The following is a 56,077-nucleotide window of genomic DNA, read 5'->3' as shown; positions in this document are numbered from 1 at the left end:
TGGTTTACCCGCCATGAACTTATCACATTACTTCCGCTTATTTCTTCATTACCTCAACCTTGAACCGGAGCTGGAGGATTTTGGGAATACTGATGCAACCATCCGCAAAGATATCGTCTTTAAAGGTACCAATCTGTGGATTCTGATCTTTGCCATTATGGTAGCTTCGGTCGGGCTGAACATGAATTCAACGGCAGTTATTATCGGTGCCATGCTCATTTCTCCTCTCATGGGTCCTATTATTGGTGTGGGTTACAGCATCGCAACCTACAATTTCCCCCTTTTATCAAAAGCGCTGAAGAATTTCTCATTTGCCATCATAGCCAGTTTAGTTACTTCAACATTGTATTTTACACTTACTCCGGTTTCCTCAGCTCATTCGGAGCTTCTTGCCCGCACCAGTCCTACAATTTACGATGTTCTTATTGCTTTTTTCGGAGGTTTGGCGGGAATTGTTGCACTAAGCAGCAAACAAAAAGGCAATGTGATTCCCGGCGTGGCCATTGCTACGGCCCTGATGCCTCCTCTCTGCACGGCGGGCTATGGACTGGCCACCTTGCAGGTGAAATTCCTTTTTGGAGCCTTGTACCTGTTTTTTATCAATTCGGTTTTCATTGCCTTTGCTGCACTGCTGGTTTCGCAGCTTCTGAAATTTCCCATTACAACCATCATCGATCCTCACCTCCGGAACAGGATCAACAGGTTCATCACCGTAATCATCGTTGTAACGCTTATACCAAGTATTTATTTTGGTTACAAACTGGTTCAGAAGGAGAAGTTCATATCGGGAGCAAACGAATATTTAAAGAGCGTAAGCTATTATGAAGGAAATTATCTTTTGCGGCATGAAATCAATCCTGAAAAGAAAACACTGGTGCTTGTCTACGGAGGAGGTACTCTTTCGGAGGCAGCGAAAAAGCATTTGACAGGTCTGGCTGAGAATTTCGGTCTGGAGAAAGCCTCCGTTGAAATTGAAACTGCCCTGCGAATGGACGAACCTTTGAAGAACAGGGAAGAATCGGAAAGGATGAATACGGAAGTTCAGCGTCTGCAGGTTATGGTTCAGCGTTATAAATCCCAGTATGATGCCCTCAGTAAAGTGCCCGATACAGGGAAAAAACTGCTGGGGGAAGCCCGTGCAATCTTTCCTGAATTGAAATCCTGCTCTTATGCTGAAACCCGAATGTACACTTCTCAGGGAACGGAAGGGAAAGACATTTCAGTAGTTGTATTCGGATATCGCGGCAGGCTGGATAAGGATGCGCAGGAGAAAATTCATGCATGGCTTGTTGAACGGCTGGGCCGGGCCAACGTAAAAACCGTGTTTGAGCGGGAAGAATGAATTCTGCACTGTATTCGCTTCAGGAAGGGATGGAATGTTTTGTTCTGCCATTTCCTTTTTGGTGGTTTGCTTTCCTGAATAAAAAAACTATCTTTGCGCACTCAAAAATTTATTGAAAACCATAAATAAAGAACAATGCCTGTAAAAATTCGACTCAGCAGAAAAGGTCGTCGGGGACGGCCCTATTACCACATAGTGGTAGCTGACAGCAGGGCGCCACGGGATGGCAGATTTATTGAAAAGATTGGAGTGTACAATCCGCTTACCAATCCTTCAACCATTGAACTGGATTTCGATAAAGCGCTGTCCTGGCTGCAAAAAGGCGCACAACCCACTGATACATGCCGTGCTATTTTATCTTCCGAAGGAGTTATGCTGAAAAAGCATCTTCTGGAGGGGGTAAAAAAAGGTGCTTTTGATGCCGAAGAAGCTGAAAGACGCTTCAATGCATGGAAAGAAGACAAGCTGAAGAAGCTGGAAGAAAAGAAGAGCCATACTCAGAAGGCAAAAGAAGAGGAAGCACGGAAACGACTGGAAGCAGAAGCCAAGGTCAGAGAGCTCAGGGCACAGGAAATCGCCAAAAAGAATGCCGAGAAAGCTAAAGCTGAGAGTGCCCAGCCGGAAGGCGAAGCGGCTGAAGAAAGCCCTTCTGCCGAAGCAGAAGCTCCTGCTGAAGAAGGCAAGGCTGAAGGTTCTGCCGAATAATCCGATCTTCCTTAACAACTTTCGGCCATGGAACCTGAAAAATTGCATTCTATTGGCCGTATTACCAAACTTCACGGGATCAGGGGTGCTGTTATCCTGCGGGGTTCAGGTGAATTGTCCTCCGTGCTGAAGGGGCAGAAGGTTGTATTTGTCGAATTTGACGGATATCCCGTACCATTTTTTCCGGAAGAAACGGAATTCCTTTCCGACGACACTGCCATTGTGCGTTTCCGTGATATCGGGTCGCCGGTAAAAAACGAAGAACTGCCCGGAAGAGAGGTGTTTCTTTTACGGCAAAAAGTACGCCGGAAAAAGGAACTGACCTTTCATGACCTTATCGGGTATGCTTTTGTAGATAAGCGAACAGGACAAACCGGTAATGTAACCGGAGTTGTGGACTATGAAATGAATCCGTTGTTGCAGGTAAGTAACGGGAATGTGGACTTTCTTGTACCATTTGCTGAACCGATCATCCAGCGCATTGATCACAAAAACAGGATCATTGAGGCCGACCTGCCCGAAGGATTGGCCGACATCAACGAAAATGCGCAGGATGAATGATCCTTTTTTTACGGGACGGAACTGGCACAATTCTTGTATCTGAGCCGGCAGAACCTTTTGCAGGATTCTACGGTTTAATGATGCAACAATTGACAGGATTGTACGTCTTATATTCTGAAACAAAAACAGAACCTTATGAAATCAACGAGTAAATTATTGCTGGCTTTCTCAGGAATTCTTGCTTTTCTGCTGGCCGGCTCACTGATCAGTTTTGCTCCCTGGCAGGATGAAAAAAGGGAGGAACGTGACCTTTCGGTATTTAAGGGCTTTTCCGTAAGCATACCGGCCGATGTGTATTATACACAGGATAAGACCCAGCGGGTAATTCTGGAAGGGGATCCCGATGATCTGGCAAGAGTAGTTACCCAGGTAGAAGGGTCGACCCTGAAAATTTTTACCCGCGGATTTAGTTTCCGCTGGAATGGAAAGGTAAAAATTACCCTGTCGTCGGCCGAATGCCAGTTTATGGAACTTTCCGGCTCAGGGAAAATCGTTTCCGAAAAGCCGCTGAATACGAATGCTCTTGACCTCAGGCTGAGCGGAAGCGGGTCATTTATCATTCAACAACTCAATGCAAAATCGCTTAGCGGAAGAATTTCAGGTTCAGGCAATATGACGGTAAACGGCGGTTCTGAGCTTTCAGAAATTGATTTTTCCATCAGCGGTTCGGGCGACGTCAATGCCGAAAATTTTCTGGCAAAGCAGGGTAGTGTAAAAATCAGCGGATCGGGGAACTGCTCGGTAAACGTTACGGAAAGGCTTGAAGGCCGCATTTCGGGAAGCGGAAATCTTTATTACCGTGGTAAGCCCATGCTGGATGTAGTTATTTCCGGGAGCGGGAAGGCCAGACCTATCTGAAAGAGCGGCAAAGCATACGCTCCTGGTTGTCCCTGATTTATGAGATTCATTATGAGGATGTTGAAAAATGGAATTTTGAAACATCCTCTTCCGGTTTTCCGGAAAAAACAGAACATCTAAGGCCGTAAAATTTTGACTTCACCTCCGGGCCCCAGCCTGATAATGGAAGAGGGTTCACCGGGGGTGTTGTCGTTTTGACGCCAGCCTACCACATAGTCAACCATGGCAAGCAGGCGGGGTTCAATGTCACGGAAGACAGCCGGGGCAGGTTCTCCTGAGAAATTGGCCGAAGTGGAAACAAGAGGCTTGCCGAACCGTTCCAGCAGTGCCTGGCAGAAAGAATCGTGAACAATCCGTACAGCAATGCTTCCATCGGGAGCAACCAGGTTGGAGGCGAGATTAAAAGCCCCTTCCAGAACAAGCGTCAGCGGCTTGTCAGCTACTTCAATCAGCTGATAGGCCACCTCAGGTATATGCTTCACGTACGACGGGAGCCATGATACGTCGGGCATGAGAACAATCATGGCTTTTTGTCCGGTTCTTTTCTTGACGGTAAACACCTTTTCAACGGCAGTTGCATTGGTTGCATCGCAGCCGATGCCCCAGATGGTATCGGTAGGATAGATAATCATTCCGCCCTGCTGAAGAACTTTCAGCGCCTGGTTTATATCATTGCCGAATTCCTGTTTCATCTGAATAAAGTTTATTTTCAAAGGTCGGATAGCCTGCCCCGCCAAAGCGGGGGAACACCCATGATTTGATTTTTATTCATATGTATGTGTTTGCGATACATGGGTGTTTCATCAAAATAAAATTGATTTTCAATAGTATGATGGAACCCGCATGTTGGTGGTTTCATTACCGCTGTGCTTGTGTTTGTAAAACATGTGGGTTTCATAACGCAATTTTGTTATAGACATCCATTAGCCTTGAGGCGACAGTTTCGGGAGAAAAATTCCGTGCATGCACTTTTCCTGCATCAATCATTTTCCGGCGTCGGGCTGGATCTTTCAGGAGGGAGTCAATGGCTCCGGCCAGTTGGTCAGGCCTTCGTGGATTGACATAAAGAGAATCAGGTCCGCCCGCTTCTGCAAAACAGCCTCCCTCGGAGGTGATTACCGGAACACCTGAAAAGAGTGCTTCCAGGATGGGTATTCCAAATCCTTCGATCAGAGAGGGATAGACAAACAGCACGGCTCCCTGGTAAATAGCGGGCAGGTCTTCGTTGTCAAGTTCGTTCAGAAAAATAATATGGCGCATTTTGTTGGCGGCAATATACTTTCTGAGTTTCAGTGCATAGGGTTTTTCTTTCCCCACCAATACCAGAGGTGTCTGAATGTTGGCACTGTGAAGGGCTTCCAGGATGCGAAGCTGATTTTTGCGTTCTTCGATCGTCCCAACACATAAAATGTATTCAGAAGGAAGCCGGTATTTATCCCTGATTAGCCGTTGAAGGTCATCGGATACTTTCACGGCAAAGCGGGGATCACAGCTCTGGTAAACCACATGAATTTTTTCCGGCGGGATGGAAAAATACCGGACGATATCGTTAGCTGTCTGCCGGCTTACGGCAATTACAGCAGTTGAATTCCGGCAGGCAGATGAAAATTTGGCTTGATAAATAAGAACGTCGGTTGTTTTATACAGCTCAGGGTATTGGAGAAAGATGAGGTCGTGAATGGTTACCACCGAGGGGATGCCTGATGCATGAATTCCGGAGGGAAGCTCGTTGCTGAGGCCATGAAAAAGGCTGAGTTTGTCGTGCCTGATGCGCCTGGCAAGATAAAATGACCGCCACCAGGACGAAAGGAAGGAAGGCAGAGCCGGATCAGGGGCGACCAGAGTTACTTTGTCTTCGTATGGAAGCTGGATTCTGTTTTTCAGGGAAGGCGTGTAGAGAATATACTGATGGGCGGGGAAATACGTAACAAGCTGCCACAGTGTGGTACGGCTGTAATTGCCGAGACCGCTCCGGTTGAAAAAAGCCCGCTTGGCGTCAAAACCAATGATCATTACACCGAAACATTATATTCCCTTAGTGCATCGTTGAGTGAGGTTTTCAGATTGGTTGATTCTTTCCGTTTCCCGATAATGAGGGCACAGGGTACGTTGTATGTGCCGGCCGGGAACTGTTTAGGCAGGGTTCCGGGAATGACAACCGACCGTGCCGGAACCACACCGCGGTATTCGACCGGTTCCTTTCCGCTCACGTCAATTATTTTGGTTGATCCGGTGAGAACCACATTGGCTCCCAGTACGGCTTCCTTTTCGATCCGAACGCCTTCAACGATGATGCAACGGGACCCTATGAAACAGTTGTCTTCAATAATGACCGGAGCTGCCTGAACCGGTTCCAGAACGCCGCCGATACCGACACCGCCGCTGAGGTGCACCCCTTTGCCAATCTGGGCACAACTGCCCACCGTAGCCCAGGTATCAACCATGGTGTCTTCATCAACATACGCTCCAATATTTACGTACGAAGGCATCATGATGACCCCTTTGGCCAGGAACGATCCGTAGCGGGCAACAGCATGCGGTACAACCCGCACACCCAGTTCCCTGTAACCGCGCTTCAGGCCTATTTTGTCGTGGAATTCAAAGGGCGGCAGTTCGGTAACTTCCATCTTCTGGATAGGAAAATATAGAATGACGGCTTTTTTTACCCACTGGTTGACCTGCCATCCGTCATTACCGGGCTGTGCTACACGTATTTTCCCCTTATCGAGCAGTTCGATTGTTTCCCGGATAGCATCCTGGGTAAGCTGTTCCTTTAACAATTCCCTTTCTTCCCAGGCTTTTTCGATGATGTTTTGCAATTGCGCGTACATATCAGGTGTTTTATAAGCTTGCTTTTACCATTCGGTTCTTTTCGTTAATGTCTTTCCGTATTTCCGCAGTAAGGAATCCTTCTTTGCGGAACAGGTCGGCCACTTCGCATGCGAAATTTTCATGGGTTTCGACATAAACGGCTCCCCCCTGTTTCAGTTTAATCTGGGCAAAGGAAATAATTTTCCGGTAAAAAATCAGCGGGTCATCGTCGGGTACAAAGAGGGCCTGCTGAGGTTCAAAATCGGCCACATTCCGGGGAAGGCTGTTTTTTTCGCTTTCCGGTATATACGGAGGGTTACTCACAATAACATCGAACTGCCCCGGGAGGGAATAGCTTCCGGCATGAAGGATATCGGAAAAGACAAAATGAACCATCAATCCGTTTTCGCGGGCATTTTCCTTGGCAAGGTGCAAAGCCGGTGCGGAATTATCGGTTGCCCATACATCGGCCGAAACAAGATTCTTTGCCAGGGCAAGGGCAATATTGCCGCTGCCGGTGCCGATATCCAGAATCCGCAGGAAACTGGTTCCGCTGTAATCGCTCAGAATCCAATGGACCAGCTCTTCGGTTTCAGGACGTGGTATGAGCACGTCCTCATTCACTTTCAGCTGTAAACCATAGAATTGTGTTGTTCCCATCATATATTGAACTGGTTTATATATTTTCAGGCCATCAATAATTTTATTAATTTGCGCTAATGCAGATTCAGAAACCGGCTGATCGGGATTGCTGTGGATGTCCACGGGCGGAATGCCGGCGCAATGCTTCAGAACAAGGAGGGAAAGGCTCCTGATTTCCTCAGGAGGGTAGATTCCCTGAAGTTCCTTTCTGATGAGAAGATCTGCCTGGCGAAGGTTCATTTTCATGGTTCAAATGTATAATAACGCACATGAATCACGAAATTTCGGAAAAAGAAAAATATATGAGGCGGTGCCTGGAACTTGCCGGCCAGGCACTCGGGAATACCTACCCTAATCCGATGGTTGGAGCTGTGCTGGTGCACAACGGGAGGATCATCGGAGAAGGATATCACCATGAAGCCGGCAAGCCGCATGCGGAAATTAATGCGATCAATGCAGTTGAAAACAAAAGCCTGCTTAAGGAATCGACCTTGTATGTAAACCTGGAGCCATGTTCCCATTATGGAAAGACGCCTCCCTGCACGCTTGCGATCACGCAATACAGGATTCCGCATGTGGTGATTGGAACGGCTGATCCTGATGCACGGGTGAACGGCAACGGTATCCGCCGGTTGCAAGAAGCCGGATGCCGGGTAGAAACCGGGGTTCTTGAGAAAGAATGCAGGCATTTGAACAGGCGTTTTTTTGTACGGCATACCATGCACCGCCCGTGGATTATCCTGAAATGGGCGCAGACCCGGGATGGTTTTATTGACCGGCAAAGGACATCCTCCTCCGAACCGCCCCAATGGATTACGGATGAAGTTTGCCGCATGCTCGTACACAAATGGCGTACCGAAGAACAGGCTATACTGGTTGGCACAAAAACGGCGCTGATGGACAATCCGCGACTGAATGCCCGCCTGTGGCCTGGCCGTCAGCCTTTGCGTCTGGTCATTGACAGAAACCTTGTTTTGCCTCCCCACCTGAACCTTTTCGACGGCAAACAGGAGACATGGGTTTTTACCGAGAAAGCAACAGGGGTGACTTATCCGCAGGAAGGAATCCGGGTAATTGAAGCCGGTTTTACCAACCTCCCGTTTACGGTTCTTTCGGAATTGTACCTTCACGGGATTCAATCGCTGATCGTTGAAGGCGGAACAGAAACCATACATTCGTTTGTTGAGGCCGGACTCTGGGACGAAGCAAGAATATTCACAGGAGATGTGCGCTTTGGTGCCGGAGTTCAGGCTCCCGTTGTATCCGGAGAGAGAACAGAAGAGTTTGTCCTGGGATCCAGCCGCCTGGAAATCCTTTATAACCCGGCTGCCACAGGCGCATGAGCAGGGGTTGGTTTCTGATAATCAGGCACTAACAGAAAAAAGAGAAGAAAAATGTATCTTTGATAAGGGTTATTTCGTATAACATTTAATGAAAAACTCAAACTTCCGGCCATGAAACGCATCTGTTTTTTTCTTGTTCTTTTCTTTTTTGCCTTTTTGGGGAGTAGTTTTTCCCAGAATGCAAGACAATACATGAAGGCAGGAAAGGAATTTCTTAAAAACGCGCATTATGCCGATGCGATTGTTCAATTCACAAAGGCAATTGAGCTGTCTCCCACCGACGAGGAAGCATATCTCGGAAGGGCGGAGGCTTATGAAAAGTCGGAGCAGTTGAATGAAGCGGCAGAAGATTATGTCCGGGCCTTTTCCTTCAGGCCAAAAGATGAAACGGTGGCATTCAATGCCGGACGGTTGTATTATACGTTGAAAAAGTATCGTGAATCAGCCCAGTGGATGGACAAGGTTTTGCAGATCAAGCCCAAGCATCCCGAAGCCATTGATTATAAAATCAAAGCCTTGTATGCTTTGCGGGACTATCAGAAGCTGACGGAGGCCTGCCGGGCCGCTCTGGCTTTGAAGGAAAATGCGGAATATGCCTATCTGTCTGGAATTGCCCTCGACAGCATGGGGCAGGGAATGCAGGCTCAGGCCAAATACCAGCAGGCAATTTCGTTGCTGAATACGTATGTGGATGCGTATATTTCTCTGGCAGGGCTGCAACTCAGGATGAACCAGGCCGATGCCGCCATGGAAACCATCAACAAAGCCCTGAAGATTGATCCGAACAGCGTTGAATCCTATATAGTAAGAAGCCGGATTTACCAGTCAAAACTGGAATACCCGAGTGCCATCAACGACCTGTCGAAGGCTATTCTGATCAACCCTAACAACAGCAATTTGTATTACATGCGGGCCATGTATTACAAAAGTTTCACCCAGTTTCAGAATGCGATAAGCGATTTCAACAAAGTTTTGCTGATGGAACCGGGAAATGTGGATGCACTGCGCGAAAGGGCCGGATGTTTTGAGGAAATCGGCGATAAAAAATCTGCTGTCAAGGATTATGAAACCCTGGTGGCACTGGTAGCGAAAAGTGAGATACGGCCAACGTGGCTGGATGGAATAAAAAGCAAACTGTTTGAACTGAAAAGGGAAAACGAAAAACCTTTACTGCGTCTTATTGATCCGTTGCCGGTTGCAAAGGGGGTAATTACGGCTCCCAGAAATGTCAATGAAATTAAGATCTCGGGTGAAATCACTGATCAGAGCGACATAAGCACTGTTACGGTGAATTATGAAAAAATACCCGTTGAAGTGGCCGATGGAAAGGTCACCTTTTCTGTTCCCGTGGCCCTTAATGATTCAGTGATTGTCATCAGTGCCATGGATGTTTACAACAACACCATGGTGGAAAAAATCACTGTGCAGCGCACGGAAGTTGATCCGCCGATTGTAACACTGCTTGCTCCCTATGCATCGGATGACGGGCAGATCTACCTTGATTCCGATGATCCCAATCTGTATGTTGAAGGAAACATTAAGGACGAAAGCCCGATTAAGTCGATTCTGATCGAAGGTGTATCTGCCAGCTACCGCCCCAATGATCCGAATCCTTCCTTTGCCGCCACTGTGAATATTTTTAACAAAAATTCCATTACGGTAACAGCCACTGACATTTACGGCAACACGAGGGAATTGCAATATAAGTTAAATCGGGAGGCGGCCAGTATTTCTTCTGATAATCCCATGGGGAAAACCTGGGCTGTATTCATTGAGAATTCTGATTATACCAGTTTTGCCAGCCTGGAGGGGCCAACCAAGGATGTAAGCATGATGAGGGCTGCTCTTGCCAAATACAGCGTTCATAATGTCATTCAGAAGAAGAACATGACAAAGAAAGACATGGAAAGGTTCTTTGCCATTGAACTGCGCGATCTGGTAAGAAGTAACCGGGTTAATTCCCTGCTGATATGGTATGCAGGCCACGGGAAATTTATCAATGAAACAGGGTACTGGATTCCAGTGGATGCAGCAAGGGACGATGAATTTACATACTACAACATTAATTCTCTCCGGGCGGCCTTGCAGTCCTATACGAACCTGACGCACATTCTGCTGGTTACTGATGCCTGCGAATCAGGCCCTACCTTCTATCAGGCCATGCGGTCGGCTCCGGAAATCAGAAGTTGCAACGACTGGCAGGCAACCAAATTCCGTTCAAGCCAGGTGTTTTCTTCAGCCGGTTATGAACTGGCCGTTGACAACAGTCAGTTTACTAAAACTTTTGCCAATACCCTGGTCAACAATCCCAACTCCTGCATTCCTATAGAGCTGATTGTCAATAAGGTTACGCAGGCTGTTGTTAGAAACAACCAACAGAAGCCCCAGTTTGGGAAGATCGCCGGATTGACCGATGAAAACGGCACCTTTTTCTTCATTCTTAAGCGATGAAGTGCCCTGATACCGGTTCATGCCACGTGCATGTCAGCAAAAAGAACCGGACGGACCATGAGAAAAGACGCCGGCTTTGTATCGGGACGGTATGCCTGAAAGCGGCAGTAATCATTTTAGCCTTTCTTTTTTCCCCGAATGCATCGGGGCAAACTTATTTTTTTGATAATTACGGCGTAGCAGATGGTCTTTCCCAGTCAACTGTTTATAAGATCATCCAGGACCGGCACCACAATCTCTGGCTGGGAACCCAGAGCGGGGTATCGGTTTTTGACGGGATGGTTTTTCAGAACTATTCAACCGAAGACGGTCTGGCCATTAACGGAGTAAGGGCCATTTGTGAAACACCTGACGGGGCAGTCTGGCTTGGCCATACCGGTGGAGGAATCAGCCGTTTTGCTGACGGAAAGTTCCGGCAGATCGTCCTGCCGGGTGTAAATCCGGCCTCTGACATTACTTCCATTTTTGAAGACGGAAAAGGCAATCTCTGGTTACTGACGGCAGGAGCAGGAGCCATAAAACTGACCGGTTATACCGGCAGGGAAAGCGACTGGAATATAGTCCAGTTCAAAGGAAATGAGTTAAGCGACCAGATCTTCGGAGGATGTGTCGGGAAAGACGGGAGTGTTTATCTTGTTACTGATATTGGTATTAAACGGTTCAGCGATTCGCTCAACCGTTTTTCAACCTATCAGCCTGAAGGACTGACAACCTATTTTACCAAAACCTGCATTCTGGAAGACCGTCGTGGTGATTTCTGGTTTGGAACCTATCACGGGGGCCTTTACCGGCTTATGAAAAAAGACGGGAAGTTCAGAGTATATGATATTCGTGACGGATTGTCCTCCAACTGGATCAGTACCCTGCATGAAGATCCGGCCGGCCGCATCTGGGTTGGCACCTGGGGAGGAGGCATTACGGTAATTGAAGGCGACTCCCTGGTGGTCTATAACACGGGCAACGGGTTGCAGGATGACAAGATCTGGTGTTTTCTGAACGATGCGGAAGGGAACCTGCTGATCGGCACCAACGAACAGGGATTATCCATTCACAAGGGAAATGCTTTTGTCACCTTCGGAACCAGAGATGGATTGCATAATCCGCAGGTATGGGCTATTACAAAAGACGCCCTGGGATATTACTGGTTTGGCACCAGCGGAGGAATTACGCGGCTTAAATCGGGAACCAGGGGATCTATGCAGGCATCCTATATGGACGAGAAATCGCATTTTCTTAATAATCAGGTTCGCTTTCTGCAGAAGGATTCAAAAGGGAATATCTGGATCGGAACAAACGGAGGAGGAATTTATTCTTATCAGTTCAATCCGGAAAGACTGGTTTTTGATCCCATTCTGAATAGCCTTCTTTATAAGGATCTTGTGATTACGGCTCTGGTGGTTGACCGAAAGGACCAGTTATGGGCAGGGACGAATGAAGGGCTGGTGTATTACGAAATTGCCAATCAGAAGGGGGACCGGCTCACCCGCATCAACGGGCTGGCCGGAAATGAAATTTCGTCGCTGTTTTATGATTCCCGTGGTATTCTCTGGATTGGGGCGCGGGGAAAGGGAATAACACGTTACGATGACAGCCGTCAGCAGTTCACCGTTCTCCGTTCTTTGGAAAATCTCACTCCGCGTTGCATGGCTGAGGATAAGGAGCACAGGTTGTGGATCGGAATGGAGGGACAGGGGGTGTATGTGCTGGAAGCTGACAGCATTGTTTTGCATCTCAGCGAAAAGGAGGGTCTTCTTTCCAATCTGGTCAACCTGCTGGGGGTGGACAATAGCGGAAATATCTACATAGGAACTAACAAAGGATTGAACAAGTTTCTTCCCCGGGAAGGGAGGATGCTTACTTACACGCGCCGTAATGGTTTCACCGGAATTGAAACCAAAAGCAATGCCCTGTATTCCGATCCGGCGGGGTATATCTGGTTTGGAACGGTTAACGGAGCCGTGAGGTATTCTCCGGGTTCGGATATTTCCGCGAGGAGGGAACCATTCACCCATATCCGTCGGTTCAGGGTCAATTATACGGATTATCCGCTCACAAGCGGGATTCATCTTCCCTGGTACAACAATTCCGTGATTTTCGATTATAACAGTGTAAGTCTTTCGAATCCGGATGTAGTCATGTATCAGATTATGCTGCAGGGGAATGACAGGGACTGGCAGCCTCCCACGCGACAGACCACAGCCAGTTATTCGGCTCTGTCGCCCGGCAAATATGTTTTTCTTGTGAAGGCGCGCAATGCAGAGGGAATATGGAACAGTCAGCCTGCGGCATTCAGTTTCCAGATATTGCCTCCATTCTGGAAAAGATGGTGGTTCATTCTGCTTTGTATTGCGGCAGGCAGTACATCGATTGTTGCCTACATCAAGGTGCGTGAACGCAATCTTTTGTATGAAAAGCGGCTGCTGGAGGAAAAGGTTCTGGAGCGGACGCAGGAAATTACGCGTAAAAACCAGGAACTGGCCAGCAAGAACAAGGATATTACCGACAGCATCAGGTATGCTGAACGCATTCAGCGTGCCATGCTTCCGCCCGATGTGCCCTTTCCCGAGACCTTTGTTCTTTTCAGGCCGAAGGCCATCGTCAGTGGCGATTTTTACTGGTTTATGGAGGAAGAGGGTTTGCAGTTAATGGCCGCCATTGACTGCACCGGCCATGGCGTACCGGGAGCCTTCATGTCCATTATCGGGTATCATACCCTCAACAAGATCGTGCGGGAAGACAGAATTCTTGATCCGGCCCTGATCCTGAAGAACCTCAATATTACCGTGCACAATGCACTGAGACAGAAAGGCGACACGTCACCGATCAGCGATGGCATGGACATGAGCCTGGCCGTATATGATCCGGCAAGGAGAATACTGACCTTTGCCGGTGCCGTTAATCCGATTCTTCTGATCCGGAATCATGAAATAACCGAACTGAAGGGGGACCGGTACCCGATAGGGCATGTTACTCCTGCCGATACGGTCTTTACCAACCATGAACTGCTTCTGCAGAGCGGGGATATGATCTACCTTTTCTCCGACGGGTATGCTGATCAGTTCGGGGGTCCGTATGGTAAGAAATTCAAGCCGATACATCTGAAGGAACTGTTGCTGAAGATTCACGACAAATCGCCCGGAGAACAGCAGGTTTTGCTGAACCAGGCCCTGGAGGAGTGGATGAAAGGGTTTGAGCAGAATGATGATATTCTGATTATCGGGCGCCGTTTCTGATTCAGATCTGCGCGAGACGGATATGTTCAGGACTCCAGTCGTTGCCTGAATCCAATGCTTCGGGCAGTTCGGAAGGATTGTGAATCACCTGCCAGATTTTCCGGTGTTCTTCCCGCATAAAATGCTCGGCTATCATTTTGTCAAGCTGATTCAGCAAGGGGTTGAAGAAGCCGGCGGTGTTCAGAATGACCACCGGATGATTGAACAGGCCGAGTTGTTTAAGGGTGATGGCTTCCAGCAGTTCATCAAGGGTTCCGCATCCTCCCGGAAGGGCCACTACGGCTTCCGCCATACGGAACAGGTATTCCTTTCGTTCGGCCATGGTATTGACGAGGATAAGTTCTGAAATACCCGGATGGAACCATCCATGTTCTTTCATGAATGCCGGCTGAACGCCAATAATCTTGCCCTTTTCCCTGATGATGGTATTGGCAAGAACGCCCATCAGGCCGTCTTTCCCACCCCCGTAATAAACTTCTATCTGATTCCTGGCAAGAAAAACAGCCACACTTTCAGCGGCCTCGCGGAAAATCTGCCCTGCTTTGTTGCTGGAAGCACAAAAAACGGCAATACGTCGGAGCATTCTGCTTATTTGAGCAATGCTTCAATCTTTCCAACAAGGAGGTGTTTGGGCACAGCGCCTACCTGTTTATCGACCAGCTTTCCGTTTTTGAAAAACAGGATGGTTGGTATATTGCGTACGCCATACTTGGCCGGAATCTGCGTATTTTCGTCTACGTCCATTTTGCCCACCACAATTTTCCCCTGATACTCTTCGGCAATTTCATGCACAAAAGGGGCAATTACCCGACAGGGTCCGCACCATTCGGCCCATAAGTCAATCATTACAGGTTTGTCACTCTGGAGCACTACCTGGTCAAAATTGGTATCGGTTACTTCAACTTCCATAACGGTACTTTTTGTTTAACAATTAGTCAATCAGGTTGTTATTATTTCAGGCGGAATTCAACTTCCAGTTCCTGAAGATAGTCAAAAAAAGCATTATCAAGTGTTATCCGTTTGTTGCGGCTGAACATGTCCAGTACGAGGTTATCGGCAGGGTCAAAGAGGGAGAACTTCAGTTCAACCTTTCCTTTATTTCCGTTTGCCAGGGCTCCCAGTTCGGTGAGAAATTCATCGGTGATTTTTTCAACCGGAATACGGATGGTTATCTGCCGTATCAGTTCGTCGCGCACCTGGGAGAGCATGTAAATCTGGTTCACTTTGAATTCGAGTTCATCGGGGTTGTTTCCGTACCCGCGGGGTTGGAATTTTCCTTTGATAAACAAGGCATAGCCGACAGTAAGGAAATTTTTCCAGCTCACATAATCTCTTCCGAAAAGGGCTATGCGGAATGAATCGGTATAGTCTTCGATGGTAAAGGTGCCATAGGGGTTGTTGGTTTTTGTCATTCCTTCCCTGGCTTCGACCACAAGCCCGGCGATAGCAAGTTCCTTGTCGCGCAATCGTTCGGTGTCTTTCAGTTCCGAAAGGGTACAGTTGGTAAAATGTTCTATCTCCACCTTATAGTTGTCAAGGGGATGGGCTGACAGGTACACACCGATAAGTTCCTTCTCGCGGCTGAGTTTTTCGAGGGTTGACCATTCAGGCACCTCGGGTGGCTGGGGCCGGGATGGGATAACCGGGATTGCTTCGCCAAAGAGGGACTTCTGGGTTGAGGTTTTTTCAATCTGTATCTTGCTGCCGTAACGGAGCAGAGCTTCAATGAAGGTTTCTTCCCTTTCCCCTTCCATAGGGGCGAAGTACTGTTCCCGTTTGAAATGATGGAGATTATCGAAAGCTCCTGCATAGGCCAGTGCTTCCATGTTTTTTCTGTTCAGGGAAGACAGATTTACCCTTTCGACGAAATGATAGATATCTTTAAAGAGCCCGTTTTTCTTTCGTTCTTCAATAACAGAAGCAGCGGCCGCTTCTCCCATTCCTTTTATGGCAGCGAGGCCGAAACGGATATCTCCGCGCGGGGTGACGGTAAAATTCAGGTTACTTTCGTTCACGTCGGGACCGAGAACAGAGATGCCCATTCTCCGGCATTCATCCATGAACTGGGTGATTTTCTTAATATCGGAAAGGTTTCTGCTCAGCACGGCTGCCATGAATTCGGCAGGGTAGTGGGCTTTGAGCCAGGCGGTCTGGTAGGCAACATAGGCATAGCAGGTTGAATGGCTTTTGTTGAAGGCATACTGGGCGAAGGCTTCCCAGTCGGTCCATACCTTTTCGGCTTTGGCCGTATTCAGTCCGTTTTTGGCACAGCCGGCGAGGAATTTTTCCCGCAGCTGGTCCATGATTTTCTTGTTTTTCTTGCCCATGGCTTTCCGCAGGGAGTCTGCTTCACCTCCGGTAAAACCGGCCATAATCTGTGATAGCCGCATCACCTGCTCCTGGTACACGGTAATGCCATAGGTTTCTTTCAGAACCGATTCCATGACGGGGAAATCGTACGTGATTTTCTCCCTGCCATGTTTGCGGGCAACGTAATGAGGAATATATTCCATGGGCCCCGGGCGGTAGAGAGCATTCATGGCAATCAGGTCTTCAAAGCGGTTTGGTTTGAGTTCCCTGAGCCACTTTTTCATTCCGCTCGATTCAAACTGGAAGATAGCGGTGGTGTCGCCCCTGCTGAACAGTTCAAATGTTTCCCTGTCATCCAGGGGGATATGCTCAATATCAATTTCTTTTCCGGTTGAAGCTTTGATGTTGGCAATGGCATCGCGGATGATAGAGAGGGTTTTAAGCCCGAGGAAGTCCATTTTGAGCATTCCCACACTTTCGATATGGCTGCCTTCGAACTGGGTAACCAGCAGGTCGGTATCTTTCGATGTACACACCGGGATGTAGTTCATCAGGTTATCGCGGCCGATGATGATTCCGCAGGCATGGATTCCGGTGTGTCGTACCGAGCCTTCCAGTGTTTCGGCAAATTGGAGGGTTTGCCTGACGAGGGGGTCGGGGCTTTTGCGTGCTTCATTCAGTTCTTTTACTTCCTCGTAAGCTTTTTTCAGAGTAACACCGGGCCGTTCAGGAACCAGTTTGGCCAGGCGGTCGGCTTCCTGGAGAGGCAGTTTCTGGATGCGGGCCACGTCGCGTATGGCCATGCGGGCGGCCATGGTTCCGAAGGTGATCACATGGGCCACCTTATCTTTGCCATATTTCCGAACAACGTACTGAAGCACCTGCTCACGGCCGTCTTCGTCAAAATCAATGTCAATATCGGGCAAAGAGATACGGTCGGGGTTGAGAAACCGTTCAAACAGAAGTCCGTATTTCAGGGGGTCGATATCCGTAATGCGAAGGCAGTAAGCCACTACGCTTCCGGCGGCTGATCCGCGGCCCGGTCCGACGGCAACTCCCATTTCGCGGGCCGCCCTGAGAAAATCCCATACGATAAGAAAATACCCGGGGTACCCCATTTTTTTAATAACGCCAAGCTCATAGTCAATGCGGGTACGGAGGGTTTCATCAATTTCGCCGTATCGCCGTGCAGCTCCTTCATAGGTAAGGTGCCGCAGGTATTCATTGTCGTCGGTAAAGCCATCCGGAAGCGGAAAATGAGGCATAACAGGATCGCGTTCCAGGGAGTAGGCTTCTACCTGTCCGGCAATGGATACAGTATTTTCCAGAGCTTCGGGGAAATCGGCAAACAATTCAGCCATCTCGGCCGTGGTCTTAAAATATTCCTGCTTGGTATATCGCAGGCGGTTGGGATCGTCAATTTCAGCATTGGTGTTCAGGCAGATAAGCCGGTCGTGGGCATCGGCATCCTCGGCATTGATAAAGTGCACATCATTGGTTGCTATGAGCCCGATACCGTGTTTTTTGGCCATGCGGGCAAGGAACTCATTGATTTTCTGCTGACGGTCAAAAACTTCGCTGTCAGTTTTGGGATCGCCGGTAAAATGGCGCTGAAGTTCGAGGTAGAAATCTTTTCCGAAAATATCCGCATATTCAATGATGGCATTTTCTGCTGCTTTTTCTCCTTCGGTGAAGAACAACTCCGGTACTTCACCTCCCAGGCAGGCTGAAGAGGCAATCAGTCCCTCATGGTACTGCCGCAGGAGTTCTTTGTCGATACGGGGTTTGTAGTAAAACCCTTCGATATATCCCAGCGAGACCAGTTTAGCAAGGTTAAGGTATCCGGTAAGGTTTTTGGCAAGCAGTATGAGGTGGCGGCTGCTGCGGTCTTCCTTTTCGGTTCGGTCTGTCCGGCTCCGGGAGGCCACATATACCTCGCATCCGATAATGGGTTTGATGCCCTGTTTGTTGGCTTCGTTTACGAATTCCTTTACGCCGAACATGTTGCCATGGTCGGTTATTGCTACGGCCGGCATACCGTCATTCCTGGCTTTGGCAATCAGCTCTGAAATATTGGAAGCCCCGTCGAGTATGGAGTACTGGGTATGAACGTGAAGATGAACAAAACCTGACATCTGGATGATTGATTTTCAAAATGTTAATAATCGTCTGAAGCTTCCGTAAAAGTAGTGAATTGAGGGCAAAGGAAGTGGGGGTGTTGATAAAATGTTTGAGAGATGCTGTTGGCGTTTTACTGTGCACTATTCACGGAGTGTCAGCTCAGGGAGGAAATGCCGGTAAAATTTTGGCAAAATAAATTAGAAAATTACATTTGTAGGCGTTTTTAACAAAATACCATAATAGGATGAAAACAAGACGTTTGTTACTGATGTTGTTTGCATTTCTTGCCCCGCTAACGGCGATGGCAAGCGAAGCTGATCTGAAAATACCCACCCTGAGCACATCCCAGAATCATCTGCTTTTGGCAGGGCTTCTGGTGTGTTTGTTAGGTGGAATTTTCGGGCTTTATCAGTTTCTGAAAGTTAAAAAGATCAAAGCGCATCGCTCGATGCTGGAAGTTTCGCAGGTTATTTTTGAGACGTGCAAAACTTATCTGCTTCAGCAGGGGCGTTTTCTGTTGATCCTGTTTCTGATCATTGGCGTGATCATTGCCTTTTATTTTGGTTTTCTGAACCATACAGGCATAGGTGGGGTACTGCTGATCCTGCTGTGGACAGTCATCGGGATATCAGGATCATACGGGGTAGCCTGGTTTGGCATCCGCATGAACACACTGGCCAACAGCCGTATGGCTTTTGCTTCGCTGGAACGCAAGCCCCTGAAACTTCTGAACATTCCTCTTGATGCAGGGATGAGCATCGGGGTACTGCTGGTTTCGGTCGAGCTGATTATGATGCTGATCATTCTGCTCTTCATTCCCCGGGAACTGGCCGGTGCATGTTTTGTAGGTTTTGCCATTGGTGAATCCCTTGGTGCTTCGGCTCTTCGTATTGCCGGAGGTATTTTTACCAAAATTGCTGATGTTGGTTCTGACCTTATGAAGGTTGTTTTCAAAATCAAGGAAGACGATCCGAGAAATCCCGGCGTTATTGCTGATTGCACCGGTGACAATGCAGGCGACAGCGTAGGTCCTACCGCTGACGGATTTGAAACATACGGTGTAACCGGTGTGGCTCTTATCAGTTTCATCGTTCTTGCCGTGGCCAACGTGGAATATCAGATGACCTTGCTCACCTGGATTTTCACCATGCGTATCCTTATGATCATCACTTCGGTTCTGTCGTTCTGGCTGAACCGTTTTTACAGCAAAGTGCGCTTCGGAGGTAAGGATGATATTGATTTTGAACAGCCATTAACCAATTTGATTTGGATAACCTCTCTTTTTTCCATTATTGTAACCTTTGTTGCCAGTCATTTGATTATTGGTCCTTCCTCTGCCATAGGTGCCGCAAACCCGAACCTCTGGTGGATTCTGAGCATCATCATCAGTTGCGGAACACTGGGTGCTGCATTGATTCCTGAATTCACAAAGATTTTTACCAGTCCCAAATCCAAGCATGTACAGGAAGTGGTTCAGGCTTCGCGTGAAGGCGGTGCCTCACTGAATATTCTTTCGGGTTTCGTAGCGGGGAATTTCAGCGCCTTCTGGCAGGGTATGGTATTTCTGATCCTCATGCTGATTGCTTATATAGCCAGCCAGAGCATACCAACCGACATGATGATCTACTCTTCCATTTTTGCTTTTGGTCTTGTGGCATTCGGCATGCTGGGCATGGGGCCGGTTACTATTGCTGTTGACAGTTACGGCCCTGTAACCGACAATGCCCAGTCAATCTATGAACTTTCGCTCATCGAAGCCATTCCCAATGTGGATAAGGAAATTGAAAAGGACTTCGGCTTCAAGCCCGATTTTGAAAAGGCGAAACACTATCTGGAAGCCAATGACGGTGCCGGAAATACATTTAAAGCAACGGCCAAGCCGGTTTTGATCGGAACGGCTGTTGTAGGAGCAACTACCATGATTTTCTCCCTGATTCTTGTTATCAAAAAGACCCTTGGGGTTGATCCTGAGTCGGTGCTGAATCTGCTGAATCCATACTCAATTCTTGGGTTCATTGCCGGAGGTGCAGTGGTTTACTGGTTTACAGGAGCTTCTACCCAGGCTGTTACCACCGGGGCATACCGTGCTGTTGAATACATCAAGCGGAACATTGTTCTGGATGAAAACGCAGAACTGAAAGCCGCTACGGAAAAATCAAAGGAAGTTGTGCGCATCTGCACCCGGTATGCGCAAACCGGTATGTATAACATTTTCTTTGCCATCTTCTCCTTTGCTCTGGCCTTTGCCTTGATGTCGGCACCGGCTTTTTCCAACAATTCGGTTGATTTCTTCGTAAGCTATCTGATTGCCATTGCCGTATTCGGGTTATTCCAGGCTGTGTTTATGGCCAACGCCGGCGGGGCATGGGACAATGCCAAGAAAGTGGTTGAAGTTGACCTGAAAGAAAAAGGCACGGAACTGCATGCTGCGACGGTGATCGGCGACACGGTCGGCGATCCGTTCAAGGATACCTCTTCTGTTTCGCTGAATCCTATCATCAAATTCAGCACCCTGTTCGGATTGCTTGCCATGGAAATTGCCATTGCCCCGAACTTCAAGAACGCTGCTCCGGTGCTGGGTGTGGTGCTGTTCCTCGTTGCCCTGTATTTTGTTTACAGGTCATTCTATAAGATGCGGATTAAGCATCAGGCTTAAAAAGTTCATACACTTTTCAGAAAGAAGCTGTCGCGAAACAAAAGGACAGCTTCTTTTTTTTTATTGACCGGATCGGGTTTTTGATACTTCTTCGATTATTTTGAGAACTTTCTGAAAATAAGCCGCCCTCTCTCCAGGGGGCATAATGGCCTGGTTTTTTTCTCTGTTCAAAAGAATCATCGGGTCAGTTTCATTCAATGATTCAATAATGGCGTTCTCGTCAAGAACTCCCGTAAGAATTTTAATGGAGTGGATAAGATACATCCGCAATACAGAATACTCGTTGCCGGATGCAATGAACCTCCATGGTTTCTTTTCCCAGTTCATAAAATGGAATGTTTGAGTTCGTCATCAATATGTTTTCTGCGTTCTTCCACCAGTTTGTTAAGTGTTTCAAAAACAAGCGGATGCATTTTGTACTTTCCTTTCAACATGTTTATTACGGTGACGTAGTGAAAACCGCTTAAGGCCGCTATTTTTTTTATATCGCCATACTTCAGATAAGACTTCAGGGTGTGTAATTCATTCTGATTATTATACATTTGCACTAACTTTTACTAACGTTTTTTATGTTTTAAAACAAATGTAATAAACAAAACGTTTATATGCAAAAACAAAATCAACACAATGTTGATTTAATTCTGAAAAAACTGAAGAATGTTCTGCATGCGGAAACCGATCAGCAGCTGGCAGCAGTTCTTGGTGTCAGCCCGCAGGTGCTTTCGAACTGGAAAAACCGGAAGCGTATCGATTATTCACTGATTATTGATTTCTCAAAAAAGCATCATATTAATCTTCACTGGCTTTTTAGCGATGAATCGGGAGAAAATTATATTGTTCCTGATAGCAATAAACAAAATGTGAATGAGGAAGTTGTCTCCTACATGCAGATAGACGAATGCAAAACCTGCAAAATTTATGAAAGGGTGCTGCAGCAATTTGAGCTGATCATTCAGCAGCAGGCGAAAACCATCGAATTACTCAGCGGTGAATTTGAGAATTTGCGCAGGCTTTATGAGGATGTTCTGAAAAAGGTGGAAGAGAATTCCCGTTAGTTACCGGCTTTTAATATTGTCAGTATTGAACGGAGGTATAGAATTGCCCGGATCCAGGGTTATGCCCTGTCCAGCAGGGCAAGGCATTCAACATGTTTTGTGAGCGGGAAGAAATCGAAGGGTACAATTTTTCTCACGGCATATCCTCTTTCGCAAAGGGTTTTCAGGTTTTTTGAAAGGGTTCCCGGGCTGCACGAAAGATAAGCTATTCTCACCGGCCTGAGAGTCGCTGTGATCGATTCCAGCACATCGGGTTCAATTCCGGTGCGGGGTGGATTGGCGTAGAGAAGGATTTCTTTGCCGGAGGTTTTCTGCGCCGCAGCCCAGGCCTCTGCCTGAGGGATTCTTTCACTGCATTTGCCCCGGAGGATTTCGGCTTCGGGAACGTTTTTCCGGGCACAGGTTACCGCTTCTCCTGCCAGTTCAATTCCCAGGGTGGGACTTCCCGCTTCCGTCCAGTACCGAAGGCTATTACCGGTTCCTGAATACAGATCAATCACGGCGAATGAAGGGTCTGGTTTCAGCCAGGAGGATGCTTCCCGGAGGGATGCGTGATAAAGTTCGGGAATCAATTGCTGAAACGACCGGGGGCCGTATTGCATGTTTTTTTCGTCGAACGACCAGGGAGAACCCCAAACGCATTTCATGGGGGTTTTTTCGAACAACCTGCGTCCGGCCGACGGATTGTAGTGAATCCACAGCCCTTCAATGCGGCTGGCGGCAAAAGTTTTCTCCGCCTTATTATTTAACCACTCCATTCTGGCCGGCGTCTTCCCTTTCAGAATCAGCGTAACCTGTTTTCCGGCCTGCACATAATAGGCCAGAGGAAATTCTTCCGGGGGTGGCAAAACCATACTGAGAAAGGAAAGAATCTGGTTCACTTCCGCGCCATGCACAGGGCATTGCATGACGGGAATGAATTCATCCCGTTTCATCATGCCGAACAACCATTTTTTTTCAAGGTACCTGGCATGCAGGATTACTTTATACCTGTATCCCAGCCGGTTATGGTCCTCAGGCCCGGTAACGGGCTGAACTGCATCTTTCCAGGGAAGGAGGGTCCTTTTGATAAAATCTTCCTTCTGCTTAAGGCTTTCCTGAGCAGGCATGTGCCGGTGCGTGCATGAAGGGCAATGCGGATTGCATCCCGGTGGGAGGAGGAGTTGTTCGCCGTTCATATACTGAGTTTTTCTTTTTCGGCAAACGCTTTCTGAACAATGGTTGCCGGATCAATGGGTACGGTCATTTTTTCCAATGCAGGCACGCAGAGGGCCATGTACTCAATGTTTTTGTTTATTTCAACGGGTGCCCAGGTGAGGCCGTTGATGGCAAAGCCGTATTTTGCGCTTACTGACAGGATTTTCTGCAAAACCATCCGGTGGGTTGCCGGATCTTTCACGATGCCGTTTTTCCCCACAAGTTCCTTTCCTGCCTCGAACTGCGGTTTGATAAGGGCAAGGACGCAACCGGAAGGATCCAGAAATTCTGACAAGTAGGGAAAAATGTGTTCCAGCGAAATGAAGGAAACATCCACTGTGATGCAGTCGGCCTTCTGATGAAAGAGTGCGGCCGGTTCCAGATTTCTTATGTCACAGTTTTCATAGCTTACCACCCGGGTATCGCTGCGTAAGGAATCATGCAGTTGTCCGGTGCCAACGTCAACGGCAAAGACCATCTTTGCTCCGTGTTGCAGGGCACAATCGGTAAATCCTCCGGTGGAAGAGCCAATGTCGAGGACAACCTTTCCGTTGAGATCCATACGGAAGTCGTTCAGGGCTTTTTCCAGTTTATATCCTCCCTGGCTGACGTATCGCAATGATTCCCTGACGATGATTTCATCCGTTTCGTCGGCCGGCATGGAAGGTTTACCGGCCACTTTACCGTTTACCAGCACAAATCCCCTGCTGATGGCCCAGCGGGCGCGGGTACGGGTTGGCTGCAGTCCCTTTTCAACAAGATATACATCGAGCCGTTGGCGGGGCATAAGTTTATTATTACTGTGCAAAGCTATCGAAAAGCACTGTTATTTTTGAAATGATACCCGGGTTAAAGGTTGTTAAGCTTTTTTAAAAATTTTTAACGAATTCAGGTTAAGGTATTATAAAACAGGCAGATACTTATAGTTTTTTGCTTATGTACAGCTCCCAAAAGCCGGTGGAGCGTTTCAATGTATTTTTCAGGTATATAAATTTGCTCCGGTAAAAAAGCTGAATACAACATGAGACACTTCAGGATGCATTATCATGAATACGGCAGGATGTTTCTGCTGGTAACAGTTTTGGTTTTGCTCATTGCCACTGTTGATTCCAGAGCCGATGAAGGGGTGCGGTTGTATACCCCCTACACAAAAATTACTGTTTCCCCGGGTGAGACAGTTGATTATTCCATTGATGTAATTAACAATACCGACCAGACAAAGAATGTTGACATTTCCGTTTCGGGCATGCCCAGAGGATGGAATTACATTCTCAAGTCGGGTAGCTGGAATGTACAGCAGATATCGGTACTTCCGAAGGAAAGGAAAAGTCTTTCGCTGAAAGTGGAAGTGCCTTTGAAAGTGAATAAAGGAACTTACCGGTTCAGGGTTGTTGCCGGGGGATTTCATACACTGCCCCTTGCGCTGGTGATTTCCGAGCAGGGAACGTACAAGACGGAATTCACCACCAACCAGCCGAACATGGAAGGTCAGGCTTCTTCAACCTTTACCTTCAATCTGGATTTGAAAAACCGCACTGCTGACAAACAGCTCTATGCACTTATGGCCGATGCTCCCCGTGGCTGGACTGTCAGTTTCAAATCGAACTACAAGCAGGTAACTTCGGTAAATGTTGAGGCCAACAGCACAGAAAAGATTACCGTTGAAATCAAGCCTCCGGCAGAAGTGCAGGCCGGCAAGTACAAGATACCCGTGCGTGCCGTTTCCGGAGCTACTTCCGATGAAGCCGTGCTGGAGGTTGTGATTACCGGCACGTATGGTATGGAACTGACAACCCCTACCGGGCTTCTCAGTGCCAGTGTTACAGCCGGCAAGGACCGCAAGATCGAACTGGTTTTGCGCAATACCGGCTCGGCCGAACTGCGGGATGTTGAATTGAAATACGCTGCACCGGCCAACTGGGAAGTGGTTTACAATCCGAAGCGGGTTGACCGGTTGGCTCCGGGTGAAGAAACACGGGTGTTTGCCACCATCAAAGCCGACAAGAAGGCGATTCCGGGCGATTATGTGACCAACCTGGAAGCCAGAACACCGGAAGCATCTTCCAAAGCATCGTTTCGCATGGCGGTAAAGACGCCTCTGCTCTGGGGCTGGATCGGTGTTTTGATAATTGCCGGTGTTCTGAGTGGGGTATATTATCTGTTCCGCAAATATGGGAGGAGATAAGCCGTGTCAGAAAATATTGTTGTCCTTACGAATCTGACCAAAAAATACGGGTCATTTACCGCGGTTGACAATTTGAATCTGGTCATCCGGCGGGGAGAAATTTTCGGCCTGCTGGGCCCAAACGGGGCGGGTAAGTCAACAACCATCCTTATGATGCTGGGCCTGACGGAACCCACCTCCGGTTCTGTGAGAATCTGCGGCATTGATCCGGTTACTGATCCCATCGGAGTGAAGCGGAAAGCAGGATATCTGCCCGAAGATGTGGGATTCTATGATGACCTTACCGGACCGGAAAATCTTGTTTACACGGCAAAGCTTAATGGCATCGGCGGTACTGCAGCCACTGAAAAAGCGATGAGCCTGTTTAAAAAAGTCGGTCTGGAAGGTGAAGAAAAAAAGAAGGTGGGAAAATATTCGCGGGGAATGCGCCAGCGGCTTGGACTTGCTGACGCGCTTATTAAGAGTCCCGAAGTGATCATCCTGGATGAACCGACACTGGGAATAGACCCTGCGGGTGTGCGGGAGTTTCTGAACCTGATTGTGGAACTCAGCCGGGAAGAAAAGATCACGGTTTTGTTTTCATCCCATCTTCTGCATCAGGTTCAGCAGGTGTGCGACAGGGTAGGGATATTTGTGGGTGGTAAACTGCTGGCAGAAGGGGATATCAGGTCTCTGTCGGAAAAATTGTTTGAGGGCAGTGCCTATGAGACCGAAGTGGCCGTTGATCCTCTGCCTGAAGTAAAAGGGCTTTCAGCAGGGGATCCGGAAGCTCTTGTGCGCAGTGTACTGCAGAATGTAGAAGGGATAACGGCTATACGGGCTGAGAATGGTTTGTTCCGTATTGAAAGTACCCGCGACGTAAGCCGTGAAATAGCAGCAAGGCTGGTACAGGCGGGGGCTGGCCTTACCCATCTGAGCCGCAGGGAATATGGTCTTGATGATATTTATTACCGCTATTTTGAAGGAGGACTGAAAAATGGATAAAGCCGGGAAGCTGACATTTTCGTTCAGGGAGTGGATTCGGACCTTAAAACAGGGTCTGATTTCATTGTTTCAGCCGTCAGAAAGCGGAAACAGGGAGCAGAGCGGACGGCATCCTTTCAGCGTTATTGTGCGTAAAGAAATGGCAGATCATTTTTCAAGCTGGCGGTTTATTATCCTGGTTTCCCTGATTTTTCTCACCTGCCTAGGGTCGATGTACACGGCAATGGCCAATATTTCGAAAGCCGTGAAATCGGAAGATGCGGAAGGTGCTTTTTTCTTTCTTCGTTTGTTTACTGCTTCCGACGGTACTCTTCCTCCTTTTTTCGTATTCATCGGGTTTCTGGGACCTCTGCTGGGCATAGGCCTTGGGTTTGATGCCATCAACAGCGAACAGAACCGGGGTACATTAAGCCGGTTGCTGGCTCAGCCCGTGCACAGGGATTATGTTATCAATGCCAAATTTCTGGCCGCTCTGCAGGTCATCAGCCTGATGTTTTTTGTCCTGGGTTTTCTGGTGATCGGTTTTGGGCTGATTTCCATCGGAATTCCTCCCACGGCTGAAGAGTTTCTGCGCATCGTCTTTTTCCTTTTGCTGAGCATCATTTATGTAGCATTCTGGCTCAACCTGTCCATCTTTTTCTCGGTGCGTTTCCGACAGCCGGCAACGGCAGCATTGGCAGGTATTGCCGTCTGGCTATTTTTTACGGTGTTTTATCCGATGATTGTGAACCTCATCATCAAGGCGCTCAGTCCCGACCAGACGATGGAGGCCTCTTACAAGATGTATCTGCTGGAAAAGCTCAGGCTCACCCTGATGCGCTTATTGCCCAACCAGTTGTTCAGTGAGGCGACCACCACCCTTCTCATGCCTTCTGTAAGAAGTCTGGGGCCGCTGACCATGGAGCAGCTTTACGGAACCATTCCGGGCCCACTGCCCCTGGGCCAGAGCCTTCTGCTGGTCTGGCCGCAGGTAACCGGACTGATAGCCGCCACGGTTCTGTGCTTTGCCCTGTCGTATGTTTCCTTTATGCGAAGGGAAATACGATCAAGGTAATTTTTATTTTATCTACCCTGACAGGGCAGCAGGATTGAAACGCAATCATGCACAGAGATGTTACTATTTTCCAGAACAAAAGTTGTGATAGCCTCCTCAAATAACTCTTTTATCACCTTGCCTTCTGGATATTGCGAAGTACTTGGGATAATTCATAATATCCCTTGTGCTAATTATCGTCAGGCCGGATTTTACATCCTGAGTTTCAGTTAAACCTTTCTAAATCTACATTGCTCTTAAAAAAACTGAGCAATGTGCCGCAAGGGCCGCTTTCACTTCGTTTCAGCGGGGTTTGCCCGGATGCCAGCGTTAAAGGCTGACCCACTGCGCATCAGTTCGCTTTCGCTCCTGATGCGCAATCCGGGCTTAAAATACTTCGCTGATCAATTGCTGATTTATGTTAAACTTTTTTTATAGTGTATGAACTAATGTTATTGATCTTATTAGGATTAACATTTTGTTTCATTTTTCTTTGGATTAGGTAAAGGTGTTTTTAATGCTATTTAAAAGATTAAAACATCCAAAAATAAATTTCACATAATAAACTGCAAATAAGGCGGCCATAGTTTTGTGCTGATTAAAAAAGCGAAATATGAGCCGCAAAGACTTCATTATTTTTTACACATTTCTGATTCTTCATGCTTCTGTGGCAGGTCAGCAATTGGCAAGCAATCAAAGCGTTCAGGCAGAAGGTATTGGCAAACCCCTTTCAACTCCCCTGTTTGAATTCCGCCTGAAATATGCGTATGCTCAGCTTCAGGAGGACTTAGGGAAAGTTAATGTATCGGAAGTACGGAATCACTTTCTGGGAAGAGAGGTAGCTATTCGCATGCATGTGTTTGAAAAAGAATATGCAATACGAACAGAACCGGCCCCCGGATCATTCAGTGAGAAGATAGTATACCGTAAGCCGGTAATTTACCATAGCATATATAAAATGGAGCGGTACTACAAGAATCTTGTCAAGAAAAACAATATTCTGCCGGAAGCAGCAAGCGCTGAGATGAGCAAGTTCATAGAACTGGCCATTTTGTTGCTGAATGAAGATACGAAAGGTTTGGAGAAAGAACTTTTACGGGCAGAAAACTCAGCCATGATTGTTGAAATTTTCAAAAGAGTAATAATAATCTGATAGTTAAACCCTAAAACAACTTTGTTTATGAAAAAAATTCTCGTGTTATCCTTATTGTTGCTGCAAATTTCTTCATTAGCGTGGGCACAGCCGTTAAAAGTGACAGGGAAGGTCACTGATACGCGCGGAGAACCTTTGCCCGGAGTGAATATTGTAGAAAAAGGTACTACCAATGGAACTATTTCCGACATGGAAGGTGCCTATTCGATCAATCTCACAAGTTCTTCTGCTGTGCTGGTTTTTTCTTATGTGGGATTTGCGGTACAGGAAATTCCGGTAGGGATAAATACTGTAATTGATGTACAGTTATCAGAAAAGACAGTAGGCCTGGATGAAGTTGTAATAACTGCATTGGGTATTACACAGGCAAAAAAATCAGTAGGATATTCGGTGCAGGATTTTTCCGGAGAACAACTCAGCAGGGTAAATGCTTTGAATGTGGCCAATTTATTTAGCGGGCAGGTGAGTGGATTAACAGTTAATAATCCTACCGGTATATTTCAAAGCCCCACGCTGGTTCTCAGGGGAAAAACTCCGCTGATTGTGGTTGATGATATTCCGGTAAGTACGAATTTTTTTGATCTTACATCGAGCGATATTGAGAATGTTACCGTGTTAAAAGGAACTACTGCTTCGGCTTTATATGGTTCACGGGGGCGCAACGGGGCTATTCTTATTACAACGAAAAAAGCAGGGAAAGAAGGGCTTGAAGTTGTTCTGGCAAACAACACCATGGTAACTGCCGGTTTTACGGTATGGCCCAAGACCCAGACACAATACGGAAACGGATCCAACGGGCAGTATGAATTCTGGGATGGACAGGATGGAGGAGTGAATGATGGCGATATGATTTGGGGGCCAAAATTTGAAAAAGGGAAAGAAATAGCACAGTGGAACAGTCCGATTAAAGACAATGTAACAGGTGAAGTGATTCCCTGGTGGGGTGATGTTTTCGGAACCAAGTACGATGACAAGTCGAGATATTCAAGAGTGCCGATACCATGGGAATACCATAATAACTTAAAGGATTTTCTGGAAACGGGGTTGGTATCAACTACAGATTTCTCTTTAAGTTCTAAAGGAGAAAAAGTTGCACAGCGTTTTTCTGCGAGCTATACCAAACAAGACGGACAGGTTCCCAATTCTTTTCTGCATCTGGGCGGATTGAGTTATAATTCGACTGTCAAAATATCCAACAGTCTGACCTTCGACGGAAAGCTGTCGTACAATAAGGTGTATTCGCCAAATTATCCGCGGTATGGTTATGGTCCCAGAAACCACATGTACACCATACTTATATGGATGGGGGATGATGTTAACGGAAAGGATCTCAAGCGTCATTTATACGTTCCGGGCCAGGAAGGATATCGTCAGGCGAATTTTAATTATGCCTGGTACAACAATGTCTATTTTGCTGCCTATGAGTTAAGTCAAAAGTATGATGAGGATAAGCTGAACGGACAGATAAAGCTGAAGTATGACATTACAAAGAATTTAAGTCTTCAGGCTCGTTCATCAGCTGTTATTACCGGACTTTTTGAAGACAGGGCAAGTCCGAAGTCGTATCTGAATTATGGTGACCCGCGCGATGGTGATTATAAATCATGGAATTCGCATTGGCTGACTACTGACAATGACATTTTGCTTACTTACAGGCAGCCGGTATCCAGTTTTCTCAATATAACCGTCAATGCCGGTGGTGCAACTATGTACCAGAAGTATAGTCAGGAATATAATGCTACTGACGGTTTAATAGTTCCCTGGGTTTACAGTCTGAACAATTCAAAGGGTGCTGTTAAGGCATCAACCTATCTTCAGGAAAAAGCCATTCGCAGCGTATATAGTACAGTTGATCTTGATTTTATGGATGCTTTGTTTCTAACATTTGCTGCCCGTAACGACTGGTCGTCGACCTTGCCCAAGGCCAATAACTCTTATTTTTATCCTTCTTTTTCAGCCAGTGTTCTTGTTTCTAATCTGGTGAAAATGCCCGAGGCCATTGACATGCTAAAAGTGTTTGGTTCCTGGGCTTCTGTTGCCAATGATCTGAGTCCGTATCAGATTTCCTCTTATTACGCCAATGTTGGCACTTACGAAGGGTTAACCATGCTGAGTTATCCGGGTAGTCTGGTTAATTATGATATTGCTCCTGAAAAATCCATTTCGTTCGAAACAGGGCTTTCTGCCTCATTTCTCAAAAACAGATTTCATTTTGATCTGGCCTATTTTAACGTGGTTGATTTGAATCAGATCCTTGACCTGCCGGTTTCTTCAGCTTCGGGATTTGGTAGCAGGAAGGTTAACGGAAATGAATATACTACCACAGGCCTTGAAATTTCTCTTGGGGCAATGCCGGTGCGTACTACCAATTTTTCATGGCAATCAACGCTGAACTGGGATACAAGGGTAAAGAAACTGACGGAAATTTATGGCGGTGCTAAGAAATATGGCAACTATTCCTTAAATGAGCGGGTTGATAATTATTACGCTATAGGTTGGATGAAAAGTGCCGATGGCCGGGTAATTATCAATGAAAGCACCGGTTTGCCCATAAAAGATCCCTACCCGCAGATGCTTGGTCATCTTGACCCGAACTGGCGATTCGGATTCATTAATAATTTCCGTTATAAAAATCTGTCAGTCGATATCAATTTTGACGGAGCCTGGGGAGGTGTATTCTGGTCACGCACGGTAGAAAAGCTGTGGTGGGGTGGCAAGCATCCAAACTCAGTAAAATACAGAGACCAGGAGTATGCAGCCGGCGAGCCGGTATATGTTCCTGATGGGGTAAATGTAGTGAGTGGTGAACTGGTAAGGGATACCGATGGGAAAATTATTTCCGATACCCGGCAGTATAAAGAAAATACTACAAAGGTGAGCTGGCAGAGCTGGTGTCAGATATATCCGTATCAGGCAAAAGTTACTGAAAAAGAAAGCGAATATTTTGCCAATGTGCTCGATCGCAGTTTCCTTAAGTTACGGCGTATCTCCCTTACCTATGATATGTCTGATGTTCTGAAAATCAAAGGGCTTAAGCGAACAGAACTTTCGCTCTATAGTTACAATGTGTTCATTATTAAAAAGGCCATGCTGGTTGATCCAGATTTTGGGGATGATAATAATCTTCAGGATCCTTCAGCCCGGTATATTGGCCTCTCTGCCAAACTAACATTTTGATTAATTGAAAAAAACATGCATATGAAAAAAATATTCATAATTGGTGCGTTCTTAATGGCCGGTGCCTTCTCCTGCCAGAAGCTTGAAGAGATAAACATCAACCCAAACAATGTATCGGAAACCCATCCGCAGTACCTGCTTACCACGATTGAGTGGAATGCATTTCAGGTGGAAGGGGCAGATCCTTTGTTTGCCTCACGTATGATCGTTCAGTCTGATATGGAACATCCCATGCAATTTTATACCTGGGACAGAGGTGATTTCTCAGCCTACAATGAACTGAGGAATGTTACCAAAATGGAACAAGAGGCCAAGAGAATAGAGGCTGTGAACTATCAAGCTCTGGCCAAATTCTTCAGGGCATGGTATTTTTATAATCTCACGCTCACTTTCGGTGATGTACCATACAGCGAAGCTTTGAAAGGGGAGTTTGATAAGGTATATACACCTGTTTATGACCAGCAAAAAGAGGTTTTTAAGGGTATTCTAACTGAACTTGAAGAGGCAAACAATATCATTACCGATGATCTGATTCCCGGTGATATCATTTATCATGGAGATCCGCTGAAGTGGAAGAAACTCATAAATGCATTCCGTCTGAGGGTTCTTCTAACTTTATCAAAGAAAGAAAATGAACCCGATCTTAACATTAAAAGCCGGTTTGCCTCCATTGTTTCTAGTGGTCCACTTATGGAATCGGTTAACGATGATGCAAAGCTGGTATTTATCAATCAGGTCGGCAACCGGTACACCGAATTCAATAACAGCAGCTATGGTTCTAACCGCTACATGGATTCCACCTTTGTGAGGCGATTACAAGACCGGAAAGATCCAAGGTTGTTTATTTATGCCGCTCAGACAAAGAATGCCAAGGAGGCTGGTCTACCCATTGACGATTTTACCGGCTATGACGGAGGTAATCCCATTGCCCCGTATAATGAGGTTAATCTGAAGGCTATTGCAGGCAACGTTTCAAAGGTTAATTTGCGATATACCACTGATCCTGTTTGTGAACCTCACATTTTGCTTGGCTATTCGGAGTTGCAGTTTATTCTGGCAGAAGCCCGCATACGAGGCTGGATAACCGGCACGGATGCAGCTGAGCTATATGAAAACGGAGTGAAGGCCTCATTCCAGTTTTACAATGCCTATGCAAAAGGATACGAATCATATTTTACCGAACAGGCCGCAGAAGAATACCTGCAGGAGCCTCTTGTAGAGTTTAGCGGTTCACTGACAAATGAAGAAAAAATTGAACGGATCATTACCCAGAAATATTTATTCTCTTTCCTTCAGGGCGGCTGGAGAATGTATTTTGAACATCTTCGGACCGGATATCCCTCATTTGCCTCACTGCCGGGGCAGACTCCTCCCACCCGCTTCATGTATCCTGAAGGAGAATACCAGTATAATTCAGAAAATGTTGCTGCTGCTATTACCCGCCAGTTCGGAGAAGGCAGGGATAATACAAGAGAAATACCATGGTGGTTAAAAAATAATTAGATGAATTTCTCATACTTCATGTTTGGTTTAGGTTAGTTTTGGTTAGGTTAGGGTAACCCGGTGTTGGCGTATGCTTTCACCGGGTTTTACTACCCAAAGGAGTAAAAAATTTTTTTAAAATACATCAATTATGAAAAAACGGATTAGTTTCATTACGTTGCTGTATCTTATTGCCGTAACTGGTATAGCGCAGATAGCGAATATTCAGGTACCTGAGCTGGAGAAAAAACATTTCAGGAATACAATACGAATACCTGATCTGGACGGATACAAGACCCTTAAGTGCGATTTTCATATGCACACTGTGTTTTCTGATGGTATTGTATGGCCCGACGTTCGGATTGAGGAGGCATGGGAAGAAGGATTGGACGCGATAGCTATCACAGACCATATTGAGTATACTCCCCATAAACCCTTCGTAGGAGGATCTTTCAACAGTTCTTATGAAATTGCTTATCAAAAAGCAAAAGAATTGGGTATTGTGCTGATCCGGGGGGCAGAAATTACCCGAGATATGCCTCCTGGACACCTCAATGTGCTTTTCGTGAAAAATATCGATAAAATCAATGTTCCTGACCCGATGGGAGCCATCATGGAAGCCAAAAATCAGGGAGCATTTATTTTCTGGAACCACCCGTGCTGGACAGCACAACAACCTGACAGTTGCATTATGTTTTCCATGCACAAAGACCTGATAAAAAAACACGTTATTTCGGGCATCGAAGTTTTTAATGAAAAAGAATGGTACCCGATTGCACTTCACTGGTGTTTGGAAAACAACCTTACCATTCTTGGTAATTCAGACATACACGATTTTACATCCCATTACTATTCGATGGAGCAATGGCACAGGCCTATGACGCTTGTTTTTTCAAAAGATACGGCCTCAGAAAATATCCGGGAAGCTTTATTTGCAGGCCGCACAGTTGCATGGTTCGCCAAGTACGTGGCAGGAAAGGAAGTTTATCTTCAAGAACTCTTCAGAAAATCTGTTATAGTTGATAAACCTGGCAAGACTATCAAAGGGGAAACGGCACTTACCCTTAAGAATATGAGTGATTTCACTTTTGAGCTTTCTTCGCTTTCAGTCCCGGGTAAATCGGTCGTATTCCACCCCGGCGAATCAATTTCCATGAAAGTTAAACCAGATGAAGAATTTTTTGTAACGAACTGGTTCATAGGGGCAGACAAAAACCTTAGGGTACGGTTCTTTTAGCTCAATTAGCGTTTCAGGGATTACTTGCCATGCGGGCCGGAAGGATTTGCTGGAATTCGGATGCCGGCATTGCAATGCAACCCGGGTGATTAAGGTTTCTTTTGCTTACAGTTCATTTTCACAATAAAAAATTATTGACAATGGAAAGACGAAAATTTTTTGCATCTGCATTATCCCTGGCTCCGGCATTGTATTTTCATCCGGTAGCTGAGAAAAATCCCTATATGCGGCGGCACATATTAATAGAAGCTCACCGGGGAAATTCTGCCAATGCCCCGGAAAATACCATAGCTTCTTTTTCAGAGGCTATTGCGATTGGGGTTGATCGTATTGAGCTGGATTTGCATTGTTCGCGTGATGGCAAATTGGTGGTGATGCATGACGATTCAGTTGACAGAACCACTAATGGTACAGGAAATGTGAAGGAACTCGATTATGAGTATATCCGCCAGCTGGATGCCGGCAGTTGGAAATCGCTGAAATATAAGGGTGAAAAGGTTCCCTTACTTCAGGAGGTATATGAATTATGTAAAGGGAAGGTTATGGTCAATATTGACCTTAAAGATGCCCGTGCTGTGCCTGCATTAGCCAGAATTACCCTTGAGATGGGAATGGAAGATTCAGTGGTTATTACCGGTCTGGTACCCGCCTGTACAGAAGATATCCGGAATAAGGAAGCCTTTCTTACCATGTTCTACGAAAATGATGAGGTTTTTGACAGTCTGAAAAATTCGGGCCAGAATATTAAAGCAATAGAACATGCCATTCGTCAGGCCAGGCAATACGGGTTACCGGGTTTTCTATTCCCTTTTGATTTTGTGAACCCTGATATTGTTTACCGGGCACACTTACACGGATTAGCTGTGAATGTGTGGGATGTGAACACACCTGAGCAGACAGAGCATGTGGTGCAATGCGGAGCTGATGCGCTAATGACAGATGATCCGGCCATGGCAGTGAAAAGCCTGAAGCGGTTCAGGCTCTGAATCCGATAATCAGGATATCGTCAATCTGTGCATTGTCTCCCTTCCAGCTGTTGAAATTGTCGAGGAGGATTTTGCTTTGCTCCTGCATGGGGAGAGCATGAATCTGCAGTAAGAGTTTCTGCAGGGAGGAGTATTTAAACTTCTTGTTATTGGGACCTCCGAACTGGTCGGCGTAACCGTCGGAGAACATATACACTCTGTCGTTTTCGCCGATTTCCACGGTTTGGTTGGTAAAGGGGATGGTATTGTCGAAGTGCATACCGATAGGCATTTTATCAGGCTTAAGGATGGTGAGATTTCCGTTGCGGACAATGTAAACAGGGTTATTGGCCCCGGCATACTGAAGGGTGTTGTTCAGGGGGTTGATGATGCACAGAGAGATGTCCATGCCGTCGCGGGTTTCTTCCGTTTTGCCCTTATGATGGAGAGCCCGGATTACGTTGGATCGCAACTGGTTGAGGATTTCTGCCGCGTTCAGTTCGGGCATGGCCCCCACAATGTTGTAGAGAAAGGTGAGCCCCATCATGCTCATGAAGGCGCCTGGTACTCCGTGTCCTGTGCAGTCGGCCGCTGCAATCACAACCGAATGTCCGCGGCGGATGCCCCAGAAGAAATCACCGCTCACAATATCCCTTGGCAGGAACAAAACAAAGCCTTCGGAGAAAAACCGGATGATTTCCTCTTCAGAAGGAAGAACCGCCGTCTGGATATGCCGTGCATAGACGATGCTGTCGGTGATGGCCTTGTTTTTTTCTTCGATGATCTGTTTCTGCTTGACAATCTGGTCGGTCTGTGCCAGAATCTCCTGGTTCATCTGTTCCAGTTCCTCGTTCTTTTCTTCAATTTGTTTCTTTTGCCAGGCGAGGGTAAGGTTTTTTCTGCGCATCACAATCAGTCCGGCCAGGATGGAAATGGCAATTATGGCCGAAAGAACGGTCATTCCGATGGCTCTTTTTTTTGCCAGGGCCTGTTTTTCCTTTTCAACCTGAAGAATTCTGATTTCCTGTTCCTGCCTCTTTTTGTCAGCTTCCTGCTGCTGCAGGCGCAGTTCCTGAATGGCTTTTTCCTGCTGGAGGGCTTTCATTTCCCGTTCGCGCAGTTCGGCCTCATGGCGCTGCTGGTTCAGGACCATTGCCTGCAGAATTCGTTGTTTTTCTGAGGTTTCCAGTTCCCGTTCCTTTTTGAGAAGTTCCAGTTCTTTTTGCCGTTTCTCTGCCTCCAGGTGCATTTGCCGCAATTCAAGGTCCTGCCGGTCTTCATTCGAAATTCTCAGCCAGATGTCTTTATCGGTGCGGTCTGCTTCCATGAGGAACTGCTCTTCCTTTTGCCGCTTCACTTCAGCATGGAGGTCGAGGGAGTCTTTCAGTGCCAGGTGCTTTTCATAATAGTCAAGAGCTGCAATATAATCGTTACCGGCTTTGAGGATCTGTGAATAGGTATAATAGCATTTCTGCAGCAGATCCATATCGTTGGCTTCTCTGGCGTCTTCAATGGAAAGCCTGCTAATTTCGCCGGCATTGTATAGATCGTTCTTGTAGAAATAGGTTGTGGCAAGCACATTTTCCAGAAGGGCTTTTGCGCCTGTGTTTTTCTTTACGGCAGGAGTTTCCATTGCCTGGTTCAGCAGGGCAATGGCGGTTGCATAATTGCGCACATTCTGGTAGCATACAGCCAGGTTGGTAACTATGGCCGGCACGTCCTGTTTCCGGTATGTGGATGCCAGTTGCAGGGATTGCCGGAAAAGGTCGGCCGCCTCATTGTATTTTTGATTCAGAACGCAATTGTAGGCCATATTGTTTAATACAACAACCATGGCCGAAGAGTCGCGCTGAGCTGAACATAGGGTCAACATCTGCCGGTCGTAACTGCCTGCCTCCACGAAATTTTTTTCGGAAACTGCGAGAGAAGAAAGCTGGGCAAGAACGCGGAGCACGGAAATGGAATCAGCTGTATTTCGGTAATCGTTCAGCAGGGAGAGCATTACATTTTTTGCTTCCGTTGTCTGATTGCTTCTGAGATAGCACGAGCCGGTTTTTTCGCGGAGAATGAAGGCCGGCCGGCCCGGAGGGAGGCTGCTTCTGAGCGCCAGGGCCCGCTGGTAATACTCGAGGGCTTTGGAAAAAACGTTTTTCCGGTAATAATAGTCGCCGGCCAGTTCGGATAGTTCGGCTGCTTTTTCGTTCATGCCGAGCTTTTCATAGGCCGATAAGGCTCTGAGAAGATAGTACAGGTAATCAGTGGAATTTTTCTGGGCTTCGGCTATTCGCGCCAGCAGAGTGTAGGTGGCGGCCAGCAGTTCCGGATTATGTGCATCCTCGCCAATAAAAAGGATTTTTTCGGCTTCATTCCGGGCTTTGTCAATCTGTCCTGAATCCATGAGCTGAAAGGCCTGCCGGTAGGCTAAAACCGCCTTGAGGGAATCGCTTTCCTGCTGGGGGAAACCGGAAAACATGGCAGAAGACCATCCTGGTTCGGAAAGAATTCCCATCAGCAGGGTAAAAAAAGCAATATGCCTGAAACATCTCATGCCAGCCTCTTAATTCAGGGTGTATGTAAATCCAAAACGGAAATTTCTTCCGGGTTGGGGAACCGAAACCAGGTCCATATCAGAACCCGATGTAACCGGCATTCCGTATTTTTCATCAAACACATTCATGATGCTGACATATCCCCGCAGGTTGACGCCAAAACGGTAATCGGCCGTAAAATCCATTGTATAGTAACCGTCTACGTTTCGAAAGAGGTTTTTGTACAAACCTTCGAACGGGATGAGGATGCGCATCCATTTAGTCATCCAGGTACTTTCCATCCGCAGGTAAAGGTTCTTTGCGGGGGTGGCTGTAAGGCACAACTGGCCGAAATGACGGGGCATCAGTTTGAAATTGCCGACGATATCGGATACATTGGGCAGGTTTTTGCTCCGGTCGGCGTTGAAAGTAAGGGTAAGTTCGCCCGATAGCCCAATGGAACGAACAATGTTGGTCCATTGCAGGGTGGTCTGGAATCCGTACAGACGGCTCAGTGCATCATTTTCATTCATCTTTGTTGAAGCCGAATCGTTGACCGACAGGGGGTACCGGCTTCGGTTCACCGGTATGGAGGTATTGAAATTGATCATGTTCTGCACCTGGTAGAAGTAGAAATTTCCCGAAAGGGTAAGGTTCTTTCTGATTTTCCGTTGCAGGCTGAGTTCTGAAGCCAGAAAACGTTCGGGCTTAAGGTTTTTGTTCGGAAGGATAAGGTATTTAACGCTGTCGTTATTGAGGCCGGTACGAAAAGCGAGCGATTCAAAGGAAACGGAGGAAGGCGGGGCTTTAAAGGCCGTGCCAACCGACATCCGGATGGTGGTTTTTTCGTCAGGGTTTACCATGGCAGCTATACGGGGATTCAGGCTGTTGCCGTAAAAGCTGTTGATATCGTATCGCAGTCCGCCCATCAGCCGGAACCCTCTCACCACCCAGTAAATCTGGCTGAAGGCCGACCAATTGTGGAAGAAGAAGGGATTGAAGCCGAAATCTCCCATCAGGGAATCGGTCGGGAAACTGGTTTCGCCATAGGGTTTGTATCGGGCTGCGTTGAAGGGGTGGAGGAGATAATTGGTGCGGGGCAGATTGCTCGAAAGCTGGTAGCTGATTCCTCCCAGCATTTCCAGATTGATTTTCGGAGTAAAAGTAAGCACCTCTTCAAACAGGTAATCGTCGGATGCCGAATACTGGTAAAGTTTTTCTGCTGTGGGGTGAAACGTGACAGCAAAATTGGAATTGTTGTCCATCCGGTATTGCAGCAGGCTCAGGCTGGTGGAGCTGGAGAAACGGGATGATACGGGGGTGTTATAGCTCATTACCAGGCTCTGAATATAGTCGCCCCAGAAGGCATTGGGATCATTGTAACGGAAGAAGAGAGGCGATTTGCCAATGGAACTGTGGGTATGGCGGTACATGTTGAGGTAAGAGATACCCACACCCCTGAATTTCAGGTTTAAGCCAATCATATGGGCGCCGGTAGAGAGGTCTGCGCTCATGTCGGGGAAGGTAAGGCCGCCGGCATACCTTGCAGGATAATATGTCTGGATAAAGGAAGCAGAGGTAGTACCGCTTTCAGAAAGGGTTTGGTCGGTTATGTCGAGGGGGTTATACGACTCTGAGCCGAGGGTGAATTTTTCCCGTTTTTTCTGGAAATAGTACAGAGGGTTGTAGAAATCTCCTTCCTGGTATTTGATATTCAGCCGGTTCAGTTCTGTTTTACTGCCGTAAAAGCTGTACTGCAGGAGGTTTTTGTTTCTGCCAGCTTTGCCGCCAATGCTGAAATTCATCTGGGAAAATCCGTTGGTACCAAGTCCGAGGTCGGCCTGAGCGAAGGTACCCTTTTCCGCCTCGCGGGTAATGATGTTGATTACGCCTGAAATTGCATCCGCACCGTACACGGCAGCTGAAGGGCCGCAAACCACTTCGATTCGTTCGGCCTGTCGCACCGGCAACTGGAATCCAATGGGCATGGCTCCTGCCACCGAAGGTTTAACCGGCTGGCCGTTCACCAGGATCTTGGTGTAATAGTTTCCGGTAAGGCCGCGGAGAAGGAAGGTTTCCCCTGTTTCTCCCGATCCGGCCAGGGAGATACGGATTCCGGGGATGGACTTCAGCACTTCGGCAAGGGTGCTGGCATGGCTGCGTATAATCTCTTCGTGCGATATAACATAGATGGTTACGGGTAATTCGTCAATGTTTCTGGCACTCCGGCTGGCGGCCACCACTTTGGTACCGAAGGTGTCGATGTGAAGGAGCAGATTCCGTTCATTCAGCCGGCGAAGTTCGTAGGTGACGGTATCGTTCAGCCTGCTCTGAGCCGGCAGGTTCAGAGATGTGGCAAGAAACAGCATAAGGGCAGGTGTACGAAACATCGTTGCCTTATTATGACTGATTTTGGATGTAAAAGTACTCCATTTTCAGGAAATACCGTATTTGACCTTATACGATATATCGAAAAACTGTGCTAATCCTAATTTTCCTGACCACCGAATCGTAACGATTCAAATTGTTTACATCGCATGTAAGAAATATGGTTCCTGGTTTTTTCATTTTTTTGTTCCGATGGCTGAAATTGGATCATTATAAATTCTTGTTTATTCATCAGCATAAATTACAGGTTTCTTTCTGTAATCCTGTCCGATGAATTAGAGGGCTGAAACACTGTTACAGGGCCGGATTGAAAACCCGTTTTCCGGTATTTCCGGATCAATTGGATTTTTCGGTGAAGTATTTTTTGATGATGCGTTCAGCCCGGAATGCCATATCGGTTTGCTGGAGAATTTTGGCTTTGAGATCAGAGGGATACTCCGGGTTGCTGTTGAAAAATTCATTGACCGTTGTAATAACCTCCGGTGAATTGTACAGGGAGAAGCTTGCTTCGAGCCACCGTTCGGGGAAGAAAATGTCGCCTGTGTTCCTGATTTCTTCCAGCATTTCAAGGCTGGTGCGCAGGTACCTTACTGAAGCGTCTTGACGCAGGGTGTGGTGCAGACAGGAAAGGGCCGACAGTACCCAGGGTTCATGTTCCCTGTTCCGGGGATCGCTCAGGGAGGCAAAGAAACTGTCGCGTTCTGCAATTTCTGGCGAAAGGGACGGAAGAAGGAACTGCATGCGTGCCTTTTCATCCGGATTACTGCATTCCCCGATTCTTTTCAGCAGGATGGATTTCCAGTGTATTGTATCGCGCAGGGCCAGTTCCAGGGCTATACGGTTTTTGTCTTTTTCATCCGGAAAAAATCCCGGTATGGCAGGATAGCCTTCGAGCAACTGCCGGCAGATATTCATTGCTTCATCTGATTCCATCACCGAAAGCCAGGAAAAAAAGCAGGTCCTTTTATTGCTTTTGTCTGCACCCTGTATCTCATTCCACAGCAGATTTTCGACCGGGTGGTTGTATTTTTTCCGCACGGCGGAAGGGAGCATCTGCCAGTAAACCCGTGTGAGATATTTCTGAAGCTGTGCTGAAAGAAGGGGTTCTTTTTCAGCCGGCAGGGCGGTGAGAAGGTTCCCGAGGAAAGTTTCCGGATGAATGGATCCTGCCAGGAGGTTTTCGTACAGCATAATCCAGAGCGAAGCACGTGTTACCGGAAGAAGGTAATCACTGTGTTGCAGGAAGGCAAAACAGGAGTCAATGACCTTATTGTCGGGCAGAATGATGCCGTAGGTGTTTCCGTCAGGGTTGGGCAGGGGAACAGAGCGGGAAGCGAAGGAGGCTGAAGAGGCCAGTGCTGATGCCGGTGTGGAAAGAAAGATGCTGTCGCAGGCAATGGTTTTTCCTCTGCTGATCCAGGCCACTTTAAGAAACTGGGGCAGTACAGGGCCGTTTCGGCCGGTTTTTCGGTGGCTCAGGTTTACAATGAGTTTCTCTGTATCTCCTTCTGTTTGAAAGGCAATTTCAGGAACTCCGGAACCATAGAGCCATGCGTTGGTCCAATCGTTTATGGAAATTTTCCGAAGAGAAGGAAGATGCACGGCAAGGTCTTTCCATCCGGCAGTACCATAGGGATGTTCCGAAAGGTACTTTTGCAGGGCCTGCTGAAACACTTCTTCTCCGGCCAGTCGTTCCAGTTGCATAATTGCTATGGGTGCTTTATGGTAGATAATGTTTCCGTAGAGTGATCCGGCCTTATTCAGATTGTCGAGTTTCTGCATTACCGGGTTGGTTCCCGGTGTGCGGTCAATATCATAGGAAGGAGGATAATGGGCCAGGAGAAAGCGAAGCCGAAAATCAACCTGAGGGAACAACTGCCCGGTAATTTTATCGGCCATAAAACCTGCGAATACTTCCTTCATCCATACTTCGTCGAACCAGGGCATGGTAACATAATCGCCGAACCAGATGTGGGCAGTTTCATGCGCTATCAGACCGGCCCTTGCCAGCAGGTCGTCGGGGGAAGGATTTTCGGGAAGAAAGATGCGGCCGGCATTCAGGAAAATGCATCCCGGATGTTCCATTCCTCCGTATTGAAAGGAAGGAATAACCACCAGATCGTATTTGGGGAAAGGGTAGGCAATTCCGGTATACTGTTCCATGAAATGAAGGGAAGAATCAGCGAGGCGGAGAATTTCAGGGGCATTGTTTCTGACTTTCTGTGCATCGTTTTCACGATGGTAAAGGACGATCGGATGTTTTGCGCCGTGAAACGAAATGGTGTCGAACCGGCCGGCTGCAAAGGCAAACAGGTAAACCGGCAGGGGCGGGGTTTCCTGAAAGAGCAACACGGTGCGGCCGGTATGCAATGTGTCCTGCGAGGCCAGTGGACTGTTCGCAACAGCCTTCCATTGGCTGGGAATACTGAGCTTCAACCGGAAAACGGCTTTCAGTCCGGGCTGGTCAATGCAGGGGAACACTGTACGCGCCCTGTCGGGAACCAGAAGAGTATAGAGGTAGTCATCATTCCGGTTCAGCGACAAATCGCCGGCGAAAAATTCAACATCCAGCCTGTTGGCAGAGGCATTGAAATTTCCGGGGAAAATTATCAGATGCTCATCCCTGAAAGCAAAACGGGCGGATTTTCCGTTCAGCCTGACGGAAAGAATGCGCGGGCTGTCTTCTCTGAAATCCAGTACCAAAGGGTCCGATAAGCGGTTTCGCATGAAGCGGAGCGAAAGAAATCCTTTAACCGGTTCGGACAATTTCTCCGGTACTTCGAAAGAAAGGTCATACTGCAGGTTCCGGAGATCCGATTGGCGGTACCGCGCCAGTTCTATTGATACCCCTGCTCCCGGGTGATTGGGGTTAAATCCGGGATGGCAGGAAGGCAGGATGATTACAAAGGCCAGAATAAGAAAAGCAGGGCTTGGCGTTCTTTTTGCGGCCGGTATACGATTTGTCTTTGAGCAGGTTGTCTCATCCACACTCACAGCAGGTTTTTCTTTTTAAGTACCGTTTCAATTGTTCCCATAAGGTGATCATAAGTTAAGGGTTTCGCAATGTACCCATCGAAACCTTCTGCAAGGATGCGCTGCTCATCGCCCGACATAGCGTAGGCGGTTTGCGCAATTACCGGCAGGGAAGGGCATTTTTTTCTGATTTCCTTCAGCGCTTCGGTCCCGCTCATTCCGGGCATTTTAATATCCATCAGCACCAGGTCAATATCGTTGTTTTGCAGGCATATATCCACGGCTTCCCTGCCTGTGGAAGCGCGAAGAACAGTAAACCTTTCCGGGGTAAATAATTCCCGCAGATAGAAGAAATTAATATCATCGTCTTCTGCAATAAGAATTTTCAACTGTATTTCACCTGCTGATTGAGAAAGATGTTTGCCTGGTTCTTTCCTGATGCTTTCGGAATGTATTTTGCAGGGTAAGAAAACGGTAAACATAGAGCCTTTTTCTGGTTCCGATTCAACGCGGATTGTCCCTCCCAGCAGTTCGGTATAGGCTTTTGCAATGGCCAGTCCCAGGCCGAGACCTCCTTTGCGTACCGCCACATCTCCTTCCACCCGGCCGAAACGGTCAAAGATTCTGTTGTGGTATTTCGGGTCGATGCCGATGCCGGTATCTTCGACATAAAACTCTATTCCCTTGTTTTCTTCAATGCGGTAACCGAATTTCACGTATCCCTCTTCGGTATATTTGATTCCGTTGGATATGAGATTTGTCAGTATCTGCTGGAGTTTAACCTCGTCGGTTTCAATGAAGACATTTTTTTCCGGGTCGTCTGATTCGCATACCAGCCTGATGTCTTTTTCTTCGGGGATGGTAATCTGTAATCTTTTATGGAGTGAGTGCATCAGCTGGTTAATATCCACCCTGGTAAGGGCAGGTGTAATCTGCCGGGTTTCAATCCGTGAGATTTCAATGATGTCGTCAATTACCGACAGCAGATACTGCCCGCTTTTCTGGATAATTTCCACAAACTCATGTTTCTTTTCCTGGCTATAGGATTCTCCTTCCAGCAACTGACTGAAGCCCATGATGGCATTCATCGGGGTACGGATTTCGTGCGAAAGGTTCGCCAGAAAGGCGGATTTCAGCCGGTCGCTTTCTTCGGCCTTTTCTTTGGCCCGGATAAGTTCTTCGGTTATTTTCTTTTGAGTGGTTATATCTTCCTTGATGGCCACGAAATGCGTAATGGTTCCGCTTTCGTCGGCAACGGGCGAAATAATGGTACTTTCCCAGTATAGCTGGCCGTTCTTTTTCTTGTTATAAAATTCGCCCACCCAGTCTTTCCCTGATAAAATGGTGTCCCATAAGTTTTTATAGAATGATTTATCATGGTACCCAGACTTCAGAATCCGCGGATTCATTCCGAGTACTTCTTCGCGGGAATACCCGGTGATTAATGAAAATGCCGGATTGACATATTCGATTCTTCCATACCGGTTGGCAATGAATATGCAAACCGGGCTTTGTTCGACGGATGTTCCCAGCAGGCGGAGTTTTTCCTCGGCCTGCTTTCTGGAGGTTATGTCCTGGTAGATGACCAGTTCATGCAAAGAACCGTCCCAGAAAACTCCTTTGCGGTACACCTGCAGGATGCGCGGTTTCCCGTCTTTACGGATAATTTCCACTTCATACTCTTCCTGAGCGTATTGGTTGGATTTCCTTGCCAGTTTTCGCTGTTCATGTTCCAGAAGGGATTTTTCCGTGTAATAGCTTTTGATCGGGGTATCCAGGTATTCATTAAAGGACCCGAACCCAAATACGTTTAAAAATTCCTGGTTGACATACTTTGTTGTTCCGTCAGAGGAAACAATCCGGATGCCAAAGGGCGATTCATCCAGGGTGTGTCGGAAGTTGCTCTCTGACTGCTGCAAGGCCAGTTCGGTTTTTTTCCGTTCCGTAATGTCCTCGTATGTGCCCAGTACTCCGATGATTTCGTTTGCTGTATTCCGCAAGGGTATTTTACTGGTTTTTAGCCAGATGGTACCTCCATCAGGGGTAGTCTGAGGTTCTTCGTACTGAAGTTTAGGGATTCCGCTTTCTATTACCTCTTTGTCGTCGCGGCGGTAAAGCTCGGCCTGTTGCACCCAGCCCATGTCGAAATCGGTTTTGCCGATCAGGTTTTCCGGTTTTTCCAGTCCGGCGTCGGTGGCAAAAGGTTTGTTGCAGCCCAGATAAACCGAATTTCTGTCTTTCCAGAAAACCCGCACGGGAATTGTGTCAAGAATTTCTTTCAGCAGCAGTTGTGATTCCCTGATTTTCATCTCCCGTATTTGAATCTCCCTTTGAAAATTTCTTTCATTGGTCTGATCCCTGAAGACCAGGACAACACCCAGAATATCGTTTTCGTCGCTGCGGATGGGAGCTCCGCTGTCGGCAACAGGAATCTCCCTGCCATCTTTTGACAGCAGAATGGTATGATTGGCCAGTCCTACCACAATGCCTTCCCTGAGCACTCTTTCCACCGGATTTTCGACCGGCAGGCGGGTTTCTTCGTTTACGATGCGAAAGATTTCTTCTATTTCTCTGCCCCTGGCGTCAGCCTCTTTCCATCCTGTAAGCTCTTCCGCTACGGGATTCATATGCATTATTTTCCCCTGCCGGTTGGTTGTGATAACAGCATCGCCAATGCTGTAAAGGGATGTGCGGAACAGAGATTCCCTGGCTTTCAGTTCTTCCTCTGTCGTTTTGAAGGAGGTAACATCCCTGATAAAACCTCCAATGCCGGTTTTCCCCTTTGCCAGGGGAACAGGAAATTTAAGCGTTTCATACCATTTTTCACCATAATGCTCGAGAAAGGAAACCATTTTCCCCTTTCGACTGGCCTCCTCATCTGATTTTCTGCACTGACTGGCCAGAGACTCGGGCATAAGTTCAGAATCTGTTTTGCCAATGATATCCTTTCGTTTTTTTCCGAGAAATTTTTCGTATGCTTCATTTGTCCATAGGTACCTGAATGATTCATCCTTCAGGAAAACCAGAGTTGGGGTAGAATTCAGGAAAATTAAATTCTGAATGGTATTGGCTCTGAGGGTTTGTTCTGTTGTTTTCATCCGGAGCAGGACATTTAAAGCAGACCAAAGTTCAGCGGGTGAAAAAGGTTCATTGAGAACGATATCAGCTATCTCTTCGGGAAGAGGAGAGGAGTGCTCTTTCTCTGAAGGGATTAAAAGAAGCCGGGGAATTTTTTCGGTTGAATGCGATTTTTTAAACGCCTCGCAAAAGCCAATTGCCGCCTGTACTGAATCGTGCGAGGAGGTGAGAATAATATCAGGATGCAGTTTGATTTTCTGAAGAGCTTCTTCGCGGGAGAGAGCCATTTCGGTATTGTATCGTTCCTTCAGCAGTTTTGTTAGCCGGCCGGCTTGTTCAGCAGAATCACTGACAATCAGAATGAAAGGTTTTTGAGGGTCGGATGACATACATAAATTTTTTTCGAAGATAAGAAATGATTTTAAAATGAATGTTCATGCCGTGTGCGGGTTAAAATAGGGTATGGTAATTCAACAAAATATTCGTTTAATTGTTGTAATTTTAAGAACAAACATCAACCAAATTCTTAACCAATGAAAAAACCGGACAATCCTTCGTTTACCCGAAGGCAGTTTCTTCGCACCACTGCTGCAGGAGCTGCGTCGGTAATGATTCTTCCTGCTGTCGGGTTTCGGGCTGAGGTAGCCGGAAAGCCGATGAAGCGCATGTTAGGCCGGACGGGTTTTGAAGCCACAACGTTGGGTCTGGGAGGGCAGGCTTCCATTCAATGGACTCCTGAAGGGATAACTCCGTCAGAAATCATTGTAAAGGCTTACCGTAAAGGAGTCAATTACTTTGACACATCGAATCTTTATGCGCGCAGTCAGGAACATTACGGAGAAGCCTTCCGCATTCTGGGGCTGGTGCCGGGTCTTTCCAATTACAGCGAAAAGGCGCGCCGTTCCATTTTCCTCACTACCAAAACCCATCTGCGGTGGGGAAAAGGAGAAGACAATGTTGAGGGGGTAAGCAACTGGACAAACGGTACACCAGGTTCTCATACAGCAGATGATATCCGGCGGTCGCTCACTCAGATCTTCGGTGACGGGAAAGGGTATTACCCTCCCGATGCCTATCTGGATATGATTCTTATTCACAGCTTAACTTCCATTCAGGAAGTAGATGCTTTGTATACGGGATATGATGACCCTGACCCGAAAGCTGAACGCATTGGTGCTCTGGCTGTTTTGCGGGACTTTCGTGATGGAACCAATCGTACAGGACTCAATCCGAAAGAAGAAAAACTGATCCGCCATATTGGCTTCTCGGGGCATTATAATCCGGCGGTGATGATGGAAATGATCCGGCGCGACAGGGAGAATCTGCTGGATGCCATGCTGGTAGCCATCAATCCCAACGACAAGCTGATGTTCAACATGCAATACAATGTTATACCGGTAGCAAGAGCAAAAAATATGGGAATCATTGCCATGAAGGTTTTTGCCGACGGAGCCATGTACACCAAGCCTGCCCATTGGACACAAGGCCCGCATGAGGTGGTTCGGTTTGCCCGCAACCGGGATCTGAACCCCACATCGCTGATTCGATACGCTCTTACCACACCGGGTGTTCATACTGCCATCATCGGAATAGGACAAATCAGCAACAACCCCGAAGAATGCCAGATTGAGCAGAATATGGCTTCTGCCCAGATTGCTCCGGATGGATTGTCAGAGTCAGACCGGATTGAAATTGAAAAAATGACTGCCAGGGTAAAAGACGGGAAGACCAATTACTTTCAGATGGAATATAACGGGCTTACCCCGCCTTCGGCCTTCTCGGTAGAACAGGAAAACAGGGACGGGAAAAGGCTGGTGCGTGCGAAGTGGCATACAGCCTATGCCGGTGATGCGCCCATCACTTCGTATGAACTCTGGCGGGATGGGCAAAAAGTTGCTGGAATACCCTTTGCTCCGCAGATAACGAATGATCCGTTCATTTATGAAGAATCCCTTCAGGACAGAGAACCGCACAAATACTCTATGAAAGCAGTGGACGCCCTTGGGAGGGTTGCTTCCGGAGAAGTTACTGTGCTGGAAGGGATGGTATGATTTACTTCTTTTTGTCGCCAGTTTGAAGGCCTAAAACGATTTATCACGGATTACGCATCAGGAATTTTAAGCGACCTGATGCTGAGTTGGTGGCTCTTACGTGCAGGAATCCGGCTTAACCCCGCTGAAACGAAATGAAAGCATCTCCTTTGACACATTGCGCAATTAAAGCGCAATGCAGGTTATATCAGGGTAAAATCATTGAAAAGAATGTCCCCGGAAATGCACCTGGCGGATGCATTGTTATCTTCCAGGCTCAGGATGAAAGCATATAGCCTGGCGGGAATTGACGGGTGTTTTCTGAAAATTTTCAGCAACGGATCGCGGTAATGTAGACCTGCTGACAAAAAGGTGTACCTGCCATCCCAGGCCATTTTACGTGCTCTGGTCATCAGGGATGCCAGAGCACAGGCAGTACCTTCGGTAGCCGCAAAATAACGAACATACAAGCACCGTAAAGGTTTTCCTTTCCGGGGAGGAAGGGGCAGAGGGAGGAACATATGGAAAAACTGCCAGAGGCGGATTACCAGGCCGGTAGTAAATGACCAGTCTTCGACCACGTTCTGCCGGAAATTGGAAACATCCTGCAGAACAATGGAGGCATGCCGCACATTGTTTTTCCATGCGGAGAGCACAACAGAGTCGTGCAGGGATTCGGCCGAAATAACCGGACCGAACTTGTACCGGCTATACCATGCGTTGAAAAAAGCAAGTAAATCGTCAGACGGTTCCTCTGTTATAATCTGATAGCGGGTTGTTCCTTTATACCGTCTTTTAGGAAAGAAATTAAACTGAATAAAATGTCCTGCCGGCACCAGGGAGGGAAGGCCGGCCCTGCCTCCCATGAGGCTGATGACCCTTGCATTTCCTTTCAGGGCTGTGGCATACAGGATATTCCATTTCTGGTTGAGGGCATACTGCAGAAAGGTATACAGCAGGCGGAACAGGGCCGTTGACCCGCGAAAATCGGGGTGAATTTTAATATCACGAATTACTCCGATCTCCTGAACTTTACCTTCCAGAACGGCAGGATGCCTGGCTATGGTGAGCACACCGGCAATTCGTCCTCCGGTTTCAGCTACCATCGTTTTAAACGGGCCAATTCTCCGGTTGATGGCAAAAAAATCAGGGATCCTTTCCACGCGAATGGTGAGGTTTCCGCGCATAGGGGCTTCCCTGTTCAGCTGTTGCAGGGCTTCGTTGTCAGCTTCCGTGGCTTCGCGGATAAGGATCATTACGTAAAACTATTTTTCCGGGCTGATCAGATAACTTAGTCTGAGATTCTTCCCCGGAGCAATATAAGCGTTCAATATCCTGAGAGGAAGCTCAAACTGGCTGAGATTTGAAATGGTCTTCACTTCCACAACATATTTTTCACCGGCTTTGATTTTAAAGAAGGGCCCTGTGTTATGCAGGGTAAACCTGCCGATGTTTTCGATGAACAAATCCTGGCTGCTTTTATTGCTCAATGTTACGGAAACAACGGAGGTCTTTGGCTCATAAACTGCCGATTCGACAACAAGAGAGGCTTTGATCAGGGGTTCAAGGAATTCCTGAGTACCGGCGAGAAGTTGGGCATGCCATATGACGGTACGATGGTTTTCCAGAGCTTCTCTGATGGCATCTGCCGACTTTTCACGGGCAAAAACAAGAGTAATGGGCCGGTGGCCTGTTTGGGGCTCCGGGAAGCTCCATTCAATCATCCCGTGAATATCGGAATTGGCCAGAATGGTGAGATTGTTTTTCAGAGCAATTTCAAAGGCTTCGTCGGAGAAATTGTAATCATTTACAACTTCAATCCCGTCAAACAGATTTTCTTTCAGAAGCTGTTTATGAAGAGGTGTCAGTTCAGCCATGCCGTCCGGTTTCTGGGCAGTCCACATGGGATGGTTCCAGAAAATCCATGCCCCTTGCTTTTTTGCTTCGCGGATTGCCTCCAGCGGATCATCTTTTTTCAGGGCGTTGCTGTTGGAAAGAAAAAGGGCATTCAGATGGCCGGGAGGCATATCGCGTGTAATTTCAGAACCATGAATAACAATAAGGCCTTTTTCGGATCCGTATTCGGCTGCTATTTCGTATGAACGGTTAAAATCAACGGCCGGAATGTCCCTGTCGTGGGGAGTGTATTCCAGATGATCCGTAATGGCTATGGCATCAAGCCCTTCGCGAAGAGCCTCATCAACCCGGATGGTTGGCCAAACAAGTCCGTCAGAAAAAACTGTGTGGATATGGAAATCACACAACAGGGTATGGTAACCGGGAACCGAAGGAAAACTATAAGGCTGGGCAGGCTGGCCCGATAGGGCAAATGCACAAAAAATCCAGGCAAGCAACATCACCGAAATCTTCTTCATACAATTCGATTTTATTCCGGACGATAAATGTATGATTTTTATCGTTTCGGTGTGAATCTCCTGATGGATTTTGCCGGTGAAGTCAGCCTTCAATCATACCGGCAGCAACGGTTGCATTGGTAACCTCGTCGATAAGGATAAAACTTCCGGTAGTACGGTTTTCCTTGTACGGGTCAAAAAACAATGGTTTAGCCAGCTTTAACTGAACTTTGCCGATATCATTCATTTCGAGAGGGCGGCCTTGCTTTTCATCAAGAGTATTCATGTCCGTTACGGAAAGAATTTCTTCGATGCGGCATTTGTATGTACCGGTAACATGCATCAGCAAATACCGGGCATTCGGATTCATTGGTGCCTCGCTGAACCAGGAGATCATTGCCTGAAGGGAGGAACTGTTGTGTGGCAGATCCTGCTCGGGCACAATAAGACTGCCTCTTCCGATGTCAATATCCTTATCAAGGCTGATGATGACAGAACTGCCGTTGAAAGCAGTTTCCATTTCATGGGTTCCTTTTCTGACAGTCAGAATGGTTGCTTTCATGCCGGAAGGTAAAACGGTCACTTTTTGGTTTTTATAGAACCTGCCACCCGAAACACGGCCTGCATAGCCGCGGAAATCGGGGAATTTTTGCTGATCAGGGCGTATAACATATTGTACAGGAAAGCGTCCTCTTTCTGAACCTGCATTTTCAGCCGGGGTTTCTTCCAGAACTTCCAGCAGGGTTTTTCCTGCATACCATGGCATGTTGGATGATTTCTCCACGATATTATCGCCCTGCAGGGCGCTTATGGGAATAAACTGCACATCTTTTAATCCCAGCCGCCTGATAATTTTCTGGAATGCAGACAGGATTTTCAGGTAAACGCCTTCTTCGTAATTGACCAGATCCATTTTATTGATGCAAACAAGGACGTGTTGTATGCCAAGAAGGGATGCGATGAAGGTATGGCGGATGGTTTGTTCGACGATGCCGTTCCGGGCATCAACCAGGATCAGGGCGAGGTGAGCCGTTGAAGCTCCTGTTACCATGTTGCGGGTGTACTGAAAGTGCCCCGGGGTATCGGCAATAATGAATTTTCTGCGGGGAGTGGAAAAATACCGGTAAGCCACATCGATTGTGATGCCCTGTTCCCTTTCCGCCCGCAGTCCGTCAGTAAGAAGGCTCAGGTTGATCTGGCTTTCGCCGCGCCGTTTACTGGCCAGGGCGATCGCATCGAGTTGATCTTCAAAGATGGACTTGCTGTCAAAAAGAAGTCGTCCGATGAGGGTGCTTTTTCCGTCATCTACACTGCCTGCCGTGGTAAACCTTAACAAGGGCATTGGGGAAGGATGATATTGGTTCATACTGTTCATTTTCGGAATGGTTGGGAGTTTTTAAACTATAGGTTCTACTGGGAATTAAGGGAACAAACATTCGGGACAGGTTATTTAAAAATAGCCTTCCCTTTTTCTATCTTCCATGGCGGCTTCCGACCGTTTGTCGTCGTATCTGCCACCGCGCTCGGTAACACGCGATGCAGCTATTTCCTGCACAATTTCTTCGACGGTAGAAGCCCTGGAAAGGGTTAATCCCGTGCAGGTAATATCGCCGATGGTGCGGCATCTGACATCACGTATCTCAATGGTCTCAGAGTTTTTACGGGTCATAAAGGGAGCATTGGCCAGCCAGATTCCGTCACGGAAAAATACTTCCCGGCGATGCGTAAAATAAAGCGAAGGAACGGGAATTTCTTCCTTCATGATATAGAGCCACACATCCAGTTCTGTCCAGTTGCTGATGGGAAAAACGCGAAAATGTTCACCGGGGTTTTTCCGGCCGTTAAAAATATTCCAGAGCTCCGGCCTCTGGTTCCGGGGATCCCATTGTCCGAATTCATTCCGGTGGGAGAAAAAACGTTCTTTGGCACGGGCCTTTTCTTCATCCCGCCTGCCTCCACCAATGGCGGCATCTATGTGCAGCTCTTCAATTGCGTCAAGAAGAGTGACTGTTTGCAGTACATTCCGGCTGGCATTGTAGCCGGTTTCGTCTTTTACCTTTCCCTGTCTGATGCTGTCTTCAACATATCTTACGAACAAAGGCAAACCGGTTTTTCGGGCCAGTGCGTCACGGAATTCTAACGTTTCCTGAAAATTATGACCGGTATCAATATGCAGCATGGAAAACGGAGGCAGGGCAGGGTAAAAAGCCTTCATCGCCAGATGCACAAGAACAATACTGTCTTTTCCGCCGGAGAAAAGAATAACGGCCCGCTCAAATTGCGCGGCAACCTCCCTCAGTACATAGATGGCTTCATCTTCCAGTTCGGTCAGATGGCCGGTCGGTACTGCTATTTCCATTTGGTCCCTTTTATTCATATTCTTTTTCAGGTTAACATGTTATTCCTTCTGAAACTCATGCAGAGACTGTATGGAGTCCGCATTCTTTTGAAGAATTGCTTTCCCACCACCAGCGTCCTGCCCGGAAATCCTCCCCTTCCCTGATGGCTCGTGTGCAGGGTTGACAACCTATACTGGGAAATCCTTTGTCGTGAAGGGAGTTATAGGGAACATTCCGGGAGATGATATACCTGCGCACATCTTCTGTTGACCAGGTGAACAAAGGATTGTATTTTATTATCTGATGTCCGCTATCCCATTGAAACAGAGCCTGACCTTTGCGGCTTTCCGATTGTTCTGCCCGCAAACCGGTAACCCAGATTTTCTCCCCCAGTAGTGCCCGCTGTAAAGGAAGAACCTTTCTGATATGGCAACATTCGATCCGGTTTTCTTTTGACTCGTAAAAACTGAATGGCCCTTTCCGGCTCAGCATCTGTTCCAGCAGGTTTTGTTCGGGATAATACACCTTTATTGACACAGTATATTTCTCAAGAGTCCGCTGCCAGGTTTTATATGTTTCAGGAAATAACCGGCCGGTATCAATGGTAAAAACTTTTACCGCAAGTCCGGAAGCCGATATCATATCGGTAATCACCTGGTCTTCCAGCCCGAAACTTGTGGAAAATACCACCTGACCGGGATAACGTTCTGTCAGTTCTTTCAGAATGGTTTCCGGCTGAGCATTTTTATATTGTTCCGAGAGAATGTCGGTGAGTCTTTCGCCCCCGATGTTTTCCTGTATCATGATTTTGCTCTTTGAATGAATCTGAAAAATCCAGAAAAAAGAAAAGGGAAACGCAATTTTTGTTGCGGAAAGTATTCCCAGGCACGTTCATGGAAATAATAGAGAATCATTTTAGTGAAAACTTCTATTGATCCTATGGACAATGCAATTACCAGCCTGCCTGTGAGAAGATAGGATATGACCATTGTGTCAATCGTCCCGATGATACGCCAGCTGATAGCTTTCAGTATACTTTTTGCCGGATGGTCGCGTAATGGAGTCATATGGTTCTGTTTCAGGTTGCTTTTGCCGAAGGGTTTTACGGCAACTGGAGTTCCGGCAAATATATTCCTGTTATTCCATGCTGTCAATACAGGAAATTACGTAAAGTGATACGTACAATACTTATAAGCTGAAATACGTAGAGGTGGGGTCTTAGCGTCTGATGCCATAGAATCAGAAAAGGGTATTGGCCAGCGCGAAATGACGGACAGTGTTCGGTATGGTATATTTTGCCATGATGATTTTAATTACGATCTTCGGGCAATAAACAGGTTTCTTCCATGCATGCAAAAACTATCCTATCGCGCTATTTTACCGGTCTTTTTATTTCTCAGTTGTTGATTCAGATTTCATTGAACCAGGGCGTTTTTTCCCAGAATCCCATTGTTCCCCCCGGAGTGTATATTGCCGATCCATCAGCTAAGGTATGGTCTGACGGCAGAATTTATGTTTATGGTTCCCGGGATGAAAGCCCTTTCTATTATTGCTCATGGAGGCATGATGTTCTCTGGTCGGAAGACTTAAGAAGCTGGCAAATTGCCGAGAATGTGTTTGCTTCAAAGGGTTCAGGAGATGAAATTCCTTACAGCGATGCCCTTTTGTATGCACCTGACTGCGCTTATAAAGATGGGGTGTATTACCTGTATTACTGCCTTGCTTCATTTGAAAACACAGAAGGTGTAGCTACTTCCCTTTCTCCTCTCGGACCTTTCCGAAAGGGCAGGGTAATGAATGCTTCTGTTCTGCGGGAGATTGATCCTGCTGTATTTATTGATGATGACGGGCAGGCTTATTATGTCTGGGGTCAGTTTTCGGCCAAAATGGCGAAACTGAAACCCGGCATGGACGAAATTGATGAAACTACCATCAGGGATGGAATTGTGACAGAAAAGGAACATTTTTTTCACGAAGGGGGGTACCTTATTAAGCGTAACGGCATATATTACTTTATCTATGCACACATGGGCAGGGCAAATCGTCCCACCTGCCTAGGGTATGCCATGGCCTCAAATGTATGGGGCCCATACCATTACGGAGGGGTCATCATCGACAATGACCACTGTGATCCTGCTGTATGGAACAACCACGGCAGCATTGTTCAATTCAACGGCAAATGGTATGTTTTTTATCACCGGTCAACCCATGCCTCCAATACCATGCGGAAGGCATGCGTTGAGCCGATTACCTTTAATGATGACGGTACCATCAATGAGGTGGAGATGACTTCCCAGGGTGCCGGCCCGCCTCTGACGGCAAAAAGACTGATTGATGCGGAAAGAGCCTGTCTTCTTTTCGGGAATACCCGTATTGTTATGGAGAGTCCTTCCAATGAGGTTCTTGCAGGAATCAGGAATGACGATAAAGCCGCATATAAATATATTGATTTTGGAAAAGGAGTTGATTCCGTGCTCTTCAGGGTCCGGTCTGTCGGTTCGGGAGGCATTATCGATGTGGCAGTGGATCAGCCGTGGGGAAGGTCTGTGGCACAGGCAGAAGTTCCTGCCTATACAGGAGGTTGGACAGTTGTTGCAGCTCCTGTCAGGGCAACAGAAGGTGTCCATGCGGTATGGCTGAGATTCTACGGAAAAGGAGAAAACCTGTTTGAAGTGGACTGGTTACAATTTACACCACATCGTGAATGAGAATGTCAGTTTTTTTTGGGGATGCTTACCACCGGTTAAGCCAGGTCTGCTTCGCATCCCTTTGTCTTTTTTCTTTCTTCGATCTGCTCAGATGGGATCTGGCAGCTCTCAGAAAGAAAAAAGCCAGAGACTTTCGTCACTGGCTTTACCGGTTGTAGCGGGGGTTGGATTCGAACCA

41 protein-coding genes are annotated in these 56,077 nt (G+C 47.2%); 20 read left to right on the top strand and 21 right to left on the bottom strand.

Annotation, left to right across the window (positions count from 1 at the left end):
• Positions 1-13: 13 nt before the first annotated feature.
• The 4 genes from GX419_12245 (at position 14) to GX419_12230 (ending at position 3,466) form a co-directional block, all read left to right on the top strand.
• The gene (locus tag GX419_12245; GenBank protein ID NLI25464.1) at positions 14-1,342 is read left to right on the top strand and encodes a DUF389 domain-containing protein; all 1,329 of its coding nucleotides are present in this window, start codon (positions 14-16) and stop codon (positions 1,340-1,342) included.
• A 135-nt stretch (positions 1,343-1,477) separates the two neighbouring features.
• A complete protein-coding gene (locus tag GX419_12240; GenBank protein ID NLI25463.1) occupies positions 1,478-2,047 on the top strand; it encodes a 30S ribosomal protein S16 in 570 nt (189 codons plus the stop codon).
• A 27-nt stretch (positions 2,048-2,074) separates the two neighbouring features.
• Entirely contained in the window at positions 2,075-2,608 is a 534-nt protein-coding gene (gene rimM / locus GX419_12235; protein NLI25462.1) for a 16S rRNA processing protein RimM, read from the top strand.
• 135 nt (positions 2,609-2,743) lie between these two features.
• Positions 2,744-3,466 (top strand): DUF2807 domain-containing protein, encoded by a 723-nt coding sequence (locus tag GX419_12230; protein NLI25461.1) that lies wholly within the window; start codon positions 2,744-2,746, stop codon positions 3,464-3,466.
• A 116-nt stretch (positions 3,467-3,582) separates the two neighbouring features.
• Here GX419_12230 and GX419_12225 read toward each other — a convergent pair whose 3' ends face one another.
• From GX419_12225 to prmC, 4 genes are all read right to left on the bottom strand, one after another.
• Entirely contained in the window at positions 3,583-4,158 is a 576-nt protein-coding gene (locus tag GX419_12225) for a threonylcarbamoyl-AMP synthase (protein ID NLI25460.1), read from the bottom strand.
• A gap of 202 nt (positions 4,159-4,360) precedes the next feature.
• The gene (locus GX419_12220; protein ID NLI25459.1) at positions 4,361-5,479 is read right to left on the bottom strand and encodes a glycosyltransferase family 4 protein; all 1,119 of its coding nucleotides are present in this window, start codon (positions 5,477-5,479) and stop codon (positions 4,361-4,363) included.
• Positions 5,479-6,297 carry a 2,3,4,5-tetrahydropyridine-2,6-dicarboxylate N-succinyltransferase gene (locus GX419_12215; protein NLI25458.1) on the bottom strand — a complete coding sequence of 273 codons (819 nt, stop codon included), beginning with the start codon at positions 6,295-6,297 and terminating at the stop codon, positions 5,479-5,481. Before GX419_12215 ends, GX419_12220 begins: the two co-directional genes overlap by 1 nt.
• A gap of 10 nt (positions 6,298-6,307) precedes the next feature.
• Entirely contained in the window at positions 6,308-7,165 is an 858-nt protein-coding gene (gene prmC, locus GX419_12210) for a peptide chain release factor N(5)-glutamine methyltransferase (GenBank protein ID NLI25457.1), read from the bottom strand.
• A gap of 56 nt (positions 7,166-7,221) precedes the next feature.
• Between prmC and ribD the strand changes: the two genes are divergently transcribed.
• The 3 genes from ribD (at position 7,222) to GX419_12195 (ending at position 13,946) form a co-directional block, all read left to right on the top strand.
• Positions 7,222-8,262 carry a bifunctional diaminohydroxyphosphoribosylaminopyrimidine deaminase/5-amino-6-(5-phosphoribosylamino)uracil reductase RibD gene (ribD, locus tag GX419_12205; GenBank protein NLI25456.1) on the top strand — a complete coding sequence of 347 codons (1,041 nt, stop codon included), beginning with the start codon at positions 7,222-7,224 and terminating at the stop codon, positions 8,260-8,262.
• A 111-nt stretch (positions 8,263-8,373) separates the two neighbouring features.
• Positions 8,374-10,713: a tetratricopeptide repeat protein gene (locus GX419_12200; GenBank protein ID NLI25455.1), complete on the top strand. Its 2,340-nt coding sequence runs from the start codon at positions 8,374-8,376 to the stop codon at positions 10,711-10,713.
• Positions 10,710-13,946, top strand: a complete 3,237-nt coding sequence (locus GX419_12195; GenBank protein NLI25454.1) for a SpoIIE family protein phosphatase — start codon at positions 10,710-10,712, stop codon at positions 13,944-13,946. The genes GX419_12200 and GX419_12195 overlap by 4 nt, the downstream gene beginning before the upstream one ends.
• 1 nt (position 13,947) lies before the next feature.
• Here the strand turns inward: GX419_12195 and GX419_12190 are convergent, their stop codons facing one another.
• The 3 genes from GX419_12190 to dnaE are packed head-to-tail and all read right to left on the bottom strand — an operon-like array spanning position 13,948 to position 18,391.
• Positions 13,948-14,529, bottom strand: coding sequence for a TIGR00730 family Rossman fold protein (locus tag GX419_12190; protein NLI25453.1), 582 nt, complete (start codon positions 14,527-14,529; stop codon positions 13,948-13,950).
• 5 nt (positions 14,530-14,534) lie between these two features.
• Positions 14,535-14,855 (bottom strand): thioredoxin, encoded by a 321-nt coding sequence (trxA, locus tag GX419_12185; protein ID NLI25452.1) that lies wholly within the window; start codon positions 14,853-14,855, stop codon positions 14,535-14,537.
• Positions 14,856-14,896: 41 nt separating this feature from the next.
• The gene (dnaE, locus tag GX419_12180) at positions 14,897-18,391 is read right to left on the bottom strand and encodes a DNA polymerase III subunit alpha (GenBank protein ID NLI25451.1); all 3,495 of its coding nucleotides are present in this window, start codon (positions 18,389-18,391) and stop codon (positions 14,897-14,899) included.
• Between the two features lie 230 nt (positions 18,392-18,621).
• Here dnaE and GX419_12175 point away from each other — a divergent pair, with 230 nt between their 5' ends.
• A complete protein-coding gene (locus GX419_12175; protein NLI25450.1) occupies positions 18,622-21,033 on the top strand; it encodes a sodium-translocating pyrophosphatase in 2,412 nt (803 codons plus the stop codon).
• 60 nt (positions 21,034-21,093) lie between these two features.
• Here GX419_12175 and GX419_12170 read toward each other — a convergent pair whose 3' ends face one another.
• Positions 21,094-21,360, bottom strand: a complete 267-nt coding sequence (locus tag GX419_12170; GenBank protein ID NLI25449.1) for a hypothetical protein — start codon at positions 21,358-21,360, stop codon at positions 21,094-21,096.
• Complete coding sequence (locus GX419_12165) at positions 21,357-21,575, bottom strand: hypothetical protein (protein NLI25448.1); 219 nt, start codon at positions 21,573-21,575, stop codon at positions 21,357-21,359. Before GX419_12165 ends, GX419_12170 begins: the two co-directional genes overlap by 4 nt.
• A gap of 63 nt (positions 21,576-21,638) precedes the next feature.
• Between GX419_12165 and GX419_12160 the strand changes: the two genes are divergently transcribed.
• The gene (locus GX419_12160) at positions 21,639-22,088 is read left to right on the top strand and encodes a bacteriophage CI repressor (GenBank protein ID NLI25447.1); all 450 of its coding nucleotides are present in this window, start codon (positions 21,639-21,641) and stop codon (positions 22,086-22,088) included.
• 59 nt (positions 22,089-22,147) lie between these two features.
• On the opposite strand, the gene GX419_12155 is transcribed toward GX419_12160, so the two are convergent.
• Entirely contained in the window at positions 22,148-23,266 is a 1,119-nt protein-coding gene (locus GX419_12155) for a class I SAM-dependent RNA methyltransferase (GenBank protein NLI25446.1), read from the bottom strand.
• Positions 23,263-24,072: a TlyA family RNA methyltransferase gene (locus tag GX419_12150; protein NLI25445.1), complete on the bottom strand. Its 810-nt coding sequence runs from the start codon at positions 24,070-24,072 to the stop codon at positions 23,263-23,265. The genes GX419_12155 and GX419_12150 overlap by 4 nt, the downstream gene beginning before the upstream one ends.
• A 273-nt stretch (positions 24,073-24,345) precedes the next feature.
• On the opposite strand from GX419_12150, the gene GX419_12145 reads away from it, so the two are divergent.
• The 8 genes from GX419_12145 (at position 24,346) to GX419_12110 (ending at position 35,522) form a co-directional block, all read left to right on the top strand.
• A complete protein-coding gene (locus tag GX419_12145; GenBank protein ID NLI25444.1) occupies positions 24,346-25,470 on the top strand; it encodes a hypothetical protein in 1,125 nt (374 codons plus the stop codon).
• Between the two features lie 3 nt (positions 25,471-25,473).
• A complete protein-coding gene (locus GX419_12140) occupies positions 25,474-26,454 on the top strand; it encodes an ABC transporter ATP-binding protein (protein NLI25443.1) in 981 nt (326 codons plus the stop codon).
• The gene (locus GX419_12135; GenBank protein NLI25442.1) at positions 26,447-27,508 is read left to right on the top strand and encodes an ABC transporter permease; all 1,062 of its coding nucleotides are present in this window, start codon (positions 26,447-26,449) and stop codon (positions 27,506-27,508) included. The genes GX419_12140 and GX419_12135 overlap by 8 nt, the downstream gene beginning before the upstream one ends.
• A 592-nt stretch (positions 27,509-28,100) precedes the next feature.
• The gene (locus GX419_12130; protein NLI25441.1) at positions 28,101-28,640 is read left to right on the top strand and encodes a hypothetical protein; all 540 of its coding nucleotides are present in this window, start codon (positions 28,101-28,103) and stop codon (positions 28,638-28,640) included.
• Positions 28,641-28,667: 27 nt separating this feature from the next.
• Positions 28,668-31,817 carry a SusC/RagA family TonB-linked outer membrane protein gene (locus tag GX419_12125; GenBank protein NLI25440.1) on the top strand — a complete coding sequence of 1,050 codons (3,150 nt, stop codon included), beginning with the start codon at positions 28,668-28,670 and terminating at the stop codon, positions 31,815-31,817.
• A gap of 21 nt (positions 31,818-31,838) precedes the next feature.
• Positions 31,839-33,320 carry a SusD/RagB family nutrient-binding outer membrane lipoprotein gene (locus GX419_12120; protein NLI25439.1) on the top strand — a complete coding sequence of 494 codons (1,482 nt, stop codon included), beginning with the start codon at positions 31,839-31,841 and terminating at the stop codon, positions 33,318-33,320.
• Between the two features lie 130 nt (positions 33,321-33,450).
• Positions 33,451-34,536, top strand: a complete 1,086-nt coding sequence (locus GX419_12115) for a PHP domain-containing protein (protein ID NLI25438.1) — start codon at positions 33,451-33,453, stop codon at positions 34,534-34,536.
• A gap of 140 nt (positions 34,537-34,676) precedes the next feature.
• The gene (locus GX419_12110; protein ID NLI25437.1) at positions 34,677-35,522 is read left to right on the top strand and encodes a hypothetical protein; all 846 of its coding nucleotides are present in this window, start codon (positions 34,677-34,679) and stop codon (positions 35,520-35,522) included.
• Here the strand turns inward: GX419_12110 and GX419_12105 are convergent.
• From GX419_12105 to GX419_12090, 4 genes are all read right to left on the bottom strand, one after another.
• Positions 35,512-38,049: a SpoIIE family protein phosphatase gene (locus GX419_12105; protein NLI25436.1), complete on the bottom strand. Its 2,538-nt coding sequence runs from the start codon at positions 38,047-38,049 to the stop codon at positions 35,512-35,514. The two genes, GX419_12110 and GX419_12105, sit on opposite strands and share 11 nt — an antisense overlap.
• A gap of 9 nt (positions 38,050-38,058) precedes the next feature.
• Positions 38,059-40,419 carry a TonB-dependent receptor gene (locus GX419_12100; protein NLI25435.1) on the bottom strand — a complete coding sequence of 787 codons (2,361 nt, stop codon included), beginning with the start codon at positions 40,417-40,419 and terminating at the stop codon, positions 38,059-38,061.
• Positions 40,420-40,753: 334 nt separating this feature from the next.
• Positions 40,754-43,405 carry a hypothetical protein gene (locus GX419_12095; GenBank protein ID NLI25434.1) on the bottom strand — a complete coding sequence of 884 codons (2,652 nt, stop codon included), beginning with the start codon at positions 43,403-43,405 and terminating at the stop codon, positions 40,754-40,756.
• 2 nt (positions 43,406-43,407) lie between these two features.
• A complete protein-coding gene (locus tag GX419_12090) occupies positions 43,408-46,857 on the bottom strand; it encodes a PAS domain S-box protein (GenBank protein NLI25433.1) in 3,450 nt (1,149 codons plus the stop codon).
• 144 nt (positions 46,858-47,001) lie between these two features.
• Here GX419_12090 and GX419_12085 point away from each other — a divergent pair, with 144 nt between their 5' ends.
• Positions 47,002-48,519, top strand: coding sequence for an aldo/keto reductase (locus GX419_12085; GenBank protein NLI25432.1), 1,518 nt, complete (start codon positions 47,002-47,004; stop codon positions 48,517-48,519).
• 182 nt (positions 48,520-48,701) lie between these two features.
• Here GX419_12085 and GX419_12080 read toward each other — a convergent pair whose 3' ends face one another.
• From GX419_12080 to GX419_12055, 6 genes are all read right to left on the bottom strand, one after another.
• Positions 48,702-49,754 (bottom strand): hypothetical protein, encoded by a 1,053-nt coding sequence (locus tag GX419_12080; GenBank protein NLI25431.1) that lies wholly within the window; start codon positions 49,752-49,754, stop codon positions 48,702-48,704.
• 9 nt (positions 49,755-49,763) lie between these two features.
• On the bottom strand, positions 49,764-50,873 hold the full coding sequence (locus tag GX419_12075; protein ID NLI25430.1) for a PHP domain-containing protein: 1,110 nt from the start codon (positions 50,871-50,873) through the stop codon (positions 49,764-49,766).
• Positions 50,874-50,955: 82 nt separating this feature from the next.
• The gene (locus GX419_12070) at positions 50,956-52,218 is read right to left on the bottom strand and encodes a sulfate adenylyltransferase (protein NLI25429.1); all 1,263 of its coding nucleotides are present in this window, start codon (positions 52,216-52,218) and stop codon (positions 50,956-50,958) included.
• 84 nt (positions 52,219-52,302) lie between these two features.
• Positions 52,303-53,211 carry a sulfate adenylyltransferase subunit CysD gene (gene cysD, locus GX419_12065; protein NLI25428.1) on the bottom strand — a complete coding sequence of 303 codons (909 nt, stop codon included), beginning with the start codon at positions 53,209-53,211 and terminating at the stop codon, positions 52,303-52,305.
• 55 nt (positions 53,212-53,266) lie between these two features.
• Positions 53,267-53,995 (bottom strand): phosphoadenylyl-sulfate reductase, encoded by a 729-nt coding sequence (locus tag GX419_12060; GenBank protein ID NLI25427.1) that lies wholly within the window; start codon positions 53,993-53,995, stop codon positions 53,267-53,269.
• Positions 53,992-54,258 (bottom strand): DUF2061 domain-containing protein, encoded by a 267-nt coding sequence (locus tag GX419_12055; GenBank protein NLI25426.1) that lies wholly within the window; start codon positions 54,256-54,258, stop codon positions 53,992-53,994. Before GX419_12055 ends, GX419_12060 begins: the two co-directional genes overlap by 4 nt.
• A 279-nt stretch (positions 54,259-54,537) precedes the next feature.
• Between GX419_12055 and GX419_12050 the strand changes: the two genes are divergently transcribed.
• A complete protein-coding gene (locus tag GX419_12050) occupies positions 54,538-55,899 on the top strand; it encodes a family 43 glycosylhydrolase (GenBank protein NLI25425.1) in 1,362 nt (453 codons plus the stop codon).
• Positions 55,900-55,901: 2 nt separating this feature from the next.
• Positions 55,902-56,057 (top strand): hypothetical protein, encoded by a 156-nt coding sequence (locus GX419_12045; GenBank protein NLI25424.1) that lies wholly within the window; start codon positions 55,902-55,904, stop codon positions 56,055-56,057.
• Positions 56,058-56,077 lie beyond the last annotated feature (20 nt).

This window comes from Bacteroidales bacterium (assembly GCA_012517825.1).
GTDB lineage: Bacteria > Bacteroidota > Bacteroidia > Bacteroidales > JAAYUG01 > JAAYUG01.
This window is presented reverse-complemented; position numbering and strand designations above follow the sequence as displayed.

What these genes read in the sequence shown, in the direction of transcription:
- GX419_12120 (NLI25439.1), top strand. Translation starts at nt 31,839, where the DNA reads ATGAAAAAAATATTCATAATTGGTGCGTTCTTAATGGCCGGTGCCTTC.
- GX419_12225 (NLI25460.1), bottom strand. Translation starts at nt 4,158, where the DNA reads ATGAAACAGGAATTCGGCAATGATATAAACCAGGCGCTGAAAGTTCTT.
- GX419_12100 (NLI25435.1), bottom strand. Translation starts at nt 40,419, where the DNA reads ATGTTTCGTACACCTGCCCTTATGCTGTTTCTTGCCACATCTCTGAAC.
- trxA (NLI25452.1), bottom strand. Translation starts at nt 14,855, where the DNA reads ATGGAAGTTGAAGTAACCGATACCAATTTTGACCAGGTAGTGCTCCAG.
- GX419_12230 (NLI25461.1), top strand. Translation starts at nt 2,744, where the DNA reads ATGAAATCAACGAGTAAATTATTGCTGGCTTTCTCAGGAATTCTTGCT.
- ribD (NLI25456.1), top strand. Translation starts at nt 7,222, where the DNA reads ATGAGGCGGTGCCTGGAACTTGCCGGCCAGGCACTCGGGAATACCTAC.
- GX419_12085 (NLI25432.1), top strand. Translation starts at nt 47,002, where the DNA reads ATGAAAAAACCGGACAATCCTTCGTTTACCCGAAGGCAGTTTCTTCGC.
- GX419_12145 (NLI25444.1), top strand. Translation starts at nt 24,346, where the DNA reads ATGTTTCTGCTGGTAACAGTTTTGGTTTTGCTCATTGCCACTGTTGAT.
- GX419_12160 (NLI25447.1), top strand. Translation starts at nt 21,639, where the DNA reads ATGCAAAAACAAAATCAACACAATGTTGATTTAATTCTGAAAAAACTG.
- prmC (NLI25457.1), bottom strand. Translation starts at nt 7,165, where the DNA reads ATGAAAATGAACCTTCGCCAGGCAGATCTTCTCATCAGAAAGGAACTT.
- GX419_12050 (NLI25425.1), top strand. Translation starts at nt 54,538, where the DNA reads ATGCATGCAAAAACTATCCTATCGCGCTATTTTACCGGTCTTTTTATT.
- GX419_12055 (NLI25426.1), bottom strand. Translation starts at nt 54,258, where the DNA reads ATGACTCCATTACGCGACCATCCGGCAAAAAGTATACTGAAAGCTATC.
- GX419_12075 (NLI25430.1), bottom strand. Translation starts at nt 50,873, where the DNA reads ATGAAGAAGATTTCGGTGATGTTGCTTGCCTGGATTTTTTGTGCATTT.
- GX419_12110 (NLI25437.1), top strand. Translation starts at nt 34,677, where the DNA reads ATGGAAAGACGAAAATTTTTTGCATCTGCATTATCCCTGGCTCCGGCA.
- GX419_12070 (NLI25429.1), bottom strand. Translation starts at nt 52,218, where the DNA reads ATGAACCAATATCATCCTTCCCCAATGCCCTTGTTAAGGTTTACCACG.
- GX419_12090 (NLI25433.1), bottom strand. Translation starts at nt 46,857, where the DNA reads ATGTCATCCGACCCTCAAAAACCTTTCATTCTGATTGTCAGTGATTCT.
- GX419_12240 (NLI25463.1), top strand. Translation starts at nt 1,478, where the DNA reads ATGCCTGTAAAAATTCGACTCAGCAGAAAAGGTCGTCGGGGACGGCCC.
- GX419_12175 (NLI25450.1), top strand. Translation starts at nt 18,622, where the DNA reads ATGAAAACAAGACGTTTGTTACTGATGTTGTTTGCATTTCTTGCCCCG.
- GX419_12215 (NLI25458.1), bottom strand. Translation starts at nt 6,297, where the DNA reads ATGTACGCGCAATTGCAAAACATCATCGAAAAAGCCTGGGAAGAAAGG.
- GX419_12125 (NLI25440.1), top strand. Translation starts at nt 28,668, where the DNA reads ATGAAAAAAATTCTCGTGTTATCCTTATTGTTGCTGCAAATTTCTTCA.
- GX419_12130 (NLI25441.1), top strand. Translation starts at nt 28,101, where the DNA reads ATGAGCCGCAAAGACTTCATTATTTTTTACACATTTCTGATTCTTCAT.
- GX419_12115 (NLI25438.1), top strand. Translation starts at nt 33,451, where the DNA reads ATGAAAAAACGGATTAGTTTCATTACGTTGCTGTATCTTATTGCCGTA.
- GX419_12170 (NLI25449.1), bottom strand. Translation starts at nt 21,360, where the DNA reads ATGAACTGGGAAAAGAAACCATGGAGGTTCATTGCATCCGGCAACGAG.
- GX419_12060 (NLI25427.1), bottom strand. Translation starts at nt 53,995, where the DNA reads ATGATACAGGAAAACATCGGGGGCGAAAGACTCACCGACATTCTCTCG.
- GX419_12195 (NLI25454.1), top strand. Translation starts at nt 10,710, where the DNA reads ATGAAGTGCCCTGATACCGGTTCATGCCACGTGCATGTCAGCAAAAAG.
- GX419_12245 (NLI25464.1), top strand. Translation starts at nt 14, where the DNA reads ATGAACTTATCACATTACTTCCGCTTATTTCTTCATTACCTCAACCTT.
- GX419_12135 (NLI25442.1), top strand. Translation starts at nt 26,447, where the DNA reads ATGGATAAAGCCGGGAAGCTGACATTTTCGTTCAGGGAGTGGATTCGG.
- GX419_12200 (NLI25455.1), top strand. Translation starts at nt 8,374, where the DNA reads ATGAAACGCATCTGTTTTTTTCTTGTTCTTTTCTTTTTTGCCTTTTTG.
- GX419_12155 (NLI25446.1), bottom strand. Translation starts at nt 23,266, where the DNA reads ATGAACGGCGAACAACTCCTCCTCCCACCGGGATGCAATCCGCATTGC.
- GX419_12150 (NLI25445.1), bottom strand. Translation starts at nt 24,072, where the DNA reads ATGCCCCGCCAACGGCTCGATGTATATCTTGTTGAAAAGGGACTGCAG.
- GX419_12080 (NLI25431.1), bottom strand. Translation starts at nt 49,754, where the DNA reads ATGATCCTTATCCGCGAAGCCACGGAAGCTGACAACGAAGCCCTGCAA.
- GX419_12220 (NLI25459.1), bottom strand. Translation starts at nt 5,479, where the DNA reads ATGATCATTGGTTTTGACGCCAAGCGGGCTTTTTTCAACCGGAGCGGT.
- GX419_12190 (NLI25453.1), bottom strand. Translation starts at nt 14,529, where the DNA reads ATGCTCCGACGTATTGCCGTTTTTTGTGCTTCCAGCAACAAAGCAGGG.
- GX419_12165 (NLI25448.1), bottom strand. Translation starts at nt 21,575, where the DNA reads ATGTATAATAATCAGAATGAATTACACACCCTGAAGTCTTATCTGAAG.
- dnaE (NLI25451.1), bottom strand. Translation starts at nt 18,391, where the DNA reads ATGTCAGGTTTTGTTCATCTTCACGTTCATACCCAGTACTCCATACTC.
- rimM (NLI25462.1), top strand. Translation starts at nt 2,075, where the DNA reads ATGGAACCTGAAAAATTGCATTCTATTGGCCGTATTACCAAACTTCAC.
- GX419_12105 (NLI25436.1), bottom strand. Translation starts at nt 38,049, where the DNA reads ATGAGATGTTTCAGGCATATTGCTTTTTTTACCCTGCTGATGGGAATT.
- GX419_12045 (NLI25424.1), top strand. Translation starts at nt 55,902, where the DNA reads ATGTCAGTTTTTTTTGGGGATGCTTACCACCGGTTAAGCCAGGTCTGC.
- cysD (NLI25428.1), bottom strand. Translation starts at nt 53,211, where the DNA reads ATGGAAATAGCAGTACCGACCGGCCATCTGACCGAACTGGAAGATGAA.